Source organism: Neobacillus sp. NPDC097160 (assembly GCF_044762155.1).
GTDB lineage: Bacteria > Bacillota > Bacilli > Bacillales > Cytobacillaceae > Neobacillus.
In genome coordinates this window covers 57,672-115,342 of sequence record NZ_JBIWDU010000018.1, presented here as the reverse complement: position 1 = coordinate 115,342, position 57,671 = coordinate 57,672, and the positions used below count along the sequence as shown (strand labels likewise).

General features: G+C 41.1%; 58 protein-coding genes (2 of these 58 cut by a window edge). 2 read left to right on the top strand and 56 right to left on the bottom strand.

Annotation, left to right across the window (positions count from 1 at the left end; all coding sequences use genetic code 11):
• The 25 genes from sucC to ACIQXV_RS23015 all read right to left on the bottom strand — a co-directional run.
• A protein-coding gene (gene sucC / locus ACIQXV_RS23135) for an ADP-forming succinate--CoA ligase subunit beta (protein WP_402962556.1) crosses the window boundary here: on the bottom strand, positions 1–111 show its 5' portion. 1,050 nt of this gene lie to the left of the window's left edge; 111 of the gene's 1,161 nt are visible here — the first part of the coding sequence; it begins with the start codon at positions 109–111; its stop codon lies off the left edge, out of view.
• A 223-nt stretch (positions 112–334) separates the two neighbouring features.
• Positions 335–1,102 (bottom strand): ribonuclease HII, encoded by a 768-nt coding sequence (locus ACIQXV_RS23130; RefSeq protein ID WP_402962553.1) that lies wholly within the window; start codon positions 1,100–1,102, stop codon positions 335–337.
• 108 nt (positions 1,103–1,210) lie between these two features.
• The gene (sdaAA, locus tag ACIQXV_RS23125) at positions 1,211–2,116 is read right to left on the bottom strand and encodes an L-serine ammonia-lyase, iron-sulfur-dependent, subunit alpha (RefSeq protein ID WP_402962550.1); all 906 of its coding nucleotides are present in this window, start codon (positions 2,114–2,116) and stop codon (positions 1,211–1,213) included.
• A gap of 30 nt (positions 2,117–2,146) precedes the next feature.
• The gene (sdaAB, locus tag ACIQXV_RS23120; RefSeq protein ID WP_402962548.1) at positions 2,147–2,809 is read right to left on the bottom strand and encodes an L-serine ammonia-lyase, iron-sulfur-dependent subunit beta; all 663 of its coding nucleotides are present in this window, start codon (positions 2,807–2,809) and stop codon (positions 2,147–2,149) included.
• A 290-nt stretch (positions 2,810–3,099) separates the two neighbouring features.
• A complete protein-coding gene (gene ylqF / locus ACIQXV_RS23115) occupies positions 3,100–3,966 on the bottom strand; it encodes a ribosome biogenesis GTPase YlqF (protein ID WP_402962545.1) in 867 nt (288 codons plus the stop codon).
• 143 nt (positions 3,967–4,109) lie between these two features.
• The gene (gene lepB, locus ACIQXV_RS23110) at positions 4,110–4,667 is read right to left on the bottom strand and encodes a signal peptidase I (protein ID WP_402962542.1); all 558 of its coding nucleotides are present in this window, start codon (positions 4,665–4,667) and stop codon (positions 4,110–4,112) included.
• A 220-nt stretch (positions 4,668–4,887) separates the two neighbouring features.
• Complete coding sequence (rplS, locus tag ACIQXV_RS23105; RefSeq protein ID WP_007087766.1) at positions 4,888–5,232, bottom strand: 50S ribosomal protein L19; 345 nt, start codon at positions 5,230–5,232, stop codon at positions 4,888–4,890.
• Positions 5,233–5,376: 144 nt separating this feature from the next.
• Positions 5,377–6,120, bottom strand: coding sequence for a tRNA (guanosine(37)-N1)-methyltransferase TrmD (trmD, locus tag ACIQXV_RS23100; RefSeq protein ID WP_402962540.1), 744 nt, complete (start codon positions 6,118–6,120; stop codon positions 5,377–5,379).
• Positions 6,117–6,635 carry a ribosome maturation factor RimM gene (gene rimM / locus ACIQXV_RS23095; protein WP_402962537.1) on the bottom strand — a complete coding sequence of 173 codons (519 nt, stop codon included), beginning with the start codon at positions 6,633–6,635 and terminating at the stop codon, positions 6,117–6,119. The genes trmD and rimM overlap by 4 nt, the downstream gene beginning before the upstream one ends.
• Before the next feature lie 12 nt (positions 6,636–6,647).
• A complete protein-coding gene (locus ACIQXV_RS23090) occupies positions 6,648–7,034 on the bottom strand; it encodes a YlqD family protein (protein ID WP_402962534.1) in 387 nt (128 codons plus the stop codon).
• A 78-nt stretch (positions 7,035–7,112) separates the two neighbouring features.
• The gene (locus ACIQXV_RS23085; RefSeq protein ID WP_402962531.1) at positions 7,113–7,343 is read right to left on the bottom strand and encodes a KH domain-containing protein; all 231 of its coding nucleotides are present in this window, start codon (positions 7,341–7,343) and stop codon (positions 7,113–7,115) included.
• A 12-nt stretch (positions 7,344–7,355) separates the two neighbouring features.
• On the bottom strand, positions 7,356–7,628 hold the full coding sequence (gene rpsP, locus ACIQXV_RS23080) for a 30S ribosomal protein S16 (RefSeq protein ID WP_402962528.1): 273 nt from the start codon (positions 7,626–7,628) through the stop codon (positions 7,356–7,358).
• A gap of 142 nt (positions 7,629–7,770) precedes the next feature.
• Entirely contained in the window at positions 7,771–9,123 is a 1,353-nt protein-coding gene (gene ffh / locus ACIQXV_RS23075; RefSeq protein ID WP_402962525.1) for a signal recognition particle protein, read from the bottom strand.
• Positions 9,124–9,135: 12 nt separating this feature from the next.
• Complete coding sequence (locus ACIQXV_RS23070) at positions 9,136–9,468, bottom strand: putative DNA-binding protein (protein WP_402962649.1); 333 nt, start codon at positions 9,466–9,468, stop codon at positions 9,136–9,138.
• A gap of 132 nt (positions 9,469–9,600) precedes the next feature.
• Positions 9,601–10,590, bottom strand: a complete 990-nt coding sequence (gene ftsY, locus ACIQXV_RS23065; RefSeq protein WP_402962522.1) for a signal recognition particle-docking protein FtsY — start codon at positions 10,588–10,590, stop codon at positions 9,601–9,603.
• A 17-nt stretch (positions 10,591–10,607) separates the two neighbouring features.
• Positions 10,608–14,174 (bottom strand): chromosome segregation protein SMC, encoded by a 3,567-nt coding sequence (gene smc / locus ACIQXV_RS23060; protein WP_402962519.1) that lies wholly within the window; start codon positions 14,172–14,174, stop codon positions 10,608–10,610.
• Positions 14,175–14,228: 54 nt separating this feature from the next.
• Positions 14,229–14,969, bottom strand: a complete 741-nt coding sequence (gene rnc / locus ACIQXV_RS23055; RefSeq protein WP_402962516.1) for a ribonuclease III — start codon at positions 14,967–14,969, stop codon at positions 14,229–14,231.
• Between the two features lie 164 nt (positions 14,970–15,133).
• Positions 15,134–15,367 carry an acyl carrier protein gene (locus ACIQXV_RS23050; protein ID WP_040204957.1) on the bottom strand — a complete coding sequence of 78 codons (234 nt, stop codon included), beginning with the start codon at positions 15,365–15,367 and terminating at the stop codon, positions 15,134–15,136.
• 70 nt (positions 15,368–15,437) lie between these two features.
• Positions 15,438–16,181, bottom strand: a complete 744-nt coding sequence (gene fabG, locus ACIQXV_RS23045) for a 3-oxoacyl-[acyl-carrier-protein] reductase (RefSeq protein ID WP_402962512.1) — start codon at positions 16,179–16,181, stop codon at positions 15,438–15,440.
• Positions 16,178–17,125 carry an ACP S-malonyltransferase gene (gene fabD / locus ACIQXV_RS23040; protein WP_402962509.1) on the bottom strand — a complete coding sequence of 316 codons (948 nt, stop codon included), beginning with the start codon at positions 17,123–17,125 and terminating at the stop codon, positions 16,178–16,180. The genes fabG and fabD overlap by 4 nt, the downstream gene beginning before the upstream one ends.
• Positions 17,122–18,141, bottom strand: coding sequence for a phosphate acyltransferase PlsX (gene plsX / locus ACIQXV_RS23035; RefSeq protein ID WP_402962506.1), 1,020 nt, complete (start codon positions 18,139–18,141; stop codon positions 17,122–17,124). Before plsX ends, fabD begins: the two co-directional genes overlap by 4 nt.
• Before the next feature lie 12 nt (positions 18,142–18,153).
• Positions 18,154–18,720, bottom strand: a complete 567-nt coding sequence (fapR, locus tag ACIQXV_RS23030; protein ID WP_402962503.1) for a transcription factor FapR — start codon at positions 18,718–18,720, stop codon at positions 18,154–18,156.
• A gap of 149 nt (positions 18,721–18,869) precedes the next feature.
• The gene (gene recG / locus ACIQXV_RS23025) at positions 18,870–20,918 is read right to left on the bottom strand and encodes an ATP-dependent DNA helicase RecG (protein ID WP_402962500.1); all 2,049 of its coding nucleotides are present in this window, start codon (positions 20,916–20,918) and stop codon (positions 18,870–18,872) included.
• Between the two features lie 271 nt (positions 20,919–21,189).
• The gene (locus ACIQXV_RS23020) at positions 21,190–22,872 is read right to left on the bottom strand and encodes a DAK2 domain-containing protein (protein WP_402962497.1); all 1,683 of its coding nucleotides are present in this window, start codon (positions 22,870–22,872) and stop codon (positions 21,190–21,192) included.
• 15 nt (positions 22,873–22,887) lie between these two features.
• Positions 22,888–23,250, bottom strand: coding sequence for an Asp23/Gls24 family envelope stress response protein (locus ACIQXV_RS23015; protein WP_144548976.1), 363 nt, complete (start codon positions 23,248–23,250; stop codon positions 22,888–22,890).
• Between the two features lie 291 nt (positions 23,251–23,541).
• Between ACIQXV_RS23015 and rpmB the strand changes: the two genes are divergently transcribed.
• The gene (gene rpmB, locus ACIQXV_RS23010; protein ID WP_402962493.1) at positions 23,542–23,730 is read left to right on the top strand and encodes a 50S ribosomal protein L28; all 189 of its coding nucleotides are present in this window, start codon (positions 23,542–23,544) and stop codon (positions 23,728–23,730) included.
• 149 nt (positions 23,731–23,879) lie between these two features.
• Here the strand turns inward: rpmB and spoVM are convergent, their stop codons facing one another.
• From spoVM to ACIQXV_RS22925, 17 genes are all read right to left on the bottom strand, one after another.
• Positions 23,880–23,963, bottom strand: a complete 84-nt coding sequence (spoVM, locus tag ACIQXV_RS23005; protein WP_035424179.1) for a stage V sporulation protein SpoVM — start codon at positions 23,961–23,963, stop codon at positions 23,880–23,882.
• 90 nt (positions 23,964–24,053) lie between these two features.
• Positions 24,054–24,701: a thiamine diphosphokinase gene (locus tag ACIQXV_RS23000; RefSeq protein WP_402962490.1), complete on the bottom strand. Its 648-nt coding sequence runs from the start codon at positions 24,699–24,701 to the stop codon at positions 24,054–24,056.
• A gap of 48 nt (positions 24,702–24,749) precedes the next feature.
• On the bottom strand, positions 24,750–25,394 hold the full coding sequence (gene rpe, locus ACIQXV_RS22995; RefSeq protein ID WP_402962487.1) for a ribulose-phosphate 3-epimerase: 645 nt from the start codon (positions 25,392–25,394) through the stop codon (positions 24,750–24,752).
• 1 nt (position 25,395) lies between these two features.
• Positions 25,396–26,277: a ribosome small subunit-dependent GTPase A gene (gene rsgA, locus ACIQXV_RS22990; protein WP_402962484.1), complete on the bottom strand. Its 882-nt coding sequence runs from the start codon at positions 26,275–26,277 to the stop codon at positions 25,396–25,398.
• Between the two features lie 43 nt (positions 26,278–26,320).
• Positions 26,321–28,300 carry a Stk1 family PASTA domain-containing Ser/Thr kinase gene (gene pknB, locus ACIQXV_RS22985; RefSeq protein WP_402962481.1) on the bottom strand — a complete coding sequence of 660 codons (1,980 nt, stop codon included), beginning with the start codon at positions 28,298–28,300 and terminating at the stop codon, positions 26,321–26,323.
• On the bottom strand, positions 28,301–29,053 hold the full coding sequence (locus tag ACIQXV_RS22980) for a Stp1/IreP family PP2C-type Ser/Thr phosphatase (protein WP_402962478.1): 753 nt from the start codon (positions 29,051–29,053) through the stop codon (positions 28,301–28,303).
• A 4-nt stretch (positions 29,054–29,057) separates the two neighbouring features.
• The gene (rlmN, locus tag ACIQXV_RS22975) at positions 29,058–30,149 is read right to left on the bottom strand and encodes a dual-specificity RNA methyltransferase RlmN (RefSeq protein WP_402962476.1); all 1,092 of its coding nucleotides are present in this window, start codon (positions 30,147–30,149) and stop codon (positions 29,058–29,060) included.
• Positions 30,150–30,152: 3 nt separating this feature from the next.
• A complete protein-coding gene (rsmB, locus tag ACIQXV_RS22970; protein WP_402962473.1) occupies positions 30,153–31,502 on the bottom strand; it encodes a 16S rRNA (cytosine(967)-C(5))-methyltransferase RsmB in 1,350 nt (449 codons plus the stop codon).
• A gap of 1 nt (position 31,503) precedes the next feature.
• Positions 31,504–32,448 carry a methionyl-tRNA formyltransferase gene (gene fmt, locus ACIQXV_RS22965; protein WP_402962471.1) on the bottom strand — a complete coding sequence of 315 codons (945 nt, stop codon included), beginning with the start codon at positions 32,446–32,448 and terminating at the stop codon, positions 31,504–31,506.
• Positions 32,445–32,930, bottom strand: a complete 486-nt coding sequence (gene def / locus ACIQXV_RS22960; protein ID WP_402962468.1) for a peptide deformylase — start codon at positions 32,928–32,930, stop codon at positions 32,445–32,447. Before def ends, fmt begins: the two co-directional genes overlap by 4 nt.
• A 114-nt stretch (positions 32,931–33,044) precedes the next feature.
• Positions 33,045–35,456 (bottom strand): primosomal protein N', encoded by a 2,412-nt coding sequence (gene priA / locus ACIQXV_RS22955; protein ID WP_402962466.1) that lies wholly within the window; start codon positions 35,454–35,456, stop codon positions 33,045–33,047.
• Positions 35,443–36,666 carry a bifunctional phosphopantothenoylcysteine decarboxylase/phosphopantothenate--cysteine ligase CoaBC gene (coaBC, locus tag ACIQXV_RS22950; RefSeq protein ID WP_402962645.1) on the bottom strand — a complete coding sequence of 408 codons (1,224 nt, stop codon included), beginning with the start codon at positions 36,664–36,666 and terminating at the stop codon, positions 35,443–35,445. The genes priA and coaBC overlap by 14 nt, the downstream gene beginning before the upstream one ends.
• Before the next feature lie 201 nt (positions 36,667–36,867).
• Positions 36,868–37,086 carry a DNA-directed RNA polymerase subunit omega gene (gene rpoZ / locus ACIQXV_RS22945; RefSeq protein WP_402962463.1) on the bottom strand — a complete coding sequence of 73 codons (219 nt, stop codon included), beginning with the start codon at positions 37,084–37,086 and terminating at the stop codon, positions 36,868–36,870.
• 1 nt (position 37,087) lies between these two features.
• Positions 37,088–37,702 (bottom strand): guanylate kinase, encoded by a 615-nt coding sequence (gene gmk / locus ACIQXV_RS22940; RefSeq protein ID WP_402962461.1) that lies wholly within the window; start codon positions 37,700–37,702, stop codon positions 37,088–37,090.
• A gap of 11 nt (positions 37,703–37,713) precedes the next feature.
• A complete protein-coding gene (gene remA, locus ACIQXV_RS22935) occupies positions 37,714–37,977 on the bottom strand; it encodes an extracellular matrix/biofilm regulator RemA (protein ID WP_149869541.1) in 264 nt (87 codons plus the stop codon).
• A 60-nt stretch (positions 37,978–38,037) separates the two neighbouring features.
• Positions 38,038–38,913: a YicC/YloC family endoribonuclease gene (locus ACIQXV_RS22930; RefSeq protein WP_402962458.1), complete on the bottom strand. Its 876-nt coding sequence runs from the start codon at positions 38,911–38,913 to the stop codon at positions 38,038–38,040.
• A 104-nt stretch (positions 38,914–39,017) separates the two neighbouring features.
• Positions 39,018–41,696 carry a calcium-translocating P-type ATPase, SERCA-type gene (locus tag ACIQXV_RS22925; protein ID WP_402962455.1) on the bottom strand — a complete coding sequence of 893 codons (2,679 nt, stop codon included), beginning with the start codon at positions 41,694–41,696 and terminating at the stop codon, positions 39,018–39,020.
• A 163-nt stretch (positions 41,697–41,859) separates the two neighbouring features.
• On the opposite strand from ACIQXV_RS22925, the gene ACIQXV_RS22920 reads away from it, so the two are divergent.
• Positions 41,860–43,569 (top strand): Rqc2 family fibronectin-binding protein, encoded by a 1,710-nt coding sequence (locus ACIQXV_RS22920; protein ID WP_402962453.1) that lies wholly within the window; start codon positions 41,860–41,862, stop codon positions 43,567–43,569.
• A 104-nt stretch (positions 43,570–43,673) separates the two neighbouring features.
• Here ACIQXV_RS22920 and pyrE read toward each other — a convergent pair whose 3' ends face one another.
• The 14 genes from pyrE to ileS all read right to left on the bottom strand — a co-directional run.
• The gene (gene pyrE, locus ACIQXV_RS22915; protein WP_402962450.1) at positions 43,674–44,339 is read right to left on the bottom strand and encodes an orotate phosphoribosyltransferase; all 666 of its coding nucleotides are present in this window, start codon (positions 44,337–44,339) and stop codon (positions 43,674–43,676) included.
• Positions 44,336–45,052: an orotidine-5'-phosphate decarboxylase gene (gene pyrF / locus ACIQXV_RS22910; protein WP_402962448.1), complete on the bottom strand. Its 717-nt coding sequence runs from the start codon at positions 45,050–45,052 to the stop codon at positions 44,336–44,338. Before pyrF ends, pyrE begins: the two co-directional genes overlap by 4 nt.
• The gene (locus ACIQXV_RS22905; protein ID WP_402962444.1) at positions 45,024–45,965 is read right to left on the bottom strand and encodes a dihydroorotate dehydrogenase; all 942 of its coding nucleotides are present in this window, start codon (positions 45,963–45,965) and stop codon (positions 45,024–45,026) included. Before ACIQXV_RS22905 ends, pyrF begins: the two co-directional genes overlap by 29 nt.
• Positions 45,962–46,735 (bottom strand): dihydroorotate dehydrogenase electron transfer subunit, encoded by a 774-nt coding sequence (locus ACIQXV_RS22900; RefSeq protein ID WP_402962441.1) that lies wholly within the window; start codon positions 46,733–46,735, stop codon positions 45,962–45,964. The genes ACIQXV_RS22905 and ACIQXV_RS22900 overlap by 4 nt, the downstream gene beginning before the upstream one ends.
• Entirely contained in the window at positions 46,732–49,938 is a 3,207-nt protein-coding gene (gene carB, locus ACIQXV_RS22895; protein ID WP_402962439.1) for a carbamoyl-phosphate synthase large subunit, read from the bottom strand. Before carB ends, ACIQXV_RS22900 begins: the two co-directional genes overlap by 4 nt.
• Positions 49,917–51,023: a carbamoyl phosphate synthase small subunit gene (locus tag ACIQXV_RS22890; protein WP_402962436.1), complete on the bottom strand. Its 1,107-nt coding sequence runs from the start codon at positions 51,021–51,023 to the stop codon at positions 49,917–49,919. Before ACIQXV_RS22890 ends, carB begins: the two co-directional genes overlap by 22 nt.
• Complete coding sequence (locus ACIQXV_RS22885) at positions 51,020–52,306, bottom strand: dihydroorotase (protein WP_402962434.1); 1,287 nt, start codon at positions 52,304–52,306, stop codon at positions 51,020–51,022. Before ACIQXV_RS22885 ends, ACIQXV_RS22890 begins: the two co-directional genes overlap by 4 nt.
• On the bottom strand, positions 52,266–53,207 hold the full coding sequence (locus ACIQXV_RS22880; protein WP_402962642.1) for an aspartate carbamoyltransferase catalytic subunit: 942 nt from the start codon (positions 53,205–53,207) through the stop codon (positions 52,266–52,268). The genes ACIQXV_RS22885 and ACIQXV_RS22880 overlap by 41 nt, the downstream gene beginning before the upstream one ends.
• A 155-nt stretch (positions 53,208–53,362) precedes the next feature.
• Positions 53,363–54,673, bottom strand: coding sequence for a solute carrier family 23 protein (locus ACIQXV_RS22875; protein ID WP_402962431.1), 1,311 nt, complete (start codon positions 54,671–54,673; stop codon positions 53,363–53,365).
• A 177-nt stretch (positions 54,674–54,850) separates the two neighbouring features.
• The gene (gene pyrR, locus ACIQXV_RS22870) at positions 54,851–55,393 is read right to left on the bottom strand and encodes a bifunctional pyr operon transcriptional regulator/uracil phosphoribosyltransferase PyrR (protein ID WP_402962429.1); all 543 of its coding nucleotides are present in this window, start codon (positions 55,391–55,393) and stop codon (positions 54,851–54,853) included.
• Positions 55,394–55,577: 184 nt separating this feature from the next.
• Positions 55,578–56,489 carry an RluA family pseudouridine synthase gene (locus ACIQXV_RS22865; protein ID WP_402962426.1) on the bottom strand — a complete coding sequence of 304 codons (912 nt, stop codon included), beginning with the start codon at positions 56,487–56,489 and terminating at the stop codon, positions 55,578–55,580.
• Positions 56,461–56,952 (bottom strand): signal peptidase II, encoded by a 492-nt coding sequence (gene lspA / locus ACIQXV_RS22860; RefSeq protein ID WP_402962424.1) that lies wholly within the window; start codon positions 56,950–56,952, stop codon positions 56,461–56,463. Before lspA ends, ACIQXV_RS22865 begins: the two co-directional genes overlap by 29 nt.
• A gap of 77 nt (positions 56,953–57,029) precedes the next feature.
• A complete protein-coding gene (locus ACIQXV_RS22855; RefSeq protein ID WP_402962421.1) occupies positions 57,030–57,320 on the bottom strand; it encodes a hypothetical protein in 291 nt (96 codons plus the stop codon).
• Between the two features lie 151 nt (positions 57,321–57,471).
• Positions 57,472–57,671, bottom strand: partial view of an isoleucine--tRNA ligase gene (gene ileS, locus ACIQXV_RS22850; RefSeq protein WP_402962419.1) — the final stretch only. Its footprint extends 2,572 nt past the window's final position; the window shows 200 of its 2,772 coding nt (coding positions 2,573–2,772); its start codon lies beyond the right edge, outside the window; it ends in the stop codon at positions 57,472–57,474.

Genomic DNA, 57,671 nt, shown 5'->3' with positions numbered 1-57,671 from the left:
TTCTTTCGCCGCTTCAACTGCCTCTTCAACAGTGAATGCCACTTTTCCGTTAGGAACCGCTACCCCGTAATTTCTGAGGATCTCTTTCCCTTGATACTCATGGATATTCATTTCCCATCCTCCTATCAAACTCTTCAAAAAATTGACTCCGTTTTCATTTTATATAATGACACAAACCTTGTCCACCATTAAGCAAAAAAATTATATTCATCTTAAAAAGATTCAGAATAATATATTTCGATAATCTGCTTCACACAGGTATATTCCCTATCAAATAGTGGTAAATTTATTTTTTACAATAATAAAAAACAGATCCAATGACCTGTTTTTTTTGTTAAATATAATCTTTGACCGGTGCGAAGCTTTTACGGTGATAGGGAGATATCCCATTTTGTTTTATCGCCTGAATATGTTCCTTTGTACCGTACCCCATGTTTTGCTGAAAACCATACGCTGGATAACTTAACGAAATTTCCTTCATCAGTTCATCTCTTGCTGTTTTTGCAACAATCGAAGCTGCTGCGATCGAGATGCTTTTTGCATCTCCTTTAATAATAGATTCTGCTGGATATGGGGTTTCGAGTTTCATCGCGTCAATCAGCAGCAAATCCGGTTTTGGATTTAGCGAGGCGATAGCCGCTTTCATCGCCTTTTTTGTCGCTTCATAAATATTAACCGCGTCGATTTCAGGAGCATCAATCATTGAAACACTATATGCCAGCGCTTCATTTCGAATAATTTCATCGAATTCCTGACGTTTTTTTTCTGAAAGTTTTTTCGAATCATCCAGACCGGCTAAGAAAAAATTTTTTGGTAATATGACCGCCGCTGCTACAACCGGCCCGGCAAGCGGACCTCTCCCGACTTCATCAACACCAGCAATCAATTCAAATCCTTGCGATCTCCATTTCTCTTCATAGAGGTTCATATCATTGAATTTTTCCTTTAATCGTTTCTCCTCTGCCATTTTCTTATGCCATTTTTGTAACAACTGCTGCACACCTTTACGCTCATCTTGGAGGATATGTAACAAAAATGGATCATTTTCCGCTTTAATATTTTCTAATTGTCGTTCAATTTCAACTATAGTTTGTACCTTCATTTTTTTCACCCGTTGTAATGATACCCTCGTACCCTATTAAATTCAATACACAAAAAGTAGCACACAAAATTTTGCTCGAATTTGTGTGCTACTTCTATTGAGAAATTATTAAGAAATAATTAGGTTTTTAAGTTTAACTGTATTCCCACTGCCAAATATTTCTTGCTCAAGTCTTCTTCCAGTCGGAGTTGCTGCAAGTCCGCCTTCAGCCGTTTCTCTTAAGGAAGACGGCATGGATTGGCCAATTAAGAACATGGCATGAATGACTTCATCGCAAGGGATCCTGCTTGTAATTCCGGCAAGTGCCATATCTGCAGCAGTAATAGCATTAGATGCACCCATTGCATTCCGCTTTACACATGGAACCTCTACTAAACCCGCAACAGGATCACATACTAATCCAAGCATATTCTTCAACGTTATCGCCATTGCCTCTGCAGCCTGCTGTGGTGTGCCGCCTGCCAATTCTACAATGGCTGCCGCAGCCATACCACTAGCCGAACCTACTTCTGCTTGGCATCCGCCAGCAGCGCCGGAAATCGAGGCGTTATTAGCAACTACGAAACCAAAAGCAGCTGCGGTAAACAAGAATTCAATCATTTCCTCACGTGTTGGTTTCAATTTTTCTTTTACAGCAAATAAGGTTCCAGGTACGACACCTGCTGAACCTGCAGTAGGTGTTGCACAGATCACACCCATTGCGGCGTTCACTTCATTTGTTGCCACTGCTTTACTGACAGCATCTAGTAAAATCGTGCCTCCAAGGGCTTTTCCGCTTTTTAGATAGTTTTGGAGCAGCACCGCGTCTCCACCTGTTAGTCCTGTATGCGAATGGACACCGCCCAGACCTCTTTCCACCGCTTGTTCCATTACAGTTAAATTCGTTTCCATTTTCGTGATTACTTCTTCTCTCGTAAGACCTGATACTTCAATTTCTTGACGGATCATGATTTCCGCTATTTTTACCTGGTTGCTTTCTGCAAGTTGAACAAGCTCTGCTACATTTCGAAACATGAGTCCACCTCCTGATGTTGTTCATTCAATTTATTCAGCCATGCGAATGATTTGCGATACATTTGAAAGATTTTTTAATTCCTCAATCACGATATCATCAATTTTCTGATCGACTTCAATGACCATCAGAGCCATTTCACCTTTTTCTAATCGGGATACTTCCATATGACCGATGTTAATTTCATGTTTTGATAAAACACTTGTTACCGCTGAAATGATTCCAAATCGGTCCTGATGAACAACCAAGATCGCCGGGTGTTCTCCAGAAAGCTTTAGCGGAAAGGAATTTAATTCGGTGATTTCAATGGTTCCGCCGCCGATTGAAATGCCCACCATTTCTAGTTTGTTTTCCTCATCATATAAATTAATTTTGACTGTATTTGGATGATCTGTCACTGCCTCTTCGGTCCGAAATACTACCTCTAAACCATTTTCTTTTGCTATTTCTAAAGATTTAGGCATTCTTTCATCAAATGTATCTAAATCCAGAAGTCCCGCAACAATGGCAAAGTCTGTTCCGTGTCCCTTATATGTTTTGGCAAAGGAACCGTATAAGGAGATAATTGCTTTCTTTGGAAGTTTTCCGAACAAGGTTCTTGCAACCCTGCCAATCCTTGCTGCACCAGCTGTGTGAGAGCTTGACGGCCCAATCATGACTGGGCCGATAATATCAAATGCTGACCGATATTTCATTGATATACCCCTTTTATCTTGTATGTTATTGTTTCTTTAAACGTGTATATAGTTCCACCTAATTTTACGAGAAATTCTTAATTGTAACCAGCAATAAATGCTGGTAAAAAACTATTCTGCACCATCATTCTCTATTTCGCTTGAAAACGATTACAAACGCCATTATAAATAATAATTTCAAAGATTTACTAGATTTAATATAACATTTTAATAGTAACAATAGTAATTTCTTCATCGATTTATATTTGTTGAATTAAAAAGCCCCCCATTTGGAGAGCCTTGGTCAATCATTATTCTTTTTCAACGCTAAAATCAATAGGTCGTTCTAATGTAATCCGGCCAAATTTTTCCGACCTTATTTCCCGAACCACTAATTCCGAAACCTTATCATAATCGACAATCCCGCCTGCCATAAGACAGCCGCGAAGTACTCCAATATGATCAAACATTTCAACAACGTTTTCAGGTAGAGTCTCTAAATTATATCGTTCTTTCAAACGCTCTGGATAGGTGTGTTCTAAAAATCTTAACGTGTAGACGGTAAGATCCTGCAGGTTTAATAGGGTATCTTTAATCGCCCCTGTAATGGCCAGTTTCATACCAACCTCTTGATCCTCAAATTTCGGCCATAATATCCCTGGTGTATCCAGTAACTCCATTTCCTTGCCAACCTTAATCCATTGTTGTGATTTGGTAACTCCTGGAGTATTTCCTGTTTTAGCGATATTTTTTTTAGCCAAACGGTTAATAAGGGTCGATTTACCAGCGTTTGGAATTCCAACAATCATTGCCCGGATTGCTCTAGGTTTCACACCTCTCGCTCTTAAACGATCAAATTTCTCTTTGAGAATTTCATTTGAGGCTTGGACAATATTTTTCATTCCTTCTCCAGCCTGAGAATTAATCGCAAGTGCCTTAATTCCTTTTTCAGCGAAATAGGCAATCCATTCCTTTGTTGCGGCCTTGTCAGCCATATCCGCTTTATTTAATAAGACTAATCTTGGTTTATGCTGGATAATCTCATCAATCATTGGATTTCTTGAGGAATACGGAATTCTTGCATCCACCAATTCAAAAATAATATCAACTAGTTTTAATTTTTCCGTGACCTCTCTGCGAGCCTTGGCCATATGACCAGGAAACCATTGGATCGTCAAAGCAGCCACCTCCTTTTAAAAGCGTAAGCGCCTTGGTCAGCCCCGACAGGCATAAGACGAACCGCGAGGAGGCAGTTTCCCAGCCACCACAGCGGGGCGGCTTATGTCCCGAGGGGCTAGGCGCTGAAGCTAGATAACTATTTCTATTTCACTTTAACAATATGTGCGTCTTTAATTGGCCAATAGACCACATTTGTTTTACCGATTACTTTACTCATTGGAACTGTCCCAATATGCCTTGAGTCCTTACTGAAGCGGCGGTTATCGCCCATGACAAACAATTCACCTTTTGGAACTGTTTTACGGCCAATTTTTTCTTCAAGGGTAAATGGACCTGTTAATGGCCCGTCCTCTACTTGTTTCTTATATTCATCCAAATAAGGCTCTTTATACGCTTTGCCATTTACATATAACATATCATCCTTATACTCAATCGTATCACCTGGAAGTCCGATCACACGCTTTATGTAATCCTTTTTTTCCGGGGCATGAAAAACGATGATATCAAATCGCTTTGGCTCACCAATTTCATAACTGAATTTATTGACAATCATGCGATCCTGATCTTTTAATGTCGGCATCATCGATAAGCCATCCACTACTATTGGAGCAAAAAGAAAATACCGGATGACTGCCGCCAGTGCTATCGCAATCAATAGGGCCTTCGTCCATTCCCATAGTTCATTCTTCTTTTTTGTCATACAATCCCCACCAATCACTTTAAAAAAATGTTTTATAAAGCCTATTTTACATAACTTAAACATATTTAACACGATGGGATAATATTTTTAATCAAACTTTAATATTTTGTTTAAAAACCAGCAACAATTAAAGCAGTCCAATAAATATATTTTACCAACAAACGATTTGATATGTATTAAAAAAAGAGCCTGCTCCCGGGCAAGCTCTTTTCTTTTCATATTAGCGAATTTCTTTAATTCTTGCTTTTTTACCGCGAAGGTTACGCAAGTAGTAAAGCTTAGCACGGCGGACTTTACCGCGGCGAAGTACTTCAAGCTTCGCAATTTTTGGTGTGTGTACAGGGAAAGTACGCTCAACGCCTACTCCGTAAGAAATTTTACGAACCGTAAAAGTTTCGCTTATACCACCACCACGACGCTTAATCACAACACCTTCAAATAACTGAATCCGTTCACGAGTACCCTCGACAACTTTCACGTGGACACGTACAGTGTCACCAGGACGGAACGAAGGAAGATCAGTACGAAGTTGTTCTTGTGTGATTTCTTTAATTAATTGTTGCATCGTTTTCAACTCCTTCCAACAGACGCTCATGCACATCATATTTCTTTAAAAATTGCAGCGGAACATCGTTATAAGACTGCTTCTGATAAGTATCAGTTCAAGTCACAAGAAGTATCATACCATAATTATTCCGCGCCCGCAATATTACTCGTAATCTTTTTTTACCTCTTTTAGCCATTTCACCTGATCAGGTGTAAGGTCTATTTTATCAAATAAATCAGGCCGTCTTAAAAGCGTCCGTCTTAGCGCCTCTTTGTTACGCCATTCCTCAATGAACTTATGATTTCCTGATAGCAGCACATCAGGCACCTTCATCCCGCGAAAATCGGCAGGTCTTGTATAGTGAGGATGTTCCAAGAGCCCTGTACTGAATGAGTCCTTCATATGCGATTCTTGATTGCCAAGCACCTCTGGCAAAAGGCGGACAACACTGTCAACCACGACCATTGCTCCAAGCTCACCGCCTGTCAAGACATAATCGCCAATTGATATTTCATCTGTGACTATATGCTCCCGGATTCGTTCGTCATAGCCCTCATAATGACCGCAAATGAAGATTAAGTGCTCTTCTTTCGCTAATTCCTCGGCCTTTTTTTGTTCATATCTCCCACCTTGCGGACAAAGCAGGATCACCCTTGGTTGTTTACTCTTTGCTTTTTCCTTGAGAGCTGCAACTGCATCAAAGATTGGCTGAGGCTTTAAAACCATGCCTGCCCCGCCGCCATATGGGTAGTCATCAACAGTTGAATGTTTGTTATCAGCAAAATCACGAAAATTAACAACGTTATAGGCCACTGCTGATTTCTCGGCGGCTTTTTGCAAAATGGATTGCCCCAATACCCCAGAAAACATTTCCGGAAATAATGTCAGGATATCAATCTGCATCATGGAAGTAACCCTTCCATTGGTTCAATTAAGATGACTTTTTCTTTTACATCTACCTTTTTGACGACATCATGAATATAAGGGATCAGTAGTTCTTTACCTGCTTTTCCTTTTACAACCCAAACATCATTGGCGCCAGGTGATAGAATTTCGGTAACCTTCCCAATTTCCTCACCATGGGTAGTGGCAACTAGGCATCCAATAATTTCATGGTAATAAAATTCATCTTCTTCTAATGTGTCTAGTTGTGACCCGGGCACTTTTAGAATCCCATCTCTAAATTTCTCAACCTCATTGATATTAGTAAATCCTTCAAATGTAAGTAATTCAAAATTTTTATGTGTGCGGTGGCTATTGACTGTTAGTTCAATTGGCTTGCTTGAATTTGGCATAAATAAATATAAAACATTCCCCTTCTTGTAGCGTTTTTCAGGGAAATCCGTTTTTGAAATAACTCTCACTTCACCTTTTATGCCTTGAGTATTGACGATCTTGCCGACATTAAACCATTTTTCCATTTTATTCACCTTCTATCTAATTTCCTCAACGATACCGTCTTTAATAATTATTGTAAGCTGCCCCAGCCTCTCATCCCAGCTGTCGCCTACTTTTACCTCAACTAGGGCCTGAACTTCTTTTTCGTTTAATTCACTGCCTAGTGGTAGGATATGTAATTGTTCGCTTTGAAACTCAACAAGCTTTATTTTTTCTTTACGCATTTGTATTTCTTTTTCAAAATGTTTTTTTAGGGCACCTGGTGAAAAGGATTTTGTTTTCTCTAATCGCTTCAGCTCAAATTGCAGCTGATCACATTCTTTTTGAAGCTGAAGCCTCTTGGACTGGTATGTATTGAAAAGCTGTTGTTTGCTGTTTTCCGTTAATATCTGCTTAACAACAACTGTTTGAATGATTTGCATGAAAGACCTCCTTTTGCATTTTCCTATAGCAAAAAAGAGAGGAAAATTAATCCCTCCCTTTTATCTAGATGCAAAAAGCTATTCACCAATTTCTAGAAAAATTTTCTTCTGTTGTGATGATCCTGCTGCATATACAACAGTTCTAATGGCCTTTGCAACACGCCCCTGTTTACCAATTACTTTTCCCATATCTGTCTTGTTAACAGTGAGCTGATAGGTTACCCGATTGTCGTCTTCGACAATTTCGACACGAACATCTTCCGGGAAATCAACAAGGGGCTTAACAATCGTTTCGATTAGGTCTTTCATCGTTTCCTACGATTACTTGCCTAATTTTGCATTATGGAATTTTTCCATGATGCCTTGGTTTGAGAAAAGGTTACGAACTGTATCAGATGGTTTCGCACCGTCTTTTAACCATTTAAGAGCTAATTCTTCGTTGATTTCTACTTTAGCTGGTTGAGTAACCGGATTGTAAGTTCCAACGATTTCAATGTAACGTCCATCACGTGGTGAACGAGAATCTGCTACAACAATACGATAGAAAGGAGTTTTCTTAGCTCCCATACGTTTTAAACGAATTTTAACTGCCATTTTAAATAAGCACCTCCGAATAGTTTCACACAAGATAGTATAATATCAATTCTTTTAAAGTTTGTAAAGTGTTTTTTCTTTACAGTGAAAAAAACTTTGAGAAATGTCCAGCAGAAGCGCCTAGGCGCTTCTGCTTTTCGTTCTAAAACGGTTTAAACGGGAATTTAAAGCCGCCTTTTTTCTTTCCTTTTTGCTGCATGCCCGTCATTTGCTTCATCATTTTTTTCATGTCCTCAAACTGCTTTAATAAGCGGTTTATTTCAGTGACAGGACGTCCGCAGCCTTTAGCAATTCTTCGCTTCCGGTTAGCATTCAGGATTTCGGGATTATTTTTTTCTGCCTTTGTCATCGATCTGATAATAGCTTCCACGTGGGCAATTTGCTTTTCATCAATTTGAAGATTATTCAAACCTTTGATTTTGTTTGCCCCAGGCATCATCTTTAATAATTCATCAAGCGGGCCAAGATTCCGAACCTGACCGAGCTGCTCCAAAAAGTCATCCAGCGTAAACGTCGCTGTTCGCATCTTCTGTTCTAACTCTTTCGCCTTTTGTTCATCGACATTTGCCTGCGCTTTTTCAATCAGTGTCAGCACATCACCCATACCTAAAATCCTGGAGGCCATTCGTTCCGGGTGAAACGGCTCTAATGCATCCATTTTCTCGCCTAGACCGACAAATTTAATCGGCGTTTGTGTTACAGCACGAATAGAGAGTGCTGCCCCGCCCCTCGTGTCACCATCAAGCTTCGTTAAGACAACCCCGGTTAAACCGAGCTGCTCATTAAAGCTTTGGGCAACATTGACGGCATCCTGACCGGTCATGGCATCAACAACAAGGAAGATTTCATCAGGTTTAGTGAGCTCTTTAATATCCTTTAACTCACCCATTAATGCCTCATCGACATGAAGTCGGCCGGCAGTATCAATTAGGACATAGTCATTATGGTCTTCTTTTGCTTTGGCAATTGCCTGCTTAGCAATTTCAACCGGGCTCACTTGATCACCAAGGGAGAAAACCGGCATGTCTAATTGTTTGCCAAGTGTTTGAAGCTGTTTAATTGCGGCTGGACGGTAAATGTCAGCAGCAACAAGCAGCGGTTTTCGGTTATACTTTTTACGAAGCAACAGCGATAGCTTTCCTGTTGTCGTTGTTTTACCGGCACCCTGAAGTCCAACCATCATAATAACGGTCGGCGGGCGGTTTGATGCAGCAATCTTGCTTTGCTCGCCCCCCATTAATGCAGTCAATTCCTCGTTAACGATTTTAATGATCTGCTGTCCTGGAGTTAAGCTTTTCAGTACTTCTTGCCCTACGGCGCGTTCACTGACTTTTTTCACAAAATCTTTGACGACTTTGAAGTTAACGTCCGCCTCTAGTAATGCAAGACGCACTTCGCGCATCATTTCTTTTACGTCCGCTTCCGAGACTTTTCCTTTTCCGCGGATTTTTTGGATTGTATTCTGCAGTCGGTCGGCTAATCCTTCAAACGCCATGCATGCCGCCTCCTAATCTAATTTCTCAAGCTCAGTAACCATTTCTAACATTTCCTGCTTTGATGGATGCTCCTCTTTAAGCAATTCTTTCACGTGCCTTATAAGTCTTGAGCGCTCTTGAAATTTTTGAAATAATAACAGCTTTTCCTCATACTCCTCGAGCATGGCTTCTGTCCGCTTTATATTATCATAAACGGCCTGACGGCTCACATCATACTCTTCGGCAATTTCACCCAATGAGTAATCATCTAAATAATAGAGAGACATATAGCTTTGCTGCTTTGGCGTTAACAACGAATAGTAAAAATCATAAAGATAGTTCATTCGTGTCGTCTTTTCAAGCATCATAAAGTGTTCCCTCCTGATACCTTTGTTAAGTGAAAAGCCTTTACAAGAGTAAGTTTACACAGTCTTACTATTTCTGTCAAGAAAATATCTTTACATCAAGTGTTTGTTGAAAAATAGTAATCCCCATTTTTATTCATCTGATTTTTCAACTTGGTCAGCAAATAATCCGTATACATATCTTTCCGCATCAAATTCTTGGAGATCATCCATCTTTTCACCAAGACCAACGAATTTTACCGGAATTTTCAATTCATTGCGAATGGCAAGAACAATACCGCCCTTTGCTGTGCCATCTAATTTTGATAAAACAATACCACTTACGTTTGTCGCCTCTTTAAAGGTCTTTGCCTGAATCAGCGCATTTTGACCTGTAGTCGCGTCGAGAACAAGGATCACCTCATGAGGGGCACCAGGAATTTCTCTTTCAATAACTCGCTTTACCTTTTCAAGCTCTTTCATTAAGTTGACTTTGTTTTGCAAACGTCCGGCTGTATCACATAATAAAATATCGGCATTACGGGATTTAGCTGCCTGGATGGCATCAAACATGACCGCTGCAGGGTCAGACCCTTCTGCCTGCTTAATCACTTCTACACCAACTCTTTCACCCCATACCTCGAGCTGTTCAATTGCGCCGGCACGGAAGGTGTCTCCTGCAGCCATCAAAACTTTCTTTCCTTCACTCATAAACTTATGGCCAAGTTTGCCAATGGTGGTTGTTTTTCCAACACCATTAACCCCAACAAATAATATGACGGTCAGTCCATCCTCTTGGATGTTTAATTTTGAGGATTGTCCTTCACCTGCATTATAAATTTCGACAAGCTTCTCAGAGATTACACTTTGAACCTCATATGGGTCTTGGATATTGCGGCGTTTCACTTCCATCTTAAGCCCATCTATCAGCTGCATAACCGTTTCAAAACCGACATCTGCCTGTATTAAAATTTCCTCTAATTCCTCAAAAAAATCTTCATCGACCTTTCGGTACCTCGCAACTAAATCGTTTACTTTTCCGGAAAAACTGTCTCTTGTTTTCGTCAGACCTTCCTTAAACTTTTCTGTCACCGTATCGGTTGATTTCGTAATTTTTTCTTTTAATTTTTTAAAAAAGCTCATCTTTTCACTTCCTTACATTATGATTTAACTAATTCCTTCGTAACCTCTAAGCGGACAGATACAAGCTTCGAAACACCAGATTCCTGCATGGTGACCCCGTAGAGGACATCCGCTTCCTCCATCGTCCCTTTGCGATGGGTAATCACGATGAATTGTGTTTCTGCGCTATATCGCTTTAAATATTGGCTGAAGCGGAAAACATTGGCTTCATCCAAGGCAGCTTCCACCTCATCAAGAATACAGAACGGAACAGGACGTACCTTTAAAATTGAAAATAACAGTGCAATGGCTGTTAGCGCCCGTTCTCCTCCTGATAACAATCCCAGGTTTTGCAGTTTTTTACCCGGCGGCTGGGCAACGATTTCCACCCCAGTGTTTAATAAGTCGTCAGGTACTGTTAAAACTAAATCCGCCCTTCCACCACCAAAAAGGGCACGGAATGTTGGTTCGAAATGGACGCGAATCCCCTCAAATGTTTGTGCAAAGCGTCTTTTCATTTCCGTATCCATTTCCTCAATGACTTGGAAGAGAGTGTCTTTTGCTTCTTGGAGATCTGTCTTTTGTTCATTTAGGAACTCAAATCGTTCTGAAACACGTTCATATTCCTCAATGGCACCAAGATTGACATTCCCAAGCTCTTCGATGGCAAGCTTGATTAGTTTCACCTTTTTCCTTGCTTCTTCCACAGGGATTGTTAATGGATATTGCTCCTTAGCCCCTTCAAACGATAAAAGGTATTCCTCCCTTAAGTGGCCAAGACGGTTTTCAAGCTCAACATCTAAGCGGTTGATTTTCACTTCCTCATCCTTTAAGACCACTATCATTCCCTTATGGAGTCTCTTCAGCTCTTTAGCCTCCACCTCAATGTCTTCCAGCGAAGCCTGCAAGGATAACCGTTCTTGTCTTCTAGCTGTAATTAATTGTAAGGTAGCTTCCTTGTCCTGCTGCTTTCTCTTCGCAGCAGACTCTATCTGTTCTTCTCCTGATGAACTGTTGGTCATTTCTGATGTTAAAAGGTTAAGGTCCTCTGTATAGATTGTCAGCTTCTGTTCACTATCTTCTAAGTCTTCGTTGATTAGTGCAAAGCGCTCTTTCGCATTTGAATATTGCTCATTTTTGGAAGCAGACTCAACTTTTAAATCATTTATGTCGTTTGTCAATGCCTCTTTCGATGTCAAATTAGTTGCCTTTTGTTCCGTTAGTTTCATAATTTGAGCATCAAGTGCAGCAATTGTTACTTTGTAGGTCTCAATTGCCTCAGATAATTCCATTTTCCGTTTTGATAACGTTTCTTTTTCATCAGAAAATTGTCCTTTTTCAAGATCGTAAATCGCTAAACGGTCATTAATATTCTTTTCACCCAGCTCCGCTTCCCTGAGGTCACCCTTTACCGATTGCTCACGAAGCCTTAATTCCTCGCCGGCCTGACGGATTTTATTAAGCTGCACCTCTGACAATTGCACTTCTTCTTTTAGCGTCTTGACTAATCTTTCTAAGCCAGTGGTTCTTTCCTCCATAATCACAAGCTTTTCTTTTAAATTTTCAAGCTCACCTTTTCTGGTTAACAGTGAAGAGGATTTTTGTTTTATTGCACCACCTGTCATCGAACCGCCCGGATTAACGATATCACCATCAAGTGTCACCAGCCTTGAGCGGTACTGAAGGATACTAGCTAATTCATTTGCACCTTTGAGGTCCTTTGAAATGACAACATTGCCAAGAAGGTTACTCATAACCTCAGCATACTTTTGATCAAATTTGACCAGACTGACAGCTGATCCAATAAGTGATGGATGGTTTTGAATGGCAGACAGCTGTGCGGAAGATAATGGCCTGCCCTTCATGACACTTAATGGTAAAAAGGTGGCCCGGCCAAATGAATGCTGCTTTAAATATTGAATGGCCGCTCGGGCATTCTGCTCGGTATCGACGACGATATGCTGCAGTGCACCGCCGAGGGCAGTCTCAAATGCAATTTCGTACTCTTTAGGAACCGTTACTAGCTCTGCAACTGCCCCTTCAATCCCCTTCAAACTATTCCCTCGCGCCTTAAGTACTTCCTTGACGCCCTGGAAAAAGCCAGCGTAATCTTCTTCCATCTCCTCGAGCAATTCTTTTCTCGACTTAGCTTGTTGAAGAAGCTGATAGGCTTGATATAACGTCTTTTCTTGTTTTTGATAGTTGTTTTTTACCGTTTCAAGCGTCCGTTGCTGTTCGCGAAATTCGACGACTTGGTTAGATAGATTCTTTTGAATTTCTGCCAAGGCCGCCTGAATTTCTATCCTTTTGGCTTGTGTAATTTGCCGCTCTTGAAGGTACTTTTCATTTTCTGCATCAAGCCGTGAACTTTTTCGCTCCTGCTGTTCCAATTGCTGATCAATGTATTTTATTTCATTTTTTGCACCAGCCTGGTCATTCAACAGCTCGATGTATTCACTTTTTAAGCTTTCTATTTTCTCTTCAATATTTTCTGTAAATAGCTGCAGTTTGCCTTGTTTCTCTTTTAGCTCAGATTGTAATAATTTCACATGGTCAGCTAGTTCTTTAACTGACTCAGCTTGCATATCTCGATTTATCTTAAGCTGGCTGATTCGTTCCGTCAGTTCCAAGATATTCGTTTTTATCTGATCTTTATTTTGGGCGGCATTTTTCTTTCTTTCCTTTAGAACTTCCTTTCGCCCTTCCAGCTTTTCAAGTTCCTCACTTGCATGGAGGAGAACATTTTGCAAATCACTAATTGATTCATCTAATGCTGAAATCTTGTCTCTTGATTCCACTATTTTGGCTTCTTTTACTTGAAGATTGGAAGAAAGCTTCAATTCCTCCTGCTGATGACCCTCAAGTTGTTTTGAAAGATTTTCCCATATCCGGTGCAGGTCTTCAATTTCAAAGACCGTCAAAGCAACCTCAATTTTTTCAAGTTCTTCTTTTTTCTCTAAATAGTCCTTTGCCATTGATGCTTGAATTTTTAAAGGCTCTACTTGGCCCTCAAGTTCATGTAAAATATCATTCACACGGTTTAAATTGTCCTGGGTTTCAAATAATTTAACTTCCGCTTTTTTCTTGCGGTTTTTATATTTTAACACCCCTGCTGCTTCATCAAAGATGGTCCGGCGGTCTTCCGCTTTGCTGTTTAAGATTTCTTCGACTTTCCCTTGGCTAATAATTGAAAATGCTTCTCTGCCAAGACCTGAATCCATAAATAAATCAATAATATCCTTCAAGCGGCACGGCTGCTTATTGATGTAAAATTCACTCTCACCTGAACGTGAGACCCTTCTCGTCACACTCACTTCATTAAAGTCAATTCCTAATCCTTGGTCAGTATTGTCCAATGTAAGCGTTACTTCAGCATAATTAAGGGCTCTTCGCGAATCGCTCCCGGCAAAAATGATATCTTCCATCTTGCTGCCTCTTAGTGACTTTGCAGACTGCTCACCCAAAACCCAGCGGATGGCATCGGTAATATTACTTTTCCCACTGCCATTTGGACCCACTACAGCCGTTACTCCAGGAACAAAATCAACTTCAATGCGTTCTGCGAAGGATTTAAAGCCAATAATGTCCAACCGTTTTAAAAACATTTCTTTATCCTCCCTATGCTGCACGGGGATTTCTCCTGCAAACATTTGTCATTTCTAGGTTGTCTTTGCTTTTAATACGCCAAGTGCCATTTGCGCGGCATGCTGTTCTGCTTCTTTCTTAGATTTTCCTGTTCCAACCCCTAGTTCTTCACCATTTAAGGATACTCTTGAAACAAACTCCTTATTATGGGCAGGCCCTTTTTCTTGAAGGACACGGTATTCAATTATACCCGTTCCATCCCGTTGAATAAGTTCCTGTAATTGGCTTTTAAAATCCATCACATGAGAAAAAGCACCAGCATTTATTTTAGGAAAGACAACTATTTCAAGGAATTCAGTCACTTTCTCAATTCCTTGATCCAAATAAAGAGCCCCAATGAATGCTTCAAAAACGTCTGCAAGCAAAGCAGGACGCGCACGTCCCCCTGTCATTTCTTCTCCTTTGCCGAGCAAGATCAGTTTCCCGAAGTCAAGCTCATTCGCAAAAGCGACAAGTGAGGGCTCACAAACAATTGCAGCACGCAGTTTCGTCAATTCTCCTTCTGTCATTGTTGGATATTTTTTAAAAAGGAATTGTGAAACCGTAAGCTCAAGGACAGCATCTCCTAAAAATTCAAGTCTTTCATTATCTTCAAAAGGCTTTCTGCGATGCTCATTCACATAGGATGAATGCGTAAAAGCTTGTTTTAATAATTTCTCATTTTCAATCTTAATTCCGATTGTATCTTGAAAATCCTTAAATTGATTTTCTTTTGCGCGATTGTTCAACTCTTTTCCCTTACTGTTCTTGCGCATAAAGTCTCCACCTTGCTTTTAATTTACAATCTACACTGCTATTAGTTTAAAAAATTTTCCTTAAAAACGCAAAGAAACTTGGCAGATAGTTTACTCTGCCAAGTTCTATCATACAGAATAAAGCTCCGTTTGAAAACGGAGCTTTATGAATAAATCTAACGTGATTACTTACTGCTATTTATGTAATTAACAGCATCACCAACAGTGCCGATTTTTTCAGCATCATCGTCAGAAATCTCCATATCGAACTCATCTTCTAATTCCATTACTAGTTCAACTACGTCAAGGGAATCAGCGCCAAGATCATCTTTAAATGAAGCTTCAAGCGTAACTTGAGACTCATCAACGCCTAAGCGGTCAACGATGATTTTTGTAACACGTTCTAATACCTCTGCCATGCTTGTTCACCTCCCCTCAAGCTATTATAGAGTATTTCACTAAAATAATACACCTTGTTTTTTATTACAATTACATTACCATGCCACCATCTACATGAAAGGTTTGCCCGGTAATATAGGATGAATCATCTGATGCGATAAATGTGGTAAGTTTAGCAATATCTTTAGGTTCGCCTAAACGTGCTAACGGAATTTGTTTTAACATTTCTGATTTTACTTCTTCAGATAATTTATCCGTCATATCCGTGGTAATGAAGCCTGGAGCAATGGCATTTACCGTAATATTTCTCGACGCTAATTCTTTTGCTGTTGTTTTGGTTAAACCAATAACTCCAGCCTTTGCAGCCACATAGTTCGCTTGGCCTGGGTTGCCGCTTACCCCAACAATAGAGGCAATATTAATGATCCGGCCCACCCGCTGTTTCATCATTTGCCGTGTAACGGCTTTTGTACAAAGGAAAACACCTTTTAGGTTAATGTTTAGGACATCATCCCATTCTTCTTCCTTCATTCTCATTAATAAATTATCCTTCGTAATTCCTGCGTTATTCACGAGGATGTCTATTTTTCCAAAACGGTCAATCGTTCCTTTAACCATTTCCGCGACTTCTTCTGAGTTTGATACATTACATTTAACTGCAAAAGCATCTCTTCCAAGAGCCTTAATTTCGTCAACGATTTCGTTTGCTTTTGCTTCACTGCCGGCGAAATTTACGGCTACATTTGCACCCTGTCTTGCAAGTTCTAGGGCGATTTCTCTGCCGATTCCTCGAGATGCACCTGTTACAAGGGCTGCTTTCCCTGCTAAATTCATAGCATTTCCTCCTTTAAGGTGTTTATGACTGCCTGAGCGCTTTCCTCATCAGATACCGAATACGTTTTAACTGTCTTATCAATTTTTTTAATTAACCCTGAAAGAACTTTACCAGGGCCAATTTCAATAAATTTATCCACCCCAAGGTCAATCATTTTCATGACCGAATCTTCCCATAATACAGGGGAGTATAGCTGTTCGATCAATTTCCCCTTAATGTCAGAAGCTTCACTGATTGGTTCAGAGGTGACATTGGCCACAACTGGAATGGAAGCATCCTTCATTTCTAATCCATCCAAAACATTAAGTAATTCAGCTGCAGCTGGCCTCATTAATGACGAATGAAAAGGACCACTAACATCTAATGGCAGCACTCTTTTTGCCCCGGCTTCCTTCGCCTTCGCGCCTGCCAGCTCTACCCCTTTCTTAGAACCAGAAATAACGATTTGTCCAGGACAGTTTAGATTCGCTAAAGAAACAGGAAAACCAGCATCGCTTACTTCTTTTGTAACCTCTGCAAGAGGGTCACGGTCAAGACCTAATACAGCAGCCATAGAACCCTCGCCATTTGGGACGGCACTTTCCATGAACTCCCCTCGTTTCCTAACAGCAAACACTCCATCTTCAAAAGACAATACACCAGCAGCAACAAGGGCTGTGTATTCACCCAAGCTATGACCGGCGACAAAATCAGCTTTAATACCGGATGTTTGGAAGAAATCTAAAATCGCAATACTTGTTGTTAACAATGCCGGCTGGGTATTATAAGTTAATGTCAATTCTTCCTTTGGGCCTTCAAATATAAGTTGACTCAATTGTGTATTCAGCCTTTTATCCGCTTTTACAAAATACTCCATTACCTCGGAGTGTTTTTCTGCAAGCTCCTTAGCCATTCCCACAGCTTGTGACCCTTGTCCGGGAAACACAAATGCTATTTTACTCATTTCTCCACCCCTCCATCGTTTAATTTTCCACTATTTGCATCCTCTACCGCTTGTTTAATCAATCCACCGACATCATTACTTACCATTTCCCTTGTTTGCCGGATGGCACTAAAGATGGATTGTCCATTAGAAGATCCGTGAGCTTTTATGACAGGTGCTTTTAGGCCAAAAAGGGCGGCACCACCATATTCTGAGTAATCCATGGTGTTTTTTAATGTCATCAAATTCGGTTTCAGCACCGCGGCAGCCAATTTACTTGTAAAACTGCTCATTAAAGCCGTTTTTAACATTTTAAACATGGAAAGAGCAGTGCCCTCAATTGTTTTTAATACCATATTACCGGTAAAACCATCGGTAACAACAACATCGGCAATGCCATCAAGCAGATCTCTTGCTTCAACATTGCCAACAAAATTCAAATCGGCATTTTTTAGTAGATCAAAGGCATGTTTGGTCAATTCGTTACCCTTCTTTTCTTCTGTCCCAATATTTAAAAGCCCTACTCTCGGCTTCTCAATACCTCTTACCTTCTCACTATAAATGGAACCCATGATGGCATTTTGCAGCAAATGTTCCGGCTTTGCATCTGCATTTGCACCGACATCCAAAAGCAAGAAGCCTTCACCGCCAATTGTTGGCAGTGTTGGTGCCAGTGCGGGCCGTTCGATTCCTTCAATTCGACCAACAACAAACAGTCCAGCTGCCATTAATGCACCTGTATTACCTGCAGAGATGCAGGCATCAGCTAATCCATCCACAACCTGCTGTGCAGCAAGTACCATCGATGCGTTTTTTTTTCGGCGAACCGCTCTCACTGGTTCATCTGTGCCAAGAATAACCTCTGTTGTATGTATAACGGCAATCCGCTCATGACTTATCAGCGTTTCTTTTATTTTGTTTTCATCCCCGACAAGGGTAATATGTATATCGGAAAAAGCCTGAACAGCTTTCATCGCACCTAAAACGATTTCTTTTGGGGCGTTGTCGCCGCCCATTGCATCGATTGCTAGATTCATTTGTCCCATCCTTTAACGATTTTTCGACCGGTACATTTCGAATTCTCCAGTAAAAACTAGTTCGGCATTCACAAAACTTTTCACTTCAACATAGGTTCTGCCGGCATTCTCGTCAATTTTCGTTACTCTCGCTTTGGCAATAACGCGTTCATTCAATTTTACCGAAGTTTTAAATTGGATATTTGCTCTCGCTGTCAATGCCAATTCATCATTAATGACTGCAACGGCAAGGGAATTTGCCTGCGCGAAGACATGATGCCCGCGTGCAATATTATTGCGCTTAAAGACATGCTCTTCTTTCACATCAAAAATTGAAATTGCACTTTGATCTAATTCTATATCAATAATTTCACCGATGACCTCATCTAGCGGCAATGAGCGGACTTCATCTTCAAAACGTTTCTCAGCAACCGTTTTGATTCGTTCGCGTAGTTCCGGAATCGATAATTCTAAGCGGTCAAGACGAATCGTTTGGACACTAACTTGAAATTTTTCCGCTAGTTCCTCATCAGTAATAAAGGGATTATCTTTAATTGTGGAGGTTAATAATTGTTGTCGTTCCTTTTTACTTCTTCTCATGAATTTTCACACCATTCGAGATCTTATGACTAGGTACTAAGAGTAGTATAAAATTTAAAAAAGCAGATTGCAAGAATTTTTTCTCTTTCCGCTGTCTGCTTTCCTACTTAGTATCCTTCATTTATGTTGATTTTAGCGGCCTATTGGAGTTAATCTAGCTTTTCCCCTTCTAAAACACCAGAGTCTTCAAGTATATTTCTTAAATATTGATATTCAGAGGCAGTCCAAAAGCTTTGTGACTGAATCAGCATGGCTGCATCACTTCTCGCAGTTTCAAGGGCACGGAAATCATGAACCATATCTGCAACCTTGAATTCTGGAATTCCACTTTGTTTTTTTCCGAAAAAATCACCCGGTCCCCTAAGTTCTAGATCTTTTTCACTCAGGACAAATCCATCATTTGTTTCTGTCATGATCCTCATTCGCTCTTGGCCTACCTCTGATTTCGGACTTGCAAGTAAGATGCAGTACGATTGATCGCTTCCACGTCCTACACGGCCGCGCAGCTGATGCAGCTGTGATAGTCCGAACCGTTCAGCATCATAAATAACCATCATGGTTGCGTTCGGTACATTCACCCCTACTTCGACAACGGTGGTGGACACAAGCACCTGTACTTCATTTGCACTAAATGCCTTCATGACGGAATCCTTTTCCTCGGACGTTAAGCGGCCATGCATAAGCCCCACTTGATAACGATTTTGAAAATAATGGCTTAATGTCGCATGTACATCAATCGCATTTTGCACATCTAGCTTTTCAGACTCCTCAATTAAGGGGCAAATGACGTATGCCTGATGGCTTTTCATTAATTCTTTTTCGACAAAAGCAAGAACCCGCTCAAGCATCTCCGGTTTTGCCCAGTAAGTCTCAATCGATTTCCTGCCTGCAGGCATCTCATCGATGATTGAGACATCCATTTCGCCAAAAACGGTAATCGCAAGTGTCCTTGGAATCGGAGTCGCTGTCATGAACAGGACATCTGGATTTTCTCCCTTTTCTCGCAAGACTCTCCGCTGCTCGACACCGAAGCGATGCTGTTCATCGGTAATGACAAAACCGAGCTTTTTAAACGAAACTTCATCCTGAATAAGGGCATGCGTCCCAATTAAAATATCCACTTTGCCGTCTGCAAGTTCTTGAAGGATTTCACGTCTCCGTTTCCCTTTTATGGAACTTGTTAAAAGCTCGCATTTCACATTAAACGGTTCTAATAAACTTTTTAATGATTCTGCATGCTGCTCAGCCAATATTTCTGTAGGAACCATTAGAGCCCCTTGGTAGCCTGCTGTGACACTGGCATATAAACCAATTGCCGCTACAACCGTTTTTCCTGAACCAACATCACCTTGTAATAGACGATTCATGCGAAAAGAGGATTTCAGTTCTGCCAGCACCTCATTTACAACTCTTTTTTGGGCATTTGTTAACGGAAAAGGCAGACTATTGATAAATTTCTTTAATTTCGCCAAATTATAGCTTTGCTTGATTCCGGGGGAATGCTCCCTTTCAAATTTTCGTAATGCCTGCATTTTTAATTGAAACAATAGAAATTCCTCATAGACAAAGCGCCTTCTTGCCTGTTTTACTTCATCCGGACTGCTCGGAAAATGCATGATTTTCATGGCATCCTGTCTGTTTAAAAGGCGATATTTCTGCAAATATGTTTCCGGAAGAGTCTCTTCGATGAAATGTCCGTATTGTTGAAAAGCCAGATGGATAAATTTCCGCATACCTTTTGTTGTGATTTTCCCTCTTAACGAGTAAACAGGTTCAAAATCCTTTATCTTCGTGTTATGACCAGCCTGCATTTCATTTGCGGTAATGGTTTGACGATGGGCATCCCATTTACCTGTTACTGTAATCGTTTCATTGATGCTGATTTTATTTTTTAAATAGGGCTGGTTAAAGAAGACCACTTTAATCAAATAGGGCCCTGTGAAAAGCCGGATTGTCAGCTTAGATTTCTTCTTTCCATAATAGACAAGAGAAGGCTCGCTGTGAACCTTCCCCTCTACCGTCACTTTCTCATCATGTTTTACTTCCGTTAAATCCTTTAGCGAATAATCTTCGTAACGGTAAGGGAAATATTCCAATAAATCACGGATCGTAAAGATTTTCATTTCCGCAAGGGCTTCAGCCGTTTCTTCCCCAATTCCTTTTAGTGCCGTTACTGATTGGATTAGATTATCAAACACACATCTCTCTCCCTTTGCGAAATAATAAGAAAAGCACAAGCGCCTTGGTCAGCCCCGACAAGCATAAGACGAGCCGGCAGGAAGGTTGCTTTTTAACCTTCATGACGGATTGGCTTATGACCTCGAGGGGCTAGGCGCTGGAGCTGGACAATTTTCAAAGTCCAATGATATAAATTCTGAATAATGAAGTCATTTTTTTAATAGTCTATAGTTTTGTAAAATCAAAAAAGAAGGGTTTGGCCTAGTGCCACCCTTCTATTTTAGCCGTTCCTTATTCAATTGAAAAGATAAATGAATATAACGGCTGGCCGCCATTATGGATTTCAATTTCCACATCAGGATATGTTTCTTCCACAAAATGTGCAAGTCCACTTACTTCTTCTTCTGTTACGTCTTCACCAAAAATAATGGTTAGGATTTCGGAATCCTCATCAAGCATCTTGGATAAAAGGGCCTCCGCTGCTTTCCCTTTATCTTGGTTTTTCACAACAATTTTACCCTCAGAAATGCCCATGAAATCATCTTTTTCAATTTCTAAGCCATCGATTAAGGTATCTCGTACAGCAAAGGTGATTTGACCGGACTTGACATGCTGTAATGCTTCCTTCATCGATGCTTCATTCGCATCTGCATCTGCAGAAGGATTGAATGCAAGCAGTGCAGAAAGTCCTTGGGGAACAGTTTTGGACGGAATAACAAAAATATCTTCATCTGAGACATCTTTAGCCTGTTCTGCAGCCATTATGATGTTTTTATTATTTGGTAAAATAAAAACATTTTTAGCATGAACTTCCTTTACAGCTTTCACGATATCCTCGGTGCTTGGATTCATCGTTTGCCCGCCTTCAATAACGGCATGTGCTCCGATACTCTTGAATAAATCTGCAATCCCTGACCCCATGGAAACCGTAACAATTCCATATTCCTGAAGTTCTTTTGCTGGTTCGGGACGATCAGTTATGATGGCATTATGTGTTTCACCCACAATATTGGAATGCTGTTGACGCATGTTTTCAATCTTCATATTAATTAAGTTGCCATAACGCTGTCCGTAGGATAATACCTCCCCCGGCTGCTCGGAATGAATATGCACCTTGACCACATCTTCATCGGCAATAACTAATAAGGAGTCACCCAATTTACTTAGGTCATTACGAAAATCACCTTCATTGAATGGATGTTTTGCAGTCTTTTCCTGTTCAAACCGCACCATAAATTCTGTACAGTAGCCAAACTCAATATCTTCAGTATTGATATGGCCTTGAACACTTTTATGGTGTTCAGCACTTACCATTTCCGACATTGAAGGAAGCAGGTCTGAAGATTCCGGTAGTTTTTCTCCCTTTAGTTCAGCTAGAAAGCCTTCATACACAAATACAAGCCCTTGTCCACCGCTGTCGACTACGCCGACTTCTTTTAAAACAGGAAGCAAGTCCGGTGTACGCTTTAAGGATGCCTTTGCTTCTTTTAATACCTCTTCCAAAATGACGATAATATCATCAGATTTTTCGGCAGCCTGGACACCCCTTTTGGCAGAATCCTTTGCAACTGTTAAAATAGTTCCTTCAACAGGCTTCATGACCGCTTTATAAGCAGTTTCTACACCTGCTTCCAAGGCTCCGGCAAAATCCTTTCCGGAAATTTTCGCTTTTGTTTCGACTGCCTTAGAAAAACCGCGGAATAACTGGGATAGAATAACCCCTGAATTTCCGCGTGCTCCCATAAGCAAGCCTTTAGAAAGGGCGATTCCTACCTTACCTATATGTTCTTGAACATTATTTTTTACTTCCTTCGCCCCGGAAGTCATCGATAAATTCATATTTGTTCCAGTATCACCGTCGGGCACAGGAAAAACGTTCAACGCATCAACCATTTTTGCATTTGCAGCTAAATGATTGGCACCTTGGATGACCATTTCGGCAAAACGTTTTCCATCTAATGCTGTTATTGACACAAACTTTCCTCCTCACTACGGGTTCGTCACACGAACTCCCTGAACGTAAATATTGACCGAGTCAACGGCAAGTCCAACAGTCTTATCGAGGGTATATTTAACCTTTGATTGCACGTTGTGGGCAATTTCGGAAATTTTCGTTCCATAGCTGACAATAATGTACATATCAATATGTAATGCCTCATTTTCCTGGCGCACAATCACACCGCGTGTAAAGTTTTCTTTTCTTAATATTTCAGTAATACCATCTTTAATTTGATTCTTAGAGGCCATACCGACGATACCATAGCATTCGATAGCTGCTCCTCCAGCAATCGTAGCAATTACTTCGTTTGAAATATCAATTTGTCCGTACTTTGTTTTTAATTCAATGGACATGATCGTTCCCCCTCCTGAAAAATTGCTCCTTGACTACAGTCATTTTACTATAGTCAATCCAATATTGAAAGTCATACTTGCCTGTTTACTATGAGAGCATTTAATTTATTTGCATGTCAAGGTTTTTTTCTTGAAAGGTTTGTATTCAAGTATTGCATTCAGATAAGTTGTGTGATAAATTATTAAGGTATCTCAAGACTAGAAAATTTGGTCAGATAATTTTCTATATCCAGATGAAGCATCTTAATGATTGCTGTATAAAGCTTTGGGTAGTTAAGGAGGGAAATCATTATGCCACGTCAATGTGTTATAACTGGAAAGAAAACATCAACTGGTAACGCACGTTCTCACGCTATGAATGCTAATAAGCGCTCATGGGGTGCTAACCTACAAAAAGTACGTATTCTTGTTGATGGAAAGCCTAAACGTGTTTGGGTTTCTGCAAGAGCGTTAAGATCCGGTAAAGTAGAACGCGTATAAAAGAAAAGCGGAAGCGCCTTGTCCAGGTGCTCGAGCTAGACAAATAAGAAATGAGCATCCCACATGGGGTGCTCATTTCTTTTTATTATTCCCCAACCAAACAAAATAAAAAGCACCCCTAATGTTACGGGTGCCATTCGATTACTCTTCTATTCCTTTTTATTAAACGCACCAATCATCGCTCGGACAAGTCCGCCTAAAAATTTCGGCAGTTTAATTGTATAAAATTTCATACTGTCCCTCCTCACAAATCTCCCCTGCTTATTCAAATTACTCTACATTTTATTCGAACTGACAAAATCAGTACCTAAAAGTCATGCCTATTAATCGTGACTTCTTATCACTATTAATATGCCTTTGGAAAATGAAAAAGTACCATAATCACTAATAAGTTCATTACTAATACATAGTGTTGACCCGAGTGAAATATGCTGATTTTTTAAGGGAAATTTAAATCCTTTTAGTGTGATATCACTGACATTGAGGGTTAAAGGCAAGAAAGATATATATTTTTTCGAATTCATTTTTTCAATGGTATAACTGCCTGGTTCCTTCAAAAACACAATGTTTTGATGATCAATTAAATAGACTCTGGCTGGATTCTTTGCCTTGAGCGGGACCAGCAGAAGGTGCACATTTGCCAAAAAATGATCAAGCCTACCGCCTGTTGCTCCAAACATTCGAATGATACTTGGTTTCTGCTCTATTGCCCAATTTAGGGCAAGTTCCATATCCGTTTCATCCTTTTCCGGTTTATACCGCTTTAATTCGGCTACCTGACTTTCAATCAAACTTAACTCATCCTGTGAAACCGAATCAAAATCACCAAAAGCAATCACGGGTTTAATATTTCTGTTAAGCAGATGAAAGACACCACGGTCAACACCAACCCAGATGGCATTTTCCTCTTTATAATCCGCTAATTCAGGCAGCAATTCCTCTGGCCCTCCGGCTAGTATATTTATTATCATTGGTCTTACTCCTTTTGATAAAGAAAAAGCCAGCTTTCGCAGCCGGCTTTATCCTCTAATTTGTGAAATGGCTTTTGCATAATCTGGTTGATTATAAATAGCCGAGCCTGCAACTAGTACATTTGCACCGGCTTCCATACATTGCCTCGCTGTTTCCGGATTGACACCGCCATCAATTTCTATTTCTAGGTTTATTCCTTTTTGTTCAGCCATTTCTTTTACTTTTCTTATTTTCGGAAGAACCTCGGGAATGAATGTTTGGCCGCCAAAACCGGGATTGACTGACATTAATAACACCATATCAATATCCCCTATTACATGTTGTATGGTCTCCACTGGAGTAGCTGGATTCAACACAACGCCGGCCTTGATCCCAAAAGATTTAATATTTTGGATGGTCCGGTGAAGATGCCGACATGCTTCCACGTGAACTGTAATATAATCCGCCCCTGCCTTGGCAAATGCTTCAATATATTGATCTGGGTTCTCAATCATTAAGTGTACATCGAGCGGCAGCTTTGTAATCGGACGAATGGCCTCAACAATAAGCGGTCCAATCGTAATATTCGGTACAAAATGACCATCCATAACATCAATATGAATGTAGTCTGCTCCCCCTTTTTCAACATCTAGAATCTCTTCCCCCAATTTTGAAAAATCGGCTGAAAGAATCGAAGGTGCTATTTTCACCATGTTAATACCTCGGCTTTCTGTCTTTAATTTCCTGTAGGAAATCCACATAATGTTCATAACGATACCTTGGGATTTCGCCAGAATCCACCGCTGATTTCACAGCGCATTTTGGCTCAGTTACATGGAAGCAGCCTCGAAATTTACAATTTTCACTCGCCCTTTGTAATTCGGGAAAACAAAACGTCAAATCCTCCGCTTCAATGCTTGTAAACTCTAATGAACTAAAGCCCGGTGTATCAGCAATAAGTCCATTTCCAATCTTAATAAGCTCCACATGTCTTGTCGTATGCTTTCCTCTTCCAAGATGTGATGAGATATCATTTGTTTTTAATTCCAGGTCAGGTCTTAATACGTTCAGTAATGAGGATTTCCCCACACCTGATTGTCCGGCAAAAACAGAAATCTTATTTTCAATATGCGGATTTAATCGTTCAATTCCTGCCTCCGTTTCAGATGAAGTCAGGATTACTTCATAGCCGGCTGCTTTATATTGATCAGCGTAGTTTGAAATCATCTGCTTTTGATCTTGAGTAGTAAGGTCCATCTTGGTAATGCAAATTAGTGGTTCAATATGGTTAAATTCGACCAAAACAAGAAAGCGATCCAATAAAACCGTGCTGAAATCTGGTTCCACTGCTGAAAAAACAAGTATGGCCTGATCCACATTCGCAATTGGCGGCCGGATTAATTCATTTTTCCGTTCTTTCACTTCTAGAATGTATCCTTCCAGATCATTTTCAGCTTGAAAGACAACCTCATCACCCACTAGCGGGGTTATTTTATTTTTTCGGAAAATGCCTCTTCCTCGACATTGGATTAAGTTCTCATTATGAAGAACATAATAAAAACCGCTTAAAGCTTTGACAATTTTTCCTTCAGGCATAGCTTCACTCCTTGCCCTATTACTCTGTAGAACGGAAGACTAACTATTCTGTATCGGAATAGTATTTCTTCTCATCGATAATGACCTTGGTATCACGAATTACTTTGTATCCGGCTTTTCCGTCATATGGGATTAACAATTTTATTTGTTTCTTGGTAGTTTCTGTGATAGTAAAGGTTTCTGCCGCTTCCGTCATGCTGTGCTCCATATCCTCAATAAATATGGTAACGGATTGTTTTTGACCAGGCTCTCCCGGAACAACTGGTTCATAAGGAATCGTTAGTTCAATGATAACCTCTTTTGGGGGCTTTTCCTCTTTCCCTTTTGAAATGATTACCGTAACCTTGTCACCCTTTTTCATTTCTGTTCCTTTTGCCGGTGATTGAGAAATCACCATGCCCGCAGGAATTTTTTCATCAAATTGTTCTTGTGAAGCATCTAAATTCAGTCCTACTAATGAAGCATAATCCTGTGCACCTTTTAAATTATATTGAGTTAAATCTTTTAATACAATTTTTTCGGGTCCTTTGCTGACTTCAAACTCTAAGACTGTTTCTTCTGGTACAACCTTTTCTCCACCGGATGGATTTTGGCTGATAATGGTTCCAGGCTCACTGTCATCATTCTTCTCTGTTTTCTTTATATCTTTAAAATTTTGATTATCAAGTAAGCGAATAACGTCTTCATATTGTCGCCCTACATAATCCGATAGTTCATATTTTTCTTTTCCCAAGCTGATATAAAGGGTAATCTTTGTATTTTCTTTTACTGTACTACCAATTTCGGGGATGGTCTTGATTACCCTTCCCTCTTTTACTTCTTCATCGGTTATTTCAATTTTTTTACCAGCTGCTAATCCTTTTAGCTTAAGTTTAGAAATGGCGTCATCTACATTCATACCACTTATATCTGGTATTTTCACTTCCTTTGCGGACATAAGTCCTGGTAAAACTAAAAAAGTTAATAGTCCAAGAATGGCAAGTACTAGGAAGGTAGATATTAAGACAATCGGCCACTTTTTTCTTTTTTTGTTTTTCTTTTTTTCTTTTTTTTCAGCAGTTTTCGGGTTTTGAGCAGGTTTTTCGCTACTATGCACTAATGTTTCATCTAAATTTTTTAATGGATGATGATCAGTTATAACCGGGATGGCCTTTGTAGCCTCATTATCAATTGGGATGACAAACTTTGGTTCATCCATCCGATCAGAATCGAGTGCAGTTCGTAAATCTTCTTCCATTTCCTCTACACTGTTATAGCGGTGAAATGGATCTTTGGCAGTTGCCTTAAGGACAATATTTTCAACACTTTGTGGAATATTAGGGTTCCACCGCCTCACAGAAGGTGTTTCTGATTGAAGATGTTTCAAGGCTATCGATACTGCTGACTCCCCGGAAAATGGAAGCCTGCCAGTCAATAACTCAAACATTACAATCCCTAATGAATAAATATCAGACTTTCTGTTTGCCATTCCGCCCCTTGCTTGTTCAGGTGATAAATAATGAACGGACCCAAGTACCGAATTGGTCTGTGTAATGCTTGTAGCACTTAGCGCCATCGCTATGCCAAAATCCGTAATTTTTACATTTCCATCGTGATCGACCAAAATATTGTGCGGCTTAATATCGCGATGAATAATATGGTTTTGATGGGCATGAGAAATCGCCGACGTAAGCTGTCTCATAATGCCTATTGAGTCTTCTACTCTTAAAGGAGAATTTTGCTGTATGTATTGCTTTAGCGTCTGACCATCAACAAATTCCATTACAATATAATAAAGATCATTTTCCTCGCCAACATCATAAATATTAACAATATTCGGATGGGCCAGACTTGTCGCCGACTGTGCTTCACGGTGAAATCTACGGATGAACTCATCGTCATTGGCAAAATCAAGGCGAAGCATTTTTACTGCTACATCGCGGTCAAGGATCATATCATGGGCTAAGTAGACATTCGCCATGCCGCCTCCGCCAATCATATCCAAAATTTTATAGCGGCCGCTTAATCTTTTTCCAATCAACATTTATACATCACCCTCGCTGACATCAGAAAACTCTACAATCGCGAGTGTAATATTATCCTCTCCGCCATATTCATTTGCTAATGAGATAAGTGAACCTGCTTTTTGATCTAAGTTATTTTCGCTTAAGAGAATTTCCATCATTTCTGTTTCATTGACTTTATTGGAAAGACCATCAGAACATAATAAAAGGACGTCACCTTCTTCGAAAATAATCGTTTTAATATCCATTTCCACCGTTTTTTCTGTTCCTAATGCCCTGAGTAACACATTTTTCCTAGGGTGATGCTCAGCATCTTCTTTAGAAATTTGTCCTGACCTTACAAGTTCGTTGACAAGTGAATGGTCTTCCGTAATTTGTTTGAAGCCTGATTCATTTAATAAATACCCACGGCTGTCGCCAATGTTAGCAATGGTTGCAAAGCGGTCAGTCGTAATGGCGGCAACAATTGTCGTTCCCATACCATCACATTCAGTATGTGTTGTGGCATGTTCCAATACTAGGCTATTCACTTTTGTTATTTGATCTTTCAACCAATTCTCTGCATCCCCCGCAGTTAAAATACCCGAGGATGCTTCCCATTCATTTTTCAAGTGGGTCAATGTCATTTCACTTGCTACATCACCTGCACGGTGACCACCCATCCCATCCGCAACAATGGCAAGGCGGTTACCGTCCTGATTAATAAGTATGCCACCAGCATCTTCATTGTGAAGTCGCACTTTCCCACGGTCTGTTTGAAATACCGCTTTCATCCCTTCACCTCGTCTCTTCTTTTCGCTCCTTCGCACGAAGTTGTCCACATGCTGCATCAATATCATGGCCGTGCTCTCGGCGGATTGTTACATTAATTCCACGTTTTTTCAATGTTTTTTCGAATGCAAAAATTTTGTCTTTCGGTGTACGTACATAGTCCCTTTCAGGAACATAGTTAACCGGAATAAGATTCACATGGCATTTGATTCCTTTTAAAAGATCCGCTAATTCCTCTGCATGCTCCGTTGAATCATTCACACCGCCAAAAAGACCATATTCAAAGCTAATTCTGCGACCTGTCTTATCGATATAATATCGCACTGCCTTCATTAAGTCATCAAGTTTATAAGCTTTGTTAATCGGCATTAGCCTTGAGCGTAATTCCGTATTTGGAGCGTGAAGTGAGATTGCAAAATTAATTTGTGTCTTTTCATCTGCAAATTGATAAATTTTTGGAACGATTCCACTTGTCGAAACGGTAATGTGGCGAGCACCAATATTCAGTGCTTTGTCGTGATTGATGATTTTTAAAAAGGCAAGCATGTTGTCGTAGTTATCGAATGGCTCACCAATCCCCATGATCACCACTGAATCAACCCGCTCTTCTGTTTCATCAAGTGCTTGTTGGACTTTAACAACTTGAGCGACAATTTCTCCTGCCTCTAAGTGTCTTTTTAAGCCCCCAAGTGTGGAAGCACAAAAGGTACAGCCAATTCGGCAGCCAACCTGCGTTGTAACGCAAACGGAGTTTCCATATTCATGGCGCATCAGGACTGTTTCAATCGAGTAGCCATCATGAAGCTCGAATAAGAATTTAATCGTTCCATCGGTTGATGTTTGTTGGATGACTGTATTTAATGTAGTGATTTGAAACTGACTTGAAAGTTTATCTCTTAAGCCTTTCGCTATATTGCTCATGTCTTCAAAAGTGGTGATTCTTTTTTTATAAAGCCAATCGAAAATTTGTTCAGCACGAAATGGTTTTTCACTGTTTTCAGACAGCCAATCCTTTAATTCGTGAAGCTCTAAAGAGTATATTGATTTTTTATTTATTTCCATCGTTGTATTTTTCTCAGTTGTATTTAATTGTTCCAATAGTTATACCTTCTTTCTTAAAGCTGCAATATAAAAACCGTCTGACCCAAAATCTTGCGGGAATATTTGGAGTTCATAGCCGGTTATGAGTGGCTGAACCGCCTCAGGCATCCGGTTTTTGAATGATAAATCCCCTTCAAACTCCGGATTATTTTCTAAAAATTTCTTTACTGTTAGTTCATTTTCCTCTTTATCTACTGTACATGTACTATAAACAAGTATGCCGCCTTTTTTCAATAAAGGTGCAACAGATTCTAATAGATTTTGTTGAATACTGCTTAAGCGTTCTAAATCCTGTTCTACTTTCGTGTATTTCATGTCAGGCTTTCTTCTCATTACACCTAGTCCAGAGCAGGGAGCGTCTAGTAGTATTCGATGGAATGATTCATTCTTGAACTTTTCCTGTAACAGTCTTGAGTCAGATACATTTGTTTTAATATTCGTTAATCCTAAACGGCGGGCATTTTCATTAATTAATTTTACTTTATGCTGATGGAGATCAACAGAAATTACTTCACCCGTATTTTGCATTTTTTCAGCAATATGAGTACTTTTTCCTCCAGGGGCTGCACATGCATCAAGGACAAATTCGCCTTCCATTGCTCCTAATGCATAAGCGGCAAGCATCGAACTTTCATCTTGTATCGTTATCATTCCATATTTAAAGGAAATTGTTGAAGCTAAATTCCCCTTTAACGACCTTATCGCCTCAGGAATGATTGGACTTTTTTCTATTGTAAAACCATCTTCTTCTAAAATCTGGGCACATTCATCTCTAGAAATCTTTGTAAGATTTACTCTCGCTGTTTGCATTGGTGCTGTTAAGTTAATTTCACACATTTCTTTGGTTTTGTCATATCCAAATTGATTAACCCATCTGGTCACAAGCCATTCAGGGTGACTCGTTTCAAGTGATAATCTTTCGATCGGGTCAGAAACTTCACTTAAAGATGGGAGCCCTTCTCTTTGAATGCTTCTTAACACTCCATTTACCAAACTGGCAATTCCTTTATGCCCGCGGTTTTTGGCAATTTCTACAGCTTCGTAAATGGCTGCACGATCTGGAATTCGATCAAGGTAAACCATTTGATAAAGCGTCAGTCTGAGTAAATGGTGAATCCAATTCGCTAACTTTTTATTGTCTTTGATGAATGGCTTTAGAAAAAAGTCTAGCGCCATTCTTCTTTGTAATGTTCCATATGTCAACTCAGTTAGTAACCCGACATCGACGGCGGACAATTCATTTTTTTCAATCACATTGTTAAGGAGCAAATTACTGTAAGATTGATTTTTCTCAATCGTTACGAGCAGATCCATGGCGATAGCACGTACATTATTTTTTGTTAAAGTCATCTTATTCTCCTAGCCTGCTGCCTGCTGAAATTTTCGAACCCGCACCCCGTAAAAATTGTTCAGCCAACATTTTGGTTTTCCCTGAGGGCTGAAGTTCGATGATCTTGATGGCCGTTTCATTACCGGTGCTAACCGTAAAGCCATCTGAATCTATTTTTAAAATGGTTCCCGGCTCTTGTCCCTTTAATCCTACTGTCTTTTGGGCCCGCCAAATTTTTATGACCTGACCCTCCAAGGTAGTAAATGCAACGGGCCACGGGTTTAACCCGCGGATATGGTTATAGATTTCCTCACCTGTTTTATCCCAAATAATCTGTTCCTGCTCGCGCTTAATGTTGGCTGCAAATGTTGCTTCCACCTCATTTTGCGGCTTTGGGGTTAAACGACCTGCCAATAAAAGCGGCAAGGTTTCCGATAATAATTTTGATCCGGCGGCACTTAATTTTTCATGGAGTGTACCAACATTGTCATCTTCCGTAATGGGTACTTCCACACTTGTTAACATGTCACCAGCATCTAATTTTTCGACCATGTACATGATCGTGACACCGGTTTTCTTTTTCCCTTGGATGATTGCGTAATGGATTGGGGCGCCGCCGCGCAGCTCCGGCAATAGGGATGCGTGAACATTAATACAACCGAATTTAGGTGCATCTAACAGTTTTCTCGGTAAAATTTGCCCAAAAGCGGCTGTAACAATTAAATCCGGCTGTAATAAAAGGATTTTTGCAAGCTCTTCTTCCTGGCGGATTTTTTCCGGTTGAAAGACGGGGATCCCATGTTTCAATGCCTCCACCTTCACTGGTGGCGGCGTTAACACTTTTTTTCTTCCTACCGGCCGATCAGGCTGTGTTACCACACCAATGACCTCAAAGCCATCATGAATAATTTGCCGTAAGACAGGTACGGAAAAATCAGGGGTTCCCATAAAAACAATTTTCGTCATTCACTTTCTACTCCTTTTAACTCATCTTCCTCTAAGTATCTCGTTACTTTTGTGGTGAATAAAATCCCGTCAAGATGATCAATTTCGTGCTGAATGGCTCTGGCTAAGAACCCTTCTGCTTCGAGGGTATATTTCCTGCCCTTCCGGTCAAAGGCTTCAATTTTCACAAAATTAGGCCGGGTCACTTCGCCAAATAAATTGGGAAAGCTTAAACATCCTTCAGGGCCAATTTGCTCACCAGATGTTTCTATAATACGAGGATTCATCATTTCGATCGTTCCATTATCGTCATCGATATCTACAATGGCGATGCGCGCATCTAGTCCGATTTGTGGAGCAGCAAGTCCGACTCCATCATATTCAATCATTGTGTCGTACATATCATCAAGAATTTTTGCTAATTTTTTATCAAACTTCTCCACCGGTTTACAAGTCTGCTCGAGAATCTCTGCCGGGTGAAGGACAATTTTTCTAATCGCCAAATCTGTTCCTCCATTATGCCAAAAACTAGTTAGCTGTAAATTTTTTATTTATTTTTAATATTTTCACCCAAAAATAAAAATCATAACCTTTTAGAAAACCTGATTCTGTATGAATTACATTAAAATATATGGATTTACATCGATTGAAACCTGCAACCCACTTTTCGTATCCTTCTGGTATTGATCAAGTATGGTTTTGAGTGTTTTTATTATGTTCGGTTCCCGTTTGTATTTTATCAGACATTGGTAGCGATATCTATTATTAATCCTAGGTATTGGTGAGGCAGCAGGTCCCAAAACGACCGCTTCATTTGAAACATGTGAACGAACATAGCTTACAATTTTCTCCGTTGCCGACACAACTGTGAACAACTGTTCATGACTGACTGTTATCAGAGAAAGATAATAAAATGGCGGATAATGATGCGTTTTTCGGATCATCATTTCGCGCTGATAAAAAAGATCATAGTCCTGGTGACCAGCAAGTTCAATACTATAGTGTTCCGGTGTATAGGTTTGAATAATGACTTCTCCCGGCAGTTGGTGGCGTCCAGCCCTTCCGCTGACTTGTGTCAATAGTTGAAAGGTTTTTTCAGATGCCCGAAAATCAGGTAGGTGCAGCATCGTATCAGCTGAAAGCACGCCGACTAAGGTGATGCTTGGAAAATCCAGCCCTTTGGCAATCATTTGCGTACCTAATAAAATATCTGCTTTGCCATCCTTAAAATCGGTTAATAGTCTTTCGTGTGAACCCTTTCTTCCTGTTGTATCGACATCCATTCGTATGACTCTTGCCTCCGGGAGAATTTTACCGAGTTCCTCTTCCACCTTTTGAGTCCCGGTTCCAAAATAGCGGATATATTCACTATTACATTCGGGACAATGCTTTGGTACAGAGGATTCATATCCGCAATAATGGCATTTCATTTGCTCATTTACACGGTGGTATGTCAGCGAGATATCACAATTCGGGCAATTGACCACATACCCACAGTCTCTGCACATAACAAAAGAAGAATGACCGCGTTTATTTAAAAATAAAACAGACTGCTGCCTTTTCTCAATGCGGTCTTTCAACATTTCAAACAGCTTTCGAGAAAACATTGACCGATTGCCTTCACGCAATTCCTCGCGCATATCAATGATTTCCACTGAAGGGAGGCTTTGTTTATTCATCCGATTAGGCAGTGTCAATAGTTGGTATACCTTTTTTTGGGCCCTGGCAAATGACTCGAGCGACGGGGTGGCACTGCCAAGCACAACCGGACAATTATGGTTGATCGCTCTTTCAATGGCTACATCTCTTGCATGATAGCGAGGCATTTCTTCCTGTTTATAGCTTGTTTCGTGTTCCTCATCGATAATCATGATGCCGATATTTTCAAATGGAGCAAAAATTGCTGACCTTGCTCCCACTGCGACCTTTACTTCCTTACGTTGAATTTTTCGCCATTCATCATATTTTTCCCCAGCTGACAAGCCACTGTGTAAAACTGCTACTAAGTCACCAAATCTTCCCTTAAATCGGTTGACCATTTGCGGGGTGAGAGCTATTTCCGGTACTAGGACGATTGCTTCCTTACCCTTCTCGATTACTTCCTGGATAGATTGTAAGTAAATTTCAGTTTTTCCACTTCCTGTGACACCATAGAGTAAAAACACCTCGTGCTGATTCTGTTCTAATGCGTTAAGTATAGGCCCGATCGCTGTTTGCTGTGCCTCAGTTAATGGTAATGGTTTTGTTCTTTCGAATGTTCGATGTTCAAAGGGATTGCGATAAACCTCCATCTCAAACTCTACAAGCAGTTTTTTTTCAACCAGTGCCTTCACGGTCGAAGCTGAAGTATTTACATCCGTAACCAATTTTTTTAATTTAACCTCATTGAAATTCTCAGTAAAATATCGTAATACCTGTCTTTGCTTTTCAGCCTTGACCGGGATGCGGTCAATTTCCTCTGATAATTCAGCAAGTGTTACGGCTGGACGGATATACTTTTGCTGTTTTTTCTTGACTCGCTCCTTGACCATATATATCACTTCTAGGTGCCCATTTGCCGCTTCTTTTTGTAACAGAGGAACAATGCCACTTTTCAATGCATCTTCCCAGTCAAGCAGCACATCATTTTCAAAAAAAGCGTGCAGCGGCTTCGGTAGATCCGCCACGGCTGCCCCAATAGCAAGCTTGACCTTTTTTTCATATTTTGCTTTTAATGCTGCCGGAAGCATCACTTGAAAGGCAAAGATTTTAAAGCAGAGTGTACTTTCTGTGAGCCAGTTACCTAGCTCCAATAATTCCTTATTTAAAACAGGCTCTAAATCCATTGGCGCTATTATTTCTCTTAACTTCTTTAATTCTGATTCTGCTTTTAAGCCTATGACAAAGCCTTGAATGTTTCGCGGACCGAATGGGATAATTACCCTCATTCCCGGTTGAATAACACCCCTCCATTGCTCAGGAATAAAGTAATCGAAAGCTCTATCGGTTTGTTTTGTCGGAACATCCACAATCACACTAGCTATTTGCATTTTTACCCATATCCTTCAAAAGAGAAGTAACTTCTTCGATTATTTTTTTTGCAACATCTTTTTTTGACATAACTGGCAATTCAATAACCGCTCCGGAACGCTTGAAAAGGGTGACAATGTTTGTGTCTGTCCCAAAACCGGCACCAGCAGTTTTCACATTGTTAGCTACAAGTAGATCTGCATTTTTCTTTGTTAATTTTATTCTAGCGTATTCTTCTAGATTCTCAGTCTCTGCGGCAAAGCCTACCAGGACTTGATTCTTTTTCCTTTGCCCAAGCTCGAACAAAATATCTTTTGTTCTTTCAAGATCAATAACTGCGTCTCCTGTTTGCTTTTTCACCTTCTGGTCATAGGTGTTTTTTGGGCGATAGTCAGCAACTGCAGCAGTTTTAATCACAACATCAGCTGATTCATAAAATTTTAAAACAGTGTTGTACATTTCCTCGGCACTCTCGACTTTTATCAACTCTACACCTGACGGAGCTGCAATTTGGACTGGTCCGGAAACTAAGACAACATGGGCACCTTGCCTTTTCGCCTCTTCTGCAATCGCAAAGCCCATTTTTCCGGTTGAATGATTAGAGATAAATCGGACCGGATCAATTTTTTCCCGTGTAGGACCCGCGGTAACAACAACCGTTTTTCCTATTAATTGTTTTCGTTCATCTTTAGCAAAAAAACTTCGTATCAAATCGACAATTTTCTCCGGTTCCTCCAGGCGCCCCTTCCCGACATAGCCACAGGCTAGATACCCTTCGCTTGGTTCGATGAATTGATAGCCGTATTCAGCTAAAATCGAAAGGTTTTTTTTCACAGCAGGATGGTCATACATATGCACATTCATGGCAGGGGCAATCCACACAGGTGCCGTCGCGGCCATCATGGTTGTCGTAATCATATTATCGGCAACCCCGTTTGCAAGCTTAGCAATCGTATTAGCAGTTGCGGGGGCAACAAGAATTAAATCTGCCCAGTCAGCCAAATCAATATGGGCAATTACATGTGGATTTTTTTCATCAAAAGTATCAGTAAATACTTCATTGCGGGATAATGCCTGAAAGGTTAATGGGGTAACAAACTTTTCTGCGGATTCACTCAAAATCACCTTAACCTGTGCTCCAGCTTGAACAAGTTTACTTGTTAAGGCTGCTGCTTTATATACAGCAATACCTCCAGTAACACATAATAAAATTTTTTTATCCATGATCATCACCTATAATCCCTCACTTCTCGTCCACTTTATCTCTTTTTATTATGCTAGAATTCCAACAAATTTTCACCATTTACCTATCGAATTCGACAAATTTCCTGAAAGGCAAATAAAAAAGGCTGACACTTTTAGGAGTTTTTCCTTTGTTGTCAGTCCTTCTTCCATGCATTGAGCTATTTCATGTAATACCTTACTGATTAATCAATCGGTAGCTGCTTCAGCTTTTTTGGAAATACGATAGGTAAGCTCACCGCTATAAATTTCCTCTAATGCTTTCCCCACATACTTATAGGAAACATATTTCGGCAATCTTTCATCTTTTACTTGAGACATCACGCGGGCACGCTTGGCAGCAACAGATACAAGCGAGTATTTAGAATCAATTTTTTCAAGCAATGAATCGATAGACGGATATAACATATTATTCAACCTCCAGCAATTTTTTATAGCGATGTTCCACTCGTTCTCTGCGGCAATGCTCGGCCGTTACAATCGCCTTCACACGTTCACAGGCATGCTCAACCTGGTCATTTTCAACGACATAATCATATAATTCCATCATGTCAATTTCTTCACGGGCGGACAGCATTCGGTTTCGGATAATGTCATCCGTTTCTGTTCCCCTTGTTACAATCCGGTTCTTTAATTCGGAAAGACTTGGTGGCATAAGAAAAATAAATAACCCTTCAGGGAACTTTTCCCGCACCTGACGGGCACCCTTTACTTCAATTTCTAAAAAGACATCTTTTCCAGCATCTAAGGTTTCACGTACATAATCAACAGGGGTACCGTAATAGTTCCCGACAAATTCAGCGTACTCCAGCAGCTTGCCCTGCTCAATTAATCGTTCAAATTCTCCTCTTGTCTTAAAAAAATAATCTACCCCATCCACTTCCCCCGAGCGGGGTGCGCGGGTTGTCATTGAAATTGAATATTCAAAAGCCGTATCGGGATGAGAAAAAATTTCTTTTCGAACCGTTCCTTTTCCAACCCCGGATGGTCCGGAAAGTACAATCAGCAATCCTTTTTCCTGCATGTTTATAAATCCTACCCTTCATCAATAGTTTCATCACGGTCCGTTAAGCGATGGGCAACCGTTTCTGGCTGTACAGCTGATAGTATAACGTGGTCGCTATCCATGACGATCACTGCACGTGTACGTCTTCCGTATGTAGCATCTATTAACGAGCCCCGATCCCGGGCATCCTGAATAATTCTTTTAATTGGTGCTGATTCCGGGCTGACAATGGAAATAATACGATTGGCAGAAACGATATTCCCAAATCCAATATTAATTAATTTAATCGACATGGTCACTCATCCAATCATCAATAATCTATTTTGGCCGTGTTAAACAGTTTCTAAACAGTCCTATTCGATATTCTGAACCTGTTCCTTCAGTTTTTCAAGTAAACTTTTAATCTCAACAACCTTTTTGGCGATGTTGGAATCATTTGCTTTTGATCCAATCGTATTTGCTTCTCTGTTCATTTCCTGAACAATAAAATCAAGCTTTCTGCCAATTGGCTCTTGATCATTTAACGTTTGCAAGAATTGCTGAATATGGCTTTTTAACCGGGTAATTTCTTCATTAATATCGGCTTTATCAGCAAAAACAGCTACCTCTGTTAAAATTCGGGTTTCATCTAATTGCCCATTGACAAACTCCTGCATCCTTTTAGTTAAACGCTCTTTAAAGGATTGAACAACGAGCGGGGCATATTTTTGAAGATCAAATACATTTGCTTCTAATTGGGAAGTAATCGCGAGCAAATCTTTTTTCAATTCTTCCCCTTCGGCCATCCGCATTTGTTTTAGTAATATTCCTGCTTCTTCCACTGCGGAAAGAACTAAATTCTCAATTTCTTCATTGCCTGCTTCTCTTTCTTCAATATGTAAAAGGTCTGTCCGATTTAGTAAGTCCCTTAGTGTGATTGTTTCTTCTATCCCATATTTGCTTCGCGTCTGCTCGATGAACTGAAAATATTCTTCAATCAGGTTCCAATCAACATGAACTTTACGGGTGACGACCCCTTCTCCTTCAACACTTACATAAACCTCTATCCTGCCGCGGCGGATATGCTGGTTTAGTTTCTTTTTTATTTTATCCTCTATTTTTAACAGCTGTCTCGGCATCCGAATATTCATTTCTGAAAATCGGTGGTTAACTGTTTTTACTTCTACATTTACAGAGAAGGAGCCTGAGACGGCCTTTCCTCTGCCAAAGCCTGTCATGCTTATAACCATTACGTGCACATCCAATCTTTAATAAATGATCGGCTCTCTATGTATGTAAGAAAAGACAAAAGGTAATAGAATGGTTTCTATTACCTTTTGGATTATAACACACTTTATTTTGTTTTTCTTAACAAAAATGATCCAGCTAGTAAAAAAGTTGGTATTGAAGATAAGCCGACAATCAACAGCCAATCTTTTGCCGCAATCGGCAATGTGTGGAAAATAGGCTGTAATGGTGGGTAATAAATAACAACCAACATTAATACAAGCGAAGAGATCACAGCCCAAACAAGATATTGATTCCCAAACGGATTTCTCGAGAGGACAGATTTTTCGCTGCGGCAATCAAACACATGAATAAGCTGGGCCATGACCAATGTGGCAAAGGCAACAGTCTGTGCGTACGGCAATTGAGACTTGTCGTTATGGTACACAATAATAAAGGCTAATAATGTCACAAGTCCAATCAGGAACCCGCGCGATACGACCTTCCAGCCTAAACCGCGTGAAAAAATTCCTTCATTAGGGCTGCGAGGCCCCCGTTTCATCACGTTTTCTTCAGGGCGATCGAGGCCGAGTGCCATTGCCGGCAGCCCGTCCGTCACCAAATTAACCCAAAGGATTTGGATTGGTACTAGTGGAAGCGGCAATGCAAGAAGCATCGCAAACAACATGACCAATATTTCACCCACATTTGATGCCAGCAGGTAACGAACGAATTTGCGGATATTTTCATAAATGTTCCTGCCCTCTGTTATTGCTGCCTTAATTGTTGCAAAATTATCGTCTAACAAAACAAGTGCCGAAGCTTCTTTCGCAACATCTGTACCGGTTATTCCCATCGCCACACCGATATCTGCCGCCTTGATGGCAGGGGCATCATTCACGCCATCACCTGTCATCGCAACGATATGTCCTTTATTTTGCAATGCTTTGACTATTTTCAATTTATGTTCGGGCGAAACCCTGGCAAAAACCGCAATGTCATCAACTACTTCTTCAAGCTCAGCTACCGACATTTCAGACAACGCTTTGCCATCAAGCACCTTGCTCTTTTTCGTTAAGATCCCCAATTGGGAAGCAATGGCTTTTGCAGTTATGACATGATCACCGGTAATCATAACGGTTTTAATCCCAGCGTCCTTACATTCTTTGACAGCAGCTTTTACTTCAGGTCTCGGCGGATCGATCATGCCTTGCACACCAATAAAGGTTAGTTTTTTCTCTGCTTCATGCTCACTTAAGATGACGTTGTTTGCCGGTATTGGCTTAAAGGCAATCGCAATCGTCCGGAGCGCCTGTGAAGCGAGACCATTTATTGCGTCCTGCACCTTTAAGTGTGTTTCTTTATTTAAATATTGTGTCCGCTCATCCCAAAGAATTGATTCACTATTACCCAAAATGACGTCCGGTGCTCCCTTTGTTACGATGAAATGCCTTCCTTGTTTGTCTTTCACATGGATACTCATCATTTTTCTGGCAGAATCAAACGGGAATTCATTCATAATGGTAAAATCTTCCAACAACTTGGAACGATCAAAGCCTGCTTTCATGGCACTTACCAGCAAGGCGCCTTCCGTTGGGTCGCCGTCAAGAATAAAATCATCATCCTTCAAAACCAAATCCGAGTGATTACAGATCATCCCAAAAATCAGCATTTGCTGCAATGATTTTTCATCTTTTGGAAGGACTACTCTTTCATTCTTATAAAATTTTCCTTGCGGCTTGTATCCTACACCGTCGACTGTCCAGGTGTGTCCGCCGCTCCATAAATGAGTAACCGTCATTTTATTTTGTGTCATCGTCCCAGTTTTGTCGGAGCAAATTACCGAGGCACAGCCAAGGGTTTCTACTGCCGGGAGTTTCCTGACAATCGCATTTTTCCTAATCATTTTCTGAACACCAAGAGATAGGGCCACGGTCACAATTGCCGGCAGCCCTTCAGGTATCGCCGCAACTGCAAGAGAAACACCTGCTAAAAACATTTCATATAATTCGTGACCACGCAATACACCAACGATCACGACAAGAACAGTTAACAGCAAGGCTACAGTGATTAATATTTTCCCCAGCTGCTCTAAACGGCGCTGCAATGGTGTTTCCTGCGACTCTGCATTTTGGAGTAAATCAGCAATTTGTCCCATTGCCGTTTTCATTCCAGTCGCCATTACAACCCCGACACCGCTTCCTCTGGTGATCATTGTCCCCATGAAAGCGATATTTTCCATATCTCCAATGCCCGGGTTAGGATTTGTTAAGCTATCAATATGTTTTGATACCGGGACAGACTCACCCGTTAATGCAGATTCTTCAATTTCTAAGCTTTTTGATTCAATCACACGAACATCGGCACCAATGCGGTCGCCGCTAGTAAACTTTAAAATATCACCAACCACTATTTCCTTTGAAGGAATCTTCTGCCACTTCCCATCCCTTAGTACCGAAACCTGTGGTGCCGATAATTCTTTCAAAGCCTGAAGTGATTTTTCCGCCCGCCTTTCCTGGTAAAAACCAAGACAGCCGTTAATAATAACGATTGCGATGATAGCAATGGCATCAATATATTCACCGAGCAGCCCGGAAATCAAGGTTGCGGCAAGAAGCACTAAGACCATAAAATCTTTAAATTGACTAAAAAATAAGAGTAAAGCCGATTGCTTTTCTCCCTCGTCTAATTCATTTAGTCCGTGCTGTTTGATTCGCTTTTTTACTTCTTCCTGTGATAATCCAGAAGAAAAGTCGGTTTCTAAGGCCTTTTCTACTTGATCTATCTTCATTTCATGGAATTTCATCCGACCATCTCACTTCCCCCTTTTATAGACTTGTCTATGGAAAGCTTATTCAGGGTCGTCCAAAAAAATGCTAGTTGAAATTGTCATCGCTGAGTAAAATAAGACAGATGTTAAAATAGTAGGATATAATAAATTTATATGTTTCAAGAAAAGGATGTTTTCAATGTCATTTGATGGTTTATTTACAAAAGCAATGGTTGATGAGCTTATTTCTTCCTTGAAGGGTGGAAGAATCAATAAGGTACATCAACCCTATAAAAATGAAGTGATTCTTACGATCCGAGCAAATGGTGTGAATCAAAAACTTCTTTTATCTGCACATCCAAGTTATGCACGGGTGCAGCTCACAAACGAAGCTTACGATAATCCGAGTGAACCGCCAATGTTTTGTATGCTGCTTAGAAAGCATATTGAGGGTTACATTTTGGAGGATTTATATCAGGTTGATAATGACCGGATGATTATTTTAGAAATTAAGGGGCGGAATGAGATTGGTGATATTAGTTATAAACAATTAATCATTGAAATCATGGGCCGTCACAGTAATATTGTTTTGGTCGATAAAACGCGTAATGTCATTCTTGATAGCATTAAGCATGTTTCATTTGCGGTAAACAGCCACAGGGCCATTTTACCGGGGCAGCCGTATATATATCCTCCTGCGCAAAACAAGATCAATCCATTTGAGGCTGTTGAAGAGGATGTTGTAAGGTCTGTGGATTTTATTGGAGGTAAGCTGGACCGTCAGCTTGTTGAGCATTTTGCAGGTACGTCGCCGCTTTTTGCTAAGGAAGTTATTATTCAAAGCGGCCTTGCTAATCGAACGACCGTGCCTGGAACATTTATCCGTTTGATAAAAAAAATAGCTGCGGGAGATATCTCTCCTTCGATTATATCCGCCGATGGCAAGGAATCTTTTTATCTTTTTCCACTTGAGCATTTAAAGGGAGAAATTAAAACATTCCCATCGATTAGTGAAATGCTCGACCGCTATTATTTTGGCAAAGCGGAACGCGACAGGGTTAAACAGCAAGGAAATGATATCGAGCGCTTTATTAGTAACGAAAAAGAAAAAAACGAGAAAAAGATTGGCAAGCTCGAGGTTACGTTAAAAGATGCGGAACGGGCAGATCAGTTCCAGCGCTATGGAGAGCTTTTAACGGCTAATCTTTACGCAGCAAAAAAGGGTATGAAAGAAATCGAAGTACTTGATTATTATGATGAATTGGGTGGAACCATTGTGATTCCACTTGACCCAAGGAAAACCCCATCGGAAAATGCGCAAAAATATTTTTCCAAATATCAAAAGGCAAAGAATGCTATGGCAGTGGTTGTTGAACAAATTGCAAAGGCCCGTGAGGAAGTTGCCTATTTCGAAAATTTAACGCAGCAGGTACAAGCTGCTTCACCCAAGGATATTCAAGAGATTCGCGAGGAGCTTGTTGAGGGCGGATATATACGTGAACGTCAGAAACGAAATGCCAAGAAAGCGCAAAATGCTAAGCCGGTGCTTGACCACTTTCATGCGTCAGATGGCACGGAAATTATTGTTGGAAAAAATAATAAGCAAAATGATTATTTAACCAATAAGCTCGCTGCAAGGGATGAGATTTGGCTTCATACAAAGGATATTCCGGGATCACATGTGGTGATTCGCAGCAAGGAACCTGCTGATGAAACTTTAATGGAGGCAGCTGTTCTGGCGGCCTATTATAGTAAAGCGCGGAATTCAAGTTCAGTGCCTGTTGATTTCACGAAAGTCCGCCACGTCAAAAAGCCGAGCGGCGCCAAGCCAGGTTTTATGATTTACGATAATCAGCAAACGGTTTATGTGACTCCGGATGAAGAATTGGTGTTGAAATTGAAGAAATAGAAGGAAAAGAGGAGTCCAATTGGACTCCTCTTTTTTGATTTATCAGCGGATTTTTATGATTTATCAGCGAATTCACGTGATTTATCAGCGAATATGGAAATATATCAGCGAATTTCAGATTTTATCAGCGAATCAGTTTCCTGGAACTGTTTGCTCCATTCAGAAGGATCTTTACTCCACAATAATAGACTTTCCTGATCTTCCGGGCTCACATACCCATTTGAAATAGCTACTTCGATTAATGTCGGAAAATCGGTAAGTGAATAACTAATAATTTCTGCATCATCAAGAAGCTGTCTACCCTTTTCAAGCCCATATGTAAAAATAGACACAACCCCAAGTACTTCGCAGCCTGCTTCTCTTAATGCTTGGACCGCTGTAATCACACTGCCGCCGGTAGAAATGAGATCTTCTACGACCACAACCTTTTGGCCCTGTTCCAATTTGCCTTCGATTTGATTACCTTTACCATGGCCCTTCGCCTTCGACCGCACATAACACATCGGCAGGTCCATAAGTTCGCTGACCCAGGCGGCATGTGGAATCCCTGCTGTTGCCGTACCTGCAATTACTTCTGTTTCCGGAAAGTTTTCTTTGATAAGTTTTTGCAATCCTGCCGCAATCTCTCTTCTTACTTTAGGATAAGAGAGAGTCAGTCGGTTATCACAATAAATCGGGGATTTTAGTCCTGATGTCCAAGTAAATGGGTCTTGCGGTTTTAAGGCCACCGCATTGATTTCTAATAGTTTTTTAGCAATTTCCTTTTTCATTGATGTTCCCCTCTCCATACATTCATCCATTGTTCATAGCTTTTCACCGGGTCCGGTGACCGAGTTATCGAACGTCCAACGACAATTGCGCTTACGCCTGCAGCTTTTGCATATTCCGGCGTTGCTACACGTTTTTGGTCACCAACATGATCAGACTCCAATCTAATTCCTGGGCAAACGGTTAAAAATGAACTACCTGTTTTGTCATGAATCGATTCCGATTCCCATGCGGAGCAAACTACTCCATTTAATCCCGCATCTTTCGCTAAAGAAGCATAGTGAAGTACTGATTCATTCAATGATATGGGTATGAGCTGTTCATTATTCATCTGTACTTGTGAAGTGCTGGTCAATTGCGTTACGGCGATGCAATTGGGGCGCTTCCTGCCAGCAGCCGTCCCCGCAACTAATCCTTCTACTGCCGCTTCCATCATCTCTTTTCCACCAGCAGCATGAACATTGACAAGGTCACATTCCAGTCGAGCAAGCCCCTTCATTGCACTTTTTACTGTGTTCGGTATATCGTGCAACTTTAAATCGAGAAAAATCTGATGTCCTTTTTCTTTTAACATGTGAATAATAGATGGGCCTTCTTGGTAAAAAAGCTCCATGCCCACTTTTACAAACAGTTTTCTGTCTTCAAACGGTGACAAAAAACGTTCGACTTCGTTTCTGTTTGAAAAATCAAGAGCGATGATGAGCGAGTTGTCCATGCTGTTTCCAGCTCCTTCCTCTAAGTTCATTGATGTGTTCGAACCCTAATTTTTCTAAGAGCAGCGGCAGTTCCTCGATGATGGTTGGGCAGACAAACGGATCGACGAAATTCGCTGTTCCAACAGCGACGGCACTTGCCCCGGCATAAAAATACTCAATGACATCCTCTACTGTTTGAACGCCGCCCATCCCGATAATCGGAATCGAAACAGCTTGGCTTACCTCATAAATCATTCGAATGGCCACTGGCTTAATCGCAGGTCCGGAAAGCCCGCCTGATCTATTTGCTAAAATCGGCCTGCCTGTTTTTAAATCAAGCCTCATACCGACAAGTGTATTGATCATCGTAATGCCGTCAGCACCACCATCTTCCACTGCCCTCGCCATTTCGACGATATTGGTGACATTCGGGGATAGCTTGACATAAACAGGAACCTCTGAAACCTCTTTTACCCTCCGCGTCAATTGCTTGGCAACCTCAGGAAGCGTACCAAATGCGATTCCTCCAGTTTTTACGTTCGGGCAAGAAATATTTAACTCTAATGCCTGAACATTGGCTGCCTTTGAAATTTCACGTGCAACAGTGACATAATCCTCTTCAAGGGAACCGGCTACATTGGCAATAATCGGGACATCAAACTGGGATAACCAAGGTAACTCCTCGGCCATTACTTTCTTTAATCCCGGATTTTGCAATCCAATCGCATTAAGCATTCCAGCGTCTGTTTCCGCGACACGAGGTGTTGGATTGCCAAATCTCGGTTCGACGGTTGTTGCTTTAATCATGATGGCACCGAGAACACCTAAATCATAAAATTGGCTGTATTCACGTCCAAACCCAAAGCAGCCTGATGCCGGCATAATCGGGTTTTTTAGGTTTAAACCCGGTAATTTTACATGTAAACGGTTCAAATCAATACCTCCCCGGCACGGAATACAGGTCCGTCACTGCAGACTTTTTTATAGGAAATTCCTGAAGGATCATCCGCCTTTTTGCAGACACAAGCAAAACATGCGCCAATCCCGCAGCCCATTCGTTCTTCTAGCGATAAAAACATCCTTTTATCTGAAAACTGTTGTTCCAGCGCCCTCAGCATTGGGGTTGGACCGCAGGCATAGATACAGTTAAACTGTAAATCTTTCATCACATCAGTTACAAAACCTTTTGTCCCATACGTTCCGTCAACAGTAGTCACGTACGTTTCGCCATTTTTTAAAAATTCCTGTTCATAAAAAACCGCTGTTTCTGTTTGAAAACCAAGAATGTGAATAACCTTCATTCCTTTTGCTGTTAATTGGTTAGATAATTCATAAAGGGGTGGAACACCGATTCCGCCGCCGACGAGGAGTGCTGTTTCTCCAATACGCATTTCTTCAACAGGAAAGCCATTTCCTAACGGACCGAGGATATCAAGCTCCATCCCTCGTTCCATTTTCGCGAGCAGCGATGTCCCTCTGCCTTCCTTGCGATAAATCATCGTAAATTGTTCTTTTTCACGATTAAACGATGATATACTGATAGGTCTCCGCAAAAGGGGATCCAGGGCACTGGCAACCCGAATATGAACAAATTGCCCCGGAGCTTTGATTTGACTAACCATTCCTGCTTTCACTGTTAGTTCAAAAATATCATCGGCGATCTCCCTTTGACTGATAATGGGGCAAAATTCTTTTTGAATCATACAAGAACGGCCTCCTTATTTCCTAAACCCATCGCTTCCGCGGAAAAATTCATTGATTCGATTACCTTCAAAATCGCATCTGCTGTATCTAATGAAGTTAAACAAGGAACTCCGTTTTCGACTGCTTCCCGGCGGATTCTAAAGCCATCCCTCTCTGGCTGTTTCCCTTTTGTCAGCGTATTGATGATGAATTGGGCTTCGCCACGATGGATCACATCCAACAATGTCTGTCCTTCTGCGCCAATCTTCCCGACCACCTTTACCTTCAAGCCGGCTGTTTCCAGTAGGGCTGCTGTACCGCTAGTTGCCATTAAGCGATAGCCATTAGCGGCAAACCTGACCGCCAGTTTTAATGCTTCGTCCTTATCCTTGTCAGCAACTGTAAACAACACAGTGCCAAACTTTTGAATATTCATACCGGAGGCGATTAGTCCTTTGTATAGCGCCTTTTCAAGTGTGATATCCTTCCCCATTACCTCACCGGTTGATTTCATTTCCGGTCCTAAGGTGATATCAACACTTTTTAGCTTAGCAAATGAGAATACTGGCACTTTGACATAAACGCCGCTTTTTTCGGGAACAAGACCTGGCTGGTACCCTTGTTTATCAATCGATATTCCAAGGATAGCTTTTGTCGCAATTTTCGCCATCGGTATGTTCGTGATTTTACTCAAAAACGGAACCGTTCGGCTTGATCGTGGATTGACTTCAAGAACATATATTTGATTCCCTGATAATACATATTGAATATTCAATAGCCCGATAATATTTAAGCCCTTAGCCAATTTTTCCGTATAGTCAACAAGTGTTTGTTTCACATTCTCTGAGAGTGTTTGCGGCGGATAGACGGCGATGGAATCGCCAGAGTGCACGCCTGCCCGTTCAATATGCTCCATGATCCCTGGAATCAAAACCGTTTCGCCATCACAAATGGCATCCACTTCGATTTCCTTCCCTGTTAAGTACCGGTCAATCAAGACGGGATGCTCCGGGTTGATTTTAACGGCATTTTCCATGTAATGAAGTAATTCTTCTGGATGGTAGACAATTTCCATTGCCCTGCCGCCAAGAACATAGGAAGGACGGACTAGGACGGGATATCCTATTTCCTTAGCAATCACAACTGCTTCCTGTACCGACAATGCCGTTTTACCGAGCGGCTGCGGAATATTGATCTGCTCCAGTGCTTGTTCAAATTTATCCCGATTCTCCGCTCGGTCTAAATCCTCTAAGCTTGTTCCTAAAATTTTCACTCCGCGTTCAACCAGCTCTGCAGCCAGATTGATGGCTGTCTGTCCGCCAAACTGTACTACTACACCAAGTGGATTTTCTAATTCGATAATGGACATAACGTCCTCAATCGTCAATGGCTCAAAATAGAGCTTATCAGAAATACTGAAATCGGTTGAAACGGTTTCCGGATTGTTATTGATAATGATCGCCTCATGGCCCGCTTCTTTAATTGCTTTCACGGAATGGACAGTGGCATAATCAAACTCAATCCCTTGACCGATCCGGATTGGACCTGAGCCAAGAACAATCACACTGCTCCTTTCGGAAACAACTGATTCATTTTCCTCTTCATACGTGCCGTAGAAATAAGGTGTTTCACTCTCAAATTCTGACGCACACGTATCCACCATTTTGTAAACAGGCATGATGCCAAGATCTTTGCGCAAATGATAGATATCGGTTTCTGTCTGATTCCAAAGCTCGGCAATTTTCTTATCGGTAAAGCCCTTTTGCTTTGCTTCTTTAAGGAGTTCCTTGTCAAATGGATGGGCTGCAAGCTTTGCTTCAAGTTCAATTAGACCGACCATTTTCTTCAGGAAAAATAAATCGATTTTGCTCCATTGATGGATGGTTTCAATTGAAGTACCTCGCTTTAAGGCCTCCGCAATATAGAAGAGGCGCTCATCGCCTGCTTTATGAATTCGTTTTTCCAGTAATTCGTCATCGATATCATCCGCCCCGTTTAATTCAAAATGATGAACACCAGCCTCAAGGGAGCGGATCGCTTTTAACAGGGATTCCTCAAACGTTCGGCCGATGGCCATGACTTCTCCAGTCGCCTTCATTTGCGTGCCAAGCGAGCGGTTTCCTGATTCAAATTTATCAAACGGCCAACGCGGGATTTTTGTGACGATATAGTCAAGCGCTGGTTCGAAACAGGCATATGTTTTTCCGGTAACCGGATTTAGCATCTCATCGAGAGTTAAGCCCACCGCAATTTTAGCGGCCAGCTTGGCAATCGGATAGCCCGTTGCCTTGGATGCTAATGCAGATGACCGGCTAACTCGTGGATTTACTTCGATAATATAGTAATGGAAGCTGTCCGGGTCTAAGGCAAGCTGAACATTACAGCCCCCTTCAATTCCGAGGGCACGAATGATTTTAAGTGACACATTTCTTAAGAGCTGATATTCACGATCGCTTAAGGTTTGACTTGGAGCGACTACGATAGAATCACCGGTATGGACACCGACTGGATCGATGTTTTCCATGTTACAAACCACAATCGCGTTATCATTGGCATCGCGCATGACCTCATATTCAATTTCCTTGAAGCCGGCAATGCTTTTTTCTAGCAAGCATTGATGAACAGGGCTGTTCTTTAAGCCGCTGGTCACAATTTCCTCTAATTCTTCGGGATTGTGACAGATCCCGCCGCCCGTTCCGCCGAGTGTAAAGGCCGGACGGACAATGACTGGGAAGCCAATTTTTTCAACAAAAGCTTTCGCTTCCGCTAATTCATGGATGATTTCACTATCTGGGACTGGTTCATTCAATTCATTCATTAAGCTGCGGAATAACTCCCGATCCTCTGCTTGGTTAATGGCCGTAAGCTTCGTGCCTAAAATTTCAACTTCACACTCTTCAAGAACTCCCGAATTGGCGAGCTCTACCGCCAGGTTTAGACCCGTCTGGCCTCCAAGCGTTGCGACTAAAGCATCAGGGCGTTCTTTCCGAATAATTCGGCTGACAAATTCCACTGTTAACGGTTCAATATATACGGCATCGGCAATTTCTGTATCTGTCATTATCGTTGCAGGATTAGAGTTTATGAGAATAACCCGATAGCCTTCCTCCTTCAGTGCTATACAGGCTTGGGTGCCGGCATAGTCAAATTCCGCAGCCTGACCGATGACAATGGGTCCTGATCCGATGACTAAAATGGAGTTTATATCTGTACGTTTTGGCATGTTGGTTTAACCTCCTGTTTTTCAGTTTCAATCATGGCAAGAAATTGTTCAAATAAGCTGTTTGCATCCTCTGGTCCCGGGGAAGCCTCGGGATGATATTGAACCGTAAAGGCGGGATAATCTAAATGTTTTAATCCTTCAATTGTTCCATCATTCAATGCTGTATGCGTTACTGCCAATCTAGTTTGATGTAAAGAATCTGTTTCAACCGTGTATCCATGGTTTTGCGAAGTTATGGAAATTTTTCCTGTAGCCAGCTCCTTAACTGGATGGTTTGAACCACGGTGGCCAAATTTCATTTTCACCGTGTTCGCACCGCAGGCTAAGGCAAATAATTGATGTCCCAGGCATATTCCAAATAGCGGAATGATCCCCAATACTTGTTTAATCATATGGATTGCTTCAGGGACATCCTTCGGATCTCCAGGTCCATTTGAAAGCATAATTCCGTCCGGCCGCAATTGCAGGATTTCATCCGCCGTTGTATGGTATGGAACAACTACGACATCACAGCCGCGCTTATTTAGTTCTCGTAAAATACCATGTTTCATCCCAAAATCAACCAGAACAATGCGCTTCCCGCGGCCTGGGCTTGGATATGAATTTTTTGTCGACACGGTTCTTACTTGGTCGATTGGGAGTTTCGTTTGCCGCAATCTGCTGACAACCTCATATGGATCGCGATCAATGCTGCAAATCGCCCCTTTTAATGTTCCATACTTACGGATAATCCTTGTTAATTTTCTTGTATCAATCCCGGCAATTCCGGGGATTTTTTTCATTTTAAAGTACTCATCGAGGGTAAATTCACTGCGCCAGTTGGAAGGATAATCCGTCACTTCCTTGACAATAAATCCTTTCACAGCAGGATGAATGGATTCAAAATCATCGCGGTTGATTCCATAATTTCCGATTAACGGATAGGTAAGCATAACAATTTGCCCGCAATAAGAAGGATCCGAAAGAATTTCTTGATAGCCTGTCATCCCCGTATTAAAAACGACTTCGCCAATTGTATCCATATGACTGCCAAATCCATCTCCGATAAAAATCGTTCCATCTTCTAAAATCAGCTGTGCTTTCATGCTGTTACACATCCTTTTTCCCAAACTACTTGCCCAATAACGATTGTCATCTCCGGCCAGCCTTTACATTTCCAGCCGGCAAATGGGGTGTTTTTTCCTTTGGACAAAAACCCGCTAGGATCAATTTCTTTTTCTTCATTCAGATTCAAGAGGACGAGGTCGGCAGGTGCTCCTATTTCGATTTTTCCAAATGGCAGGTCAAAGCTATCGGCCGGCTTCCTTGTTAAAAAGCCTATTAACTCTTCAAGTGAAATCATATTTTTACACACGAAATGTGTATATAGGAGTGGAAATGCTGTCTCCAAACCAACAATCCCGAATGGTGCCAACTCCATTCCTTCACTCTTCTCTTCTAGTGTGTGTGGTGCATGGTCGGTCGCAATGAAATCAATGGTTCCATCAAGCAGACCTTCGATTAGGGCTGCACGATCGGCAGCATCCCTTAGCGGTGGATTCATCTTATAATTGGCATCAAGACCTGGAATGTCGTCTTGCGATACTAATAGGTGGTGCGGGGTCACTTCTGCAGTGACTTTAATTCCTGCCCGCTTAGCATCCCTTATCACCCGGACAGACTCCTTCGTAGAGACATGACAAACATGGTAATGACAGCCAGCTGCCTCAGCAAGTAATACATCCCTTGCAATCTGAACTGATTCACAAACAGATGGAATTCCGTTTAAGTCGTTTCGTTTCGCAAATGTCCCATCGTGGACACACCCTTTATTAATGAGGGTGTTCTCTTCACAATGAGCTACTACGGTCATATCCAATGCTGCAGCTTTCTGCATGGCTTCAAGCATCATGCTCGCCGATTGGATCCCCACCCCATCATCGGTAAAGGCAAACGCCCCAGCACCTTTCAGCCCCGCAAAGTCCGTTAACTCCTGACCAAGCAGCCTTGTCGTAATCGATGCATACGGCAGAACCCGCACATGGGCCGTCTCCTGAATCCGCTTTTGCAAGTCCTCCATGTGGTTTATGGTGTCAGGCACCGGTCGGGTGTTTGGCATTGTGGCAACAGTGGTAAATCCGCCTTTTGCGGCGGCCATTGTTCCGGTTGCGATGGTTTCTTTTCTTTCGCCTCCAGGCTCGCGGAGGTGGACATGTAGGTCGATGAAGCCCGGTGAGACAACCATTCCGGCTGCGTCCACCGTGCGGTCTGCTTCTTCTGCAAGCTTCTTTTCTATTTTTGTTATAATCCCGTTTTCTATTAAAATATCAGTCTGAATCATTTGACCGTTAGATGCTATGTAATTTGCGTTCTGAATAAGCAGTTTCATATTGATTCCCTCCCATTAAACTTTCGATTGACCGTTTTAAGGCGGCCATTCTGACATAAACCCCGTTTTCCATTTGTTTGAAGATTCTTGACCGCTTGCATTCTACCAAGCTATCAGCAATTTCCACATTTCGGTTCACTGGGGCAGGATGCATGATAATACTGTCAGGCTTCATTTGCCTTTCCCTTTCTAACGTGAGACCAAATTGACTATGATACTCCGATGCTGTAAAGCTACCCTTCCTTTGATGGCGTTCATGTTGAACGCGGAGGAGCATGACAACATCCGCTTCTCTAACGGCTTCATCAATTGGTTTGAACCGGGTTGAATTTATACTGTGGTAATCAAACCATTCCTCCGGTCCGGAGAAAATGACATTTGCTCCGAGTCTTGTTAAGGCATCGGCATTTGACCTTGCCACTCTGCTGTGACTTATATCCCCAAGGATTGCAATCCTTAGGCCCTCAAATTGGCCAAACTCTTGCTGAATGGTTAATAGGTCAAGGAGCGACTGTGTTGGATGATGCCCGCAGCCATCCCCGCCGTTAAGAATCGGAATATTCACCTTTCCAACCAGCTCATCAAAGTAACGATCCTGCTTGTGGCGGATGACGATTGTCTGGACACCAATTGATTCCAATGTTTTAACTGTATCGTAAAGTGTCTCCCCTTTTTGGACACTTGAGGTTTCTACTTCAAATGGAATAACTCCTAAGCCTAACCGTCGTTCCGCTACCTCGAAACTGCATTTTGTCCGTGTACTGGCTTCAAAAAATAAGTTGGCTGCAAACATTTGCTTTTCCGGCGTCCAGACCATTCCTTCCGAAAACCTTTTAGCATCCTCGAGAATTTGATAAATTTCCTCCACCTTTAATTCATTTGTGGTTAGTAAATGATTCAACATCCTTTTTCCCACCTTCCGCTTTATTGCATTAAAAATGCACCCTGAACTCTCCATCAGGGTGCATTGAATCAAAGCCTAAACCCAACTCATCAGAATGGTTCAAGCTAAACACCCTTTCAAGCCTCACTGGACTTAGTTAAAAGGTAACTTTATTATGCAGTTTTCTGTTTTGCTTTTGTTTCCTCTCCAAAAATATCTTCACTTACTGGTTGTCTGCCTGGAAGAATAAGGTTTAAGATTACACCCAAGATTGCTGCTAATGCCATCCCTTGAATTTGGATATCTTTAAATGGCAGTTTAAGAATGGCACCGCCAATACCGATAATCAGAATCACAGATGAAATCACGAGGTTTCGTTTATCATCAAAATCAATTTTACTATCGACTAACATTCTTAATCCTGATGAAGCAATAATCCCAAACAGTAGGATGGAGACTCCACCCATAACAGGTGTTGGAATCGTTTGAATTAAAGCAGTAATTTTCCCAATAAACCCAAATATGATGGCTAAAACTCCGGCTCCTGCCAAAACGTACACACTATAAACCCTTGTAATCGCAAGGACACCGATATTTTCACCGTAGGTTGTTTTTGGCGGTCCACCGACCAATGCGGAAATGATGGTTGCTGTCCCGTCCCCAAGGATGGAACGATGTAAACCCGGTTCTTTAATATAATCACGACCGACTACCTTACTTAGGATTAACTGGTGGCCGATATGTTCGGAAATGGTAACGACCGCAACGGGTACCATTAACCAGAAAATGTCCCATGTGAATTTCACCTTATAGCTGACAAATGGGATGACAAATTCCGGCATTTCAAACCAACCGGCTTTCATCACCGGCCCAAAATCGACGATTCCGACCATTAATGCGTAAATATAGCCAACGATAATTCCTGCTAATATCGGGATAATGCTTAATATTTTCTTGGCAAAAATCGAGAAAATGATAGTTGCAGCTAATGTGACTAATGCCGCTGAAAAATGAAGCATACTATATTTACCATCGGGATTATTCATTGCCATCCCTGCAGCAGTTGGAGCAACGGACAAACCAATAACAATGATAACCGGGCCGACTACAATCGGCGGCAGCAGATTCATGATCCAGCGGTAACCTGCCCTGCTAATGACTAAGGCGACAATACCATACACAAGTCCTGCTAAGAATGTCCCAATCATTGCCGCACCCGGTCCCCCTGCTTCATTAAGCAGTTTTATTGGAATGATGTAAGCGAATGAAGACCCTAGATACGCTGGTACTTTCCCTTTTGTTATTAATAAAAACGCCAAGGTGCCAAGCCCGCTTGAAATAAGGGCAATTGCCGGGCTTAAGCCGACAAGATATGGGACTAAGATCGTAGCCCCAAACATGGAGAACAAATGCTGGATACTTAAAGTCAGCCATTGACCGGGTTTTGGAATCTCATTTACGTCTAAGATGGGTTTATTGTTCATTCTGGTCTCTCCTGTTTCCTATTTATTTTTTGTTTATCATTCTTTCTTTTTTTAATAAAAAAACCCTCTTTGTCCGTAAAGGTACAAAGAGGGTTTAGAAATTGCCGCACTTTAATAAAACGATCGGCACTTTCCCCTTTGCCAGCCTCACGGGACTGCATTTAAAAGGGCTGCTATTTATTTATCAAAAATACTTACCTGATCAAGCTGGTCCACTTCAGCAAGCTCGACAACGATCTTTTCCTCACTTGATGTTGGGATGTTTTTCCCCACATAATCAGCTCTGATTGGGAGCTCACGATGACCCCGATCCACTAAGACTGCCAGCTGTATGGCTGCAGGACGTCCGATATCCATCAGTGCATCAAGACCTGCCCGGACCGTTCTACCAGTGTATAATACATCGTCAACAAGGATGACTTTTTTATTACCAATATCAAATGGGATATCCGAACCCTTCACAAGTGGTTCTTGATTTTCCGTTTTCTTCGTTAAATCATCCCGATAAAGGGTAATATCTATTTCACCTACAGGAATCGACTTTCCTTCTATTTCTGCAATTTTAGCTGCAAGACGTTCTGCAAGGAAAATCCCTCTCGTTCGAATTCCAACTAATATGCAATCATCAATACCCTTGTTTTTCTCAATAATTTGGTGAGCAATCCTGGTCATTGCCCTTCCAATTGCCTGCTCATCAAGGACAAGTGCTTTTTGATTCATGGTACACCTTCTTTTTTTAAAAATAAAAAACCTCTCACCGATTTAGCGAGAGGTAAACAAGTTATTTTTATAGATATAGACATGGAAATTCACTATATCTATTAACCGTTTCCTTCTCAGCCTCACGGGACCGAATTAAAGGCTTATTAAGCTATGGTTATCTTACTGCAATTTGGCGCCCAGGTCAACGATTATTTTTAAGTTGATCGAGCAATCGTTCAAACTCCTCTGGAAGCGGCGCTTCAAATTCCAAGTATTCGTTTGTCCTTGGATGGGTAAATCCAAGAACACCTGCATGCAATGCTTGTCCGTCAATGTCAAGTGTTTTTTTCGGCCCGTACTTCGGGTCGCCGGCAAGTGGATAGCCGATATATTTCATGTGAACACGAATTTGATGGGTTCTGCCTGTTTCTAATTGACACTCAACAAAGGTAAAGTCTTTAAACCTGTCGAGCACCTGAAAATGGGTAACGGCGTGTTTCCCGTTATCTACAACTGCCATGCTTTGACGATCTTTTGTATCCCTTCCAAGCGGCGCATCAATTGTCCCAAAGTCATGGGGAATGATCCCATGTACAATTGCCTTATATTTTCGTGTGACCGTTTTTTCCACCAATTGATTCACAAGGCTTTCGTGTGCCACATCGTTTTTAGCAACCATCAATAACCCTGATGTATCTTTATCAATCCGGTGAACAATGCCCGGTCTTAATACACCGTTAATACCGGAAAGGTCCTTACAGTGGGCCATTAAACCATTTACAAGCGTTCCTGACAAATGTCCCGGAGCAGGATGAACAACCATTCCCCGAGGTTTATTAACAACTAAAACATCTTTATCTTCATAATAGATTTCTAAATTGAGGTCTTCCGGCAGAACATCCAGTTCTTCCGGTTCTGGAATCGTTATGACAATTTGATCATTTTCATTGCTTTTATAATTGGTTTTAACGGATTGTCCATTTACCAGGACATTTCCATCTTTAATCCACTGCTGGACCTGTGTTCGTGACCATTCTTCGTTCAGTCCGGAGATTACCTTATCAATCCGATCTCCTTTTTGCTCCTTAAGAACTGTGTGTTCCATTTTCTCCATACGTTTTCTCCTTTGTTTCTCTCTCTTCACGCAGCATTTGGATCATCAGTAAGATTACCCCGATCACTAAAGCTGAATCTGCAATATTAAAGACCGGAAAATTATAGCTGAAAATATAGGTATGGATGAAATCGACCACTTCTTTACGAAGGACACGGTCAATAAAATTACCGATAGCTCCCCCGAGCATGAATGCTAATGATACACCCAATAACCATTTACCCTTTGCTGCTTTGTGAAGATAAAACATAATCGCACCAATGACAACAACCGTGATCACATAAAAGAGCCACATTTGACCTTGAAGGATCCCCCATGCCGCACCTCGATTGCGATGTGAAGTAATATACAAAACTTTATCAATGATGGTAATACTTTCCCCTAAATACATGTTGTTTACAATTAACCATTTTGTAACTTGATCTAATAAAATAACAAAAATAGCGATTAAGTAATAAAACACTAAGAAATACCTCCACAACATTTAACCTTGACATACTTCTTTTGCATTTTAGCATACTTTTTCGCGAAACGACAATGTTACCTTAAATAAATTGTTTTTTTGCAATAAGAATCCAAATTTTCTGAATCTTTGATTGACCTTAAAGTAGGGATCATATTTAATAAATCCTCTGGTAAAAATTCACCGGAAATTTCACACTGCCCAAAATTCCCCTCCGCAAATTTTTGAATAGCTGTATTTATGTCTTTAAGTTCTTCTTCTAAAATAGACGTAAACCAATTTTTCTTTTGTTTATTTTTTAATGAAAATTCAATTTCCTCTTTTGTTTGACGGAGTTCCAAAAACAGCTTTTCCTGCATAGCATTCATAGTTGTTACCTCCGTTGTTTGTCATTTGTCTTATTATCTCCGACATACTTCAACTGACACGGAAAAACATTTGACAACCACTACAACAATTAACGAAAAAGGGAAAAAATGAGTAAAGCCCCATGCATTTTTGCAAGGGGCTTCATTTGAATTAAACTGATGGTGAATAATTCTCTTTTACAACTTCCGCACAGCGCGGGCAGAGGGTTTTATGCTCCGGATCTTGACCAATATCAGGTGTCACAATCCAGCACCGTTCACATGTTTCGCCTTCTGCCTTTGTAATAACAATGGCTGCTGTTTCTAATTTAAGGGCATTTTCAGGGGCTTTGTCGTATGTTCCTGCCACTT

Coding starts and splice junctions, on each gene's coding strand:
- rsmB (WP_402962473.1), bottom strand. CDS start 31,502: ATGACTTTAACAAAAAATAATGTACGTGCTATCGCCATGGATCTGCTC.
- pyrF (WP_402962448.1), bottom strand. CDS start 45,052: ATGGACAACTCGCTCATCATCGCTCTTGATTTTTCAAACAGAAACGAA.
- sdaAB (WP_402962548.1), bottom strand. CDS start 2,809: ATGAAATATCGGTCAGCATTTGATATTATCGGCCCAGTCATGATTGGG.
- gmk (WP_402962461.1), bottom strand. CDS start 37,702: ATGCAGGAAAAAGGATTGCTGATTGTACTTTCCGGACCATCCGGGGTT.
- lepB (WP_402962542.1), bottom strand. CDS start 4,667: ATGACAAAAAAGAAGAATGAACTATGGGAATGGACGAAGGCCCTATTG.
- rnc (WP_402962516.1), bottom strand. CDS start 14,969: ATGCGCAAGAACAGTAAGGGAAAAGAGTTGAACAATCGCGCAAAAGAA.
- ACIQXV_RS22885 (WP_402962434.1), bottom strand. CDS start 52,306: ATGAAACTGCTTATTCAGAACGCAAATTACATAGCATCTAACGGTCAA.
- priA (WP_402962466.1), bottom strand. CDS start 35,456: ATGCAAATAGCTAGTGTGATTGTGGATGTTCCGACAAAACAAACCGAT.
- spoVM (WP_035424179.1), bottom strand. CDS start 23,963: ATGAAATTTTATACAATTAAACTGCCGAAATTTTTAGGCGGACTTGTC.
- rpe (WP_402962487.1), bottom strand. CDS start 25,394: ATGGTGAAAATAGCACCTTCGATTCTTTCAGCCGATTTTTCAAAATTG.
- ACIQXV_RS22980 (WP_402962478.1), bottom strand. CDS start 29,053: ATGAAAGCGGTATTTCAAACAGACCGTGGGAAAGTGCGACTTCACAAT.
- ACIQXV_RS22925 (WP_402962455.1), bottom strand. CDS start 41,696: ATGAAATTCCATGAAATGAAGATAGATCAAGTAGAAAAGGCCTTAGAA.
- ftsY (WP_402962522.1), bottom strand. CDS start 10,590: ATGAGCTTTTTTAAAAAATTAAAAGAAAAAATTACGAAATCAACCGAT.
- rpmB (WP_402962493.1), top strand. CDS start 23,542: ATGCCACGTCAATGTGTTATAACTGGAAAGAAAACATCAACTGGTAAC.
- trmD (WP_402962540.1), bottom strand. CDS start 6,120: ATGATGCAGATTGATATCCTGACATTATTTCCGGAAATGTTTTCTGGG.
- ACIQXV_RS22875 (WP_402962431.1), bottom strand. CDS start 54,673: ATGAACAATAAACCCATCTTAGACGTAAATGAGATTCCAAAACCCGGT.
- ACIQXV_RS23000 (WP_402962490.1), bottom strand. CDS start 24,701: ATGATAATAAATATACTAGCCGGAGGGCCAGAGGAATTGCTGCCTGAA.
- ACIQXV_RS23050 (WP_040204957.1), bottom strand. CDS start 15,367: ATGGCAGAGGTATTAGAACGTGTTACAAAAATCATCGTTGACCGCTTA.
- ACIQXV_RS22920 (WP_402962453.1), top strand. CDS start 41,860: ATGTCATTTGATGGTTTATTTACAAAAGCAATGGTTGATGAGCTTATT.
- rpoZ (WP_402962463.1), bottom strand. CDS start 37,086: ATGTTATATCCGTCTATCGATTCATTGCTTGAAAAAATTGATTCTAAA.
- fapR (WP_402962503.1), bottom strand. CDS start 18,720: ATGAGAAGAAGTAAAAAGGAACGACAACAATTATTAACCTCCACAATT.
- coaBC (WP_402962645.1), bottom strand. CDS start 36,666: ATGATCATGGATAAAAAAATTTTATTATGTGTTACTGGAGGTATTGCT.
- ACIQXV_RS23070 (WP_402962649.1), bottom strand. CDS start 9,468: ATGCTTGAAAAGACGACACGAATGAACTATCTTTATGATTTTTACTAT.
- pyrE (WP_402962450.1), bottom strand. CDS start 44,339: ATGAAAAAGGAAATTGCTAAAAAACTATTAGAAATCAATGCGGTGGCC.
- ffh (WP_402962525.1), bottom strand. CDS start 9,123: ATGGCGTTTGAAGGATTAGCCGACCGACTGCAGAATACAATCCAAAAA.
- ACIQXV_RS22930 (WP_402962458.1), bottom strand. CDS start 38,913: ATGGTTATAAGCATGACAGGCTTTGGCAGAGGAAAGGCCGTCTCAGGC.
- fmt (WP_402962471.1), bottom strand. CDS start 32,448: ATGACGAAAATTGTTTTTATGGGAACCCCTGATTTTTCCGTACCTGTC.
- ACIQXV_RS23130 (WP_402962553.1), bottom strand. CDS start 1,102: ATGAAGGTACAAACTATAGTTGAAATTGAACGACAATTAGAAAATATT.
- rpsP (WP_402962528.1), bottom strand. CDS start 7,628: ATGGCAGTTAAAATTCGTTTAAAACGTATGGGAGCTAAGAAAACTCCT.
- rplS (WP_007087766.1), bottom strand. CDS start 5,232: ATGCAACAATTAATTAAAGAAATCACACAAGAACAACTTCGTACTGAT.
- ACIQXV_RS23015 (WP_144548976.1), bottom strand. CDS start 23,250: ATGTCCATTGAATTAAAAACAAAGTACGGACAAATTGATATTTCAAAC.
- ACIQXV_RS23085 (WP_402962531.1), bottom strand. CDS start 7,343: ATGAAAGACCTAATCGAAACGATTGTTAAGCCCCTTGTTGATTTCCCG.
- remA (WP_149869541.1), bottom strand. CDS start 37,977: ATGTCGATTAAATTAATTAATATTGGATTTGGGAATATCGTTTCTGCC.
- fabG (WP_402962512.1), bottom strand. CDS start 16,181: ATGAATTTAGCAGGGAAAGCAGCCCTTGTAACAGGTGCATCTCGAGGA.
- rsgA (WP_402962484.1), bottom strand. CDS start 26,277: ATGCCTGAAGGAAAAATTGTCAAAGCTTTAAGCGGTTTTTATTATGTT.
- pyrR (WP_402962429.1), bottom strand. CDS start 55,393: ATGAATCAAAAAGCACTTGTCCTTGATGAGCAGGCAATTGGAAGGGCA.
- sdaAA (WP_402962550.1), bottom strand. CDS start 2,116: ATGTTTCGAAATGTAGCAGAGCTTGTTCAACTTGCAGAAAGCAACCAG.
- ACIQXV_RS22890 (WP_402962436.1), bottom strand. CDS start 51,023: ATGAAAGCACAGCTGATTTTAGAAGATGGAACGATTTTTATCGGAGAT.
- ACIQXV_RS22865 (WP_402962426.1), bottom strand. CDS start 56,489: ATGGAGAAAATGGAACACACAGTTCTTAAGGAGCAAAAAGGAGATCGG.
- pknB (WP_402962481.1), bottom strand. CDS start 28,300: ATGTTGATTGGAAAAAGATTAAGCGGCCGCTATAAAATTTTGGATATG.
- fabD (WP_402962509.1), bottom strand. CDS start 17,125: ATGAGTAAAATAGCATTTGTGTTTCCCGGACAAGGGTCACAAGCTGTG.
- carB (WP_402962439.1), bottom strand. CDS start 49,938: ATGCCAAAACGTACAGATATAAACTCCATTTTAGTCATCGGATCAGGA.
- ACIQXV_RS22900 (WP_402962441.1), bottom strand. CDS start 46,735: ATGATTCAAAAAGAATTTTGCCCCATTATCAGTCAAAGGGAGATCGCC.
- plsX (WP_402962506.1), bottom strand. CDS start 18,141: ATGAATCTAGCAATCGATGCAATGGGCGGCGACAACGCCCCAAAAGAA.
- smc (WP_402962519.1), bottom strand. CDS start 14,174: ATGTTTTTAAAACGGTTGGACATTATTGGCTTTAAATCCTTCGCAGAA.
- ACIQXV_RS22855 (WP_402962421.1), bottom strand. CDS start 57,320: ATGAATGCTATGCAGGAAAAGCTGTTTTTGGAACTCCGTCAAACAAAA.
- rimM (WP_402962537.1), bottom strand. CDS start 6,635: ATGGAAAAATGGTTTAATGTCGGCAAGATCGTCAATACTCAAGGCATA.
- ACIQXV_RS23090 (WP_402962534.1), bottom strand. CDS start 7,034: ATGCAAATCATTCAAACAGTTGTTGTTAAGCAGATATTAACGGAAAAC.